Raw genomic sequence first — 57671 nt, 5'->3', positions numbered from 1 at the left:
CGCTCCCTTCTGTTACACGGAGGCGTACGTCGCTTCCGTTGATCTGACCGGGTCCGTGACGGCGCGAGCCGCCGGTCCTCGGTGGTGGCGTCCGGATCCGTCTTCTCATGGCGCAATCCGGAGGTTTCCACTGAGCGCCGGCCTCCTCGGCAAGACGGATCCGGCCGATGTAAGGAGGAGTGGTTCGAGTGGAGGACCAGACAACCGCGGCAGAGGCGGTAATCGACAACGGCGCCGCCGGCACCCGCACGGTTCGTTTCGAGACGGGTCGGTTGGCCCGCCAGGCCGCGGGTGCGGTCGTCGCCTATCTCGGTGACACGATGGTGCTGTCCGCGACGACGGTCAGCAAGCAGCCCAAGGATCAGCTCGATTTCTTCCCGTTGACCGTGGACGTGGAAGAGCGGATGTACGCGGCCGGGCGTATCCCCGGTTCGTTCTTCCGGCGGGAGGGCCGTCCGAGCGAGGACGCGATCCTCACCTGCCGGCTGATCGACCGCCCGCTGCGGCCGTCGTTCGTCAAGGGCCTACGTAACGAGATCCAGGTCGTGGCGACGGTGCTCGCCCTCGACCCCGACACGCTCTACGACGTGGTCGCGATCAACGCGGCCAGCGCGTCCACCACGCTCGCGGGCCTGCCCTTCTCGGGTCCGATCGGCGCCACCCGGGTCGGCTTCGTGGACGGGAACTGGATCGCCTTCCCCACCCATACCGAACTTGAGCGGGCGACCTTCGACATGGTCGTCGCGGGCCGGGTACTCGAGGACGGATCCGATGTCGCGATCATGATGGTGGAGGCGGAGGCGACACCGAACACGGTGCCGCTGCTCGCCGCGGGCGCGCCGGCCCCGACCGAGGATGTCGTGGCCGCGGGGCTGGAGGCGGCGAAGCCGGCCATCCGGGAGTTGTGCCGGGCCCAGCGTGAGCTGGCTGAGCGGGCGGCGAAGCCCACCCGGGAGTTCCCGCTGTTCATCGACTACCACGACGACGTGCTGGACGCGCTGTCGGTGGCGGTCGGTGACGAGCTCGCGGTGGCACTGCGCATCGCCGGCAAACAGGAGCGCGAGACCGAGCTCGACCGGGTCCGGTCGCTGGCCGCGGAGAAGGTCGCGGGCCAGTTCGAGGGGCGCGAGAAGGAGATCGGTGCGGCCTACCGGGCGTTGACGAAGAAGTTGGTCCGCCAGCGCATCGTCGCCGACGGAGTCCGCATCGACGGGCGCGGGGTCACCGAGATCCGTGAACTGTCCGCGGAGGTCGACTTCATCCCCCGGGTGCACGGGTCGGCGCTGTTCGAGCGTGGTGAGACCCAGATCCTCGGCGTGACCACCCTGGCCATGCTGCGGATGGAGCAGACGGTCGACACGCTCAACCCTGACCGAACCAAGCGTTACATGCACAACTACAACTTCCCGCCCTACTCGACCGGGGAGACCGGCCGGGTCGGCTCGCCCAAGCGGCGCGAGATCGGCCATGGTGCCCTGGCCGAACGGGCGCTGTTGCCGGTACTGCCCAGCCGGGAGGAGTTCCCGTACGCGATCCGGCAGGTCTCCGAGGCGCTCGGTTCCAACGGGTCGACGAGTATGGGCTCGGTCTGTGCAAGCACCTTGTCGTTACTGAATGCCGGTGTTCCGCTCAAGGCTCCGGTCGCAGGGATCGCGATGGGTCTGATTCGCGAAGGTGACGGCTTTGTGACTCTCACCGATATCCTCGGTGCGGAGGACGCCTACGGCGACATGGACTTCAAGGTCGCGGGAACGCGGGAGTTCGTCACCGCGCTCCAGCTCGACACCAAGCTCGACGGCATCCCCGCGTCGGTGCTCGGGGACGCGCTCGGCCAGGCCAAGGCTGCGCGGCTCGCGATCCTCGACGTCATGGCCGAGGCCATCGACGGTCCGGACGAGATGTCCACCCACGCGCCAAGGGTGATCTCCGTCAAGATTCCGGTTGACAAGATCGGCGAGGTCATTGGGCCCAAGGGCAAGATGATCAATCAGATCCAGTCGGACAGCGGGGCCGAGATAACGGTCGAGGACGACGGCACCATCTACATAGGTGCGCAGGACGGCACCTCCGCGGAGAGCGCCCGCTCGGCGATCAACGCGATCGCCAACCCGCAGATGCCGGAGATCGGTGAGCGTTACCTCGGTACGATCGTAAAGATCACGACCTTCGGCGCCTTCGTCTCCCTGACCCCCGGCAAGGACGGGCTGCTGCACGTCAGCAAGCTCAAGCAGCTTTCCGGCGGGAAGCGGGTGGAAAAGGTGGAAGAGGTGGTGCAGGTCGGCCAGAAGCTCCAGGTCGAGATCACCGACATCGACAGCCGAGGGAAGATCAGCCTGTCCCCTGTGGCCGAGGACGCCGTCGGCGTCCCGGCCGGGTCCTGACCTCCTCCGGTGACGGACACAGACGCAACCAGGGTCGGTCTGGTGCCGGACGGCACGCTCCGCGAGGAGCTGTTGTCCGGTGCCGTCCGCCGGGCCGTGCTCCCGGGTGGACTCCGCGTGCTCACCGAGAAGGTACCCGGGGTCCGTTCGGTCGCGATCGGGATCTGGGTGGGTGCGGGCTCCCGGGATGAGAGTCCACTGACGGCAGGCTGTTCGCACTACCTTGAGCACCTGCTGTTCAAGGGCACGCCGACACGGGATGCGCTTACGATCAGTTCCTCGATCGAGGCGGTCGGCGGCGAGCTGAACGCCTTCACGACCAAGGAGTACACCTGCTACTACGCGCGGGTGCTCGACGACGACTTCGCGAACGCCGTCGACGTGGTCAGCGACATGGTCTGCCATTCGTTGATCACCGCTGACGACGTGGAGGCGGAACGCGGCGTGATCCTTGAGGAGATCGCCATGCACGACGACGACCCGAGTGACGTCGTGCATGACGTGTTCTCCTCCGCCGTCCTCGGCGACACCGAGCTCGGCCGTCCGGTACTGGGGACGGTCGACTCCATCGAGGGCCTCGGCCGGGACACCATCGCCGGGTACTACCGGTCCCGGTACACCCCGTCGGAGATGGTCGTGGCGATCGCGGGCAACATCGACCACGAGCGGACCCTCAGCCTGGTCGCGAGGGCGTTCGCGGATCGCCTGGGCGGGACGGACTCCCCGGCGGCGGTACGCGGCGGCTCCTACACCTACCCTGACGGACGGGGTGTAGTGGTCAGTCGGCGTCCGACCGAACAGGCGAACGTCGTACTCGGCACGGTCGGGATGGCGCGCCGTGACGAGCGTCGGTTCGCCCTGGGAATCATGTCTTCCGCGCTCGGTGGGGGAATGAGTTCCCGGCTCTTCCAGGAGATTCGGGAGAAGCGGGGGCTCGCCTACTCGGTGTACTCGTTCGCGTCCCACTTCGCCGACGCCGGGCTGTTCGGCGTGTACGCCGGGTGCGCACCGAAGCGGGTGGACGATGTGCTGGAGATCTGCCGCGAGCAGCTTGAGCTGATCGCCGCCTCCGGTATCTCCGGCGACGAGCTTGCCCAAGCCAAGGGGCAGAGCAGAGGCTCCCTGGTCCTCGGCATGGAGGACTCCGGTTCGCGGATGAGCAGGATCGGCAAGAGCGAACTCATGCACGGCGAGCTCCTTTCCGTCGATGAGGTGCTCGCCCGGGTGGAGGCGGTCACGCTGGACGACATCCAGACGGTCGCCGCCGAGATCCTCGCCCAGCCGCTCGCGCTTGGCGTGATCGGCCCGTTCGACGATCACGACTTCGCCTCCGCGGTCGCCCGGTGACGGGCGTGGTGGGGTGACGGGCGTGCGCAGGGTCGGGGTGCTCGGCGCCCGGGGCCGGATGGGGTCGGCGGTCCAGGTTGCCGTCGACACCGCCGACGACCTTGATCTGGTCGCGGCAGTGGACGCGGGGGACGACATCTGCGCGCTGAGGGCCGCCGAGGTCGTCGTCGACTTCACCCATCCAGGGGTCGTCATGGACAACCTGAGATGGTGTGTCGACGCCGGCCTGCACGTCGTCGTGGGCACCTCCGGTTTCGACGAGGAACGTCTGGCCACGCTGCGCGGCTGGCTTGCCGACGCACCGGGAGTCGGTGTGCTGGTAGCCCCGAACTTCGGCCTCGGCGCAGTGCTGATGATGCATTTCGCGGTCCAGGCGGCCCGGTTCTTCGAGTCGGTGGAGATCATCGAGATGCACCATCCCGGTAAGGTGGACGCTCCCAGCGGAACGGCGACCCGTACCGCGGAACTGATCTCCGAAGCGCGGGTCAAAGCGGGCCGCGACCCGGCCGGACCGGACGCGACCGTCTCCGGGCTCGACGGCGCACGCGGTGCGCGGGTCAGTCAGGTCCCGGTGCACAGCGTGCGGCTGTCCGGTCTGGTCGCGCACCAGGAGGTGCTCTTCGGTGGGACCGGGGAGATTCTGACCCTGCGTCACGACTCGCTGGACCGCACGTCGTTCATGCCCGGCGTCCTGCTCGGTGTGCGTCGGACTCCGGGGCGTCCCGGCCTGACCCTGGGCCTGGAGGCCCTGCTCGAACTGTGAAGGTGCCCGAATCTGTGAAGGTGCTCGAATCCGTGAAGGCACGTCAGGTAGTCGCTGTTCTGGTCGTCGCGGCCGTGTTCTACCTCGGCCTGATCGGCTGGCGGGGCGTCCAGTTGCTGACCGAGTCCAGCTGGATCGCCCGCGGCATGGGCGTGGGTGTCCTGCTGCTGCCCGTCGTCGGGGTGATGGTGGTCGTCCGGGAGTTGCAGTTCGGGCGGGCGACCGAACGGCTGGACCGTCGGATGGGCGAGGGCCGGATCGGCGAGGACGCGGGGCCGGAGCTGCCACGCCGCCCCTCCGGACGGGTCGACCGGGCCGCGGCTGACGCCGTCTTCGACCGCCGGCGGGCCGAGGTCGAGGCGGCACCGCGGGACTGGCACGTCTGGTACCGCCTCGCAGTCGCCTACGGCGACGCTGGGGACACCCGTCGCGGGCGCAGTGCGATGCGCCATGCAATAGCCCTGGAACGCGTCGAATCTGCCGTGTGATCTCGATACGTTTCGGGGATGAGCGCGGGCGTCGTCTACGGGATTGATCTCGGAACCACCTACAGCTGCGTTGCCCGGGTGAACGAATCGGGCGAACCGGAAGTAATCCCGCTTTCCGGCGGCGAGACCACGATGCCGAGCGTCGTGCTCTTCGTCGGGCCGGACGACTACGTGACCGGCGAACCAGCTCGCCAGCTCGCCCGCGCCCGCGCGGATGACGTGTGTGCGCTGGTCAAGCGTCGGATGGGCGATGGCGACTGGCGCTTCGTGACCGCCGGCCGGGCGTGGTCGGCGCCGGCGGTGAGCAGTCTCATCCTGCGGGCGCTGGTCAGCGACGCGGCGTTCGCCGGCGGTGAGTCGGTACGCGACGTCGTGATCACGGTTCCGGCCTACTTCGGGGACGAGGAGCGTCGGGCGACGGTGCTCGCCGGCCAGTACGCGGGGCTGTCGGTCGTGGACGTCATCAACGAACCGACCGCCGCCGCCCTGTCCTACGGTTTTGCCCGTTTCGAGTCGGATGCGATCTTCGCCGGCAGGACGGCCCAGGAGGAGGTCGCCCTTGTCTACGACCTGGGCGGCGGCACCTTCGATGTGACCGTTGTCGAACTCGCCGACCGGCGGGTGTCGGTCGTCGCGGTCGACGGTGACCATCAGCTCGGCGGGGCCGACTGGGACGAGAAACTCGCCCTGTACCTGTCCCGGCAGTTCCTCGACGCCCATCCGGATGCCGAGGACCCCCTTGACGATTCCGAAGCCGCGCAGGTACTGCTGCTCGCGGCGGAACGGGCCAAGCGGGAGCTCACCGAGCGGACCGAGACGACGGTTGCCGTCGAACACGACGGACACGTCCTCAAGGCCATGCTGACCCGGGTCGACCTGGAAGGTCTGACGTCCGGTCTGCTGGAGCGGACCCTGACGCTGACCCGGTCGGTGCTGGCCGCGGCCAGCACCCGCGGTGTCACCCGGCTGGACCGGGTGCTGCTGGTCGGGGGTTCGTCCAGGATGCCGGCGGTGGCCCGCCGGCTGACCGCGGAGCTCGGCGTGCCGGTCGAGCTGCGTGACCCGGATCTCGCGGTCGCCAAGGGCGCGGCCATCTACGGGGAGAAGAAGGCGATCGAACGGCTGGTCCTCGCGGACCTGGTGTCGCGGGGTCAGCTCACCGACGGGGCGGCACCGGACGCCGCCGCGCCCGCGGACCTCGCCGCCGCCTGCCGGCGCCTCGCGGCGGCGTTCGGGCTCACCGCCGAACGGGTCCGCCGCACGGTCGAGGTCCAGGTGGTCAACGTGGTGTCCCGCGGGTTCGGAGTGCTTGCGCTCGACCGTTTCGGCGAACGGTCAGCGGTGTTCCTCGTCCACCGCAACGACCGGCTACCGGCGGTGGTCAGACGCAGTTTCGGCACCGTCCGCGACGATCAGGACATCGTCTCGCTGCAGGTGGTGGAGCAGGGTGGCGGCGTCGAGTCGACCCGGATCGAGGACATAAAGATCATCGCGCAGGCGGACATCACCGGGATCCCCCCGGGTTTCCCGTCCGGAACACCCATCGAGATCACCTTCCGGATGGGGTTCGACGGGATTCTGGAGGTGACCGCGCTGCACGAGGGCATGGCCGACCGGCCGCTGACCGTGCGGGTCGAGACCAGTGCGGCGCTCAGCCAGGCCGATGTCGCGAGGGAACGGGACGCCGTGGCCAGGCTGCGTCGCAGGGAGGGCTGAACGGTGGACGAGTTCCAGCCGAACGACTACCGAAAGAGGGTCCTCGCCGTCGTCCAGGCCCGCGGCGGTATCGGGCAGTCCGACCCGTTCGAGGTGTACGACATTCCGTTGGACGAGGTCGAAGGACTCACCGACGGTGATGTCGGCGCTCGGGTGGATCAGGTGTGGGCGTTCTGGCAGAAGTCCCGTGACCATCCCAAGTACCGCGGTCTGGTTCTCGCGCTGCTGGCCGCGCACGGCCAGGTCGGGCAGGAGCTGGTCGATGCCGAGCGTCGTGGCCGCCTGGCCGACAAGGTCCGCCGCGACCGTGAAGACCGTGACAGGCAGCGCTTCGCCGATCTTGATGCCGCCGTGGCGCGGCTCGTCCAGCGCTTCGGCGGCCTACCCGAGGACAAGCTGGCCGGCCTGCGCCGGCTCGCGGCCGAACGGGGGATCGACGCGGACGCCTTCGCCCTGCGGGTGCGGCGCCACAAGGTGCTGCCCGCCGGGTCGATGGCAGGTCGCGAGCGTCCTGCCATCGGTGTGGATGTGCTCCGCCAGGTCCGCGCCGATCTCGATGAGCTCGGCCGCCTGGTCGGGGACAGCCCGCCCACGAGCCTGTTCGCGCTGCTCGGCGTATCCCCGGACGCCACCCGGCAGGAGATCCGCGAGGTCCGGGACGTCTTCGCCGCCCGTAACCGCGAGCGCCGGCCGGATCGCCAGCGGGCACTCGTCGACGACCTGCTGGCCGCGGTGACGGCCCTGCTCGTCGACGGCGACCCGAGGTCGTACCTGGACGCACTCGTCACCGAGGTCGCCGAACGGCTGCGGCCCGCGGTGGCGGCGGCGGTGCTGGTCGAGGACAGACTGACCGAGCAGGCCTACGCTGCTCTCCTCGCCGAGGCTGAACGCCATGGGCTGGACCGGGGCCGCGCCCAGGCGGTGCTCGCCGAGCTCGCCCGTGAGCACGACGTCGCGGTCCCGGCCCAGCCCCATGCCCAGCCCCATGCCCAGGCCGGGCCGTCGCGTGCCGCGGGCTGGATGGAGCCGCTGGCCAGTGCCCGCTCAGCGTTGCGCGCCGGACGCCCGGTCGAGGCCCACGAGTGGGTCACCGAAGCCCGGGAGCGCGCGGGGGAGCCGCGGGCGGCCATCGGGGCGGTTGCCGACGAGGTGGAGCAGGTTATCTTTGCTGCCGGGGTTGTGTGGCAGCAGACCGCGGCGGCGCTGGCCGGTCGCCGTCTGAGGACCGCCGGTGAACTGCTGGAGGGACTTGCCCGCGACGCTGTCGACGTCCCTGGTCCGGGCGGCCGAAGCGTCACCGATGAGCTCGCGAGCGTGCGCCGGCAACTCGCAAGCGCCGACGAGGTGGTCGGAGCGGCGGACCGTGCCACCGGGGTGCAACGGGAGACGCTGCTGCTGCGGGCGCTGGAGCTCGTTGCCGACCACCAGGTGGCCCGCGACGCCCTCGCGGCTGCCGGGGTTGCTCCGCCCGTGCAGGTGCAGGCACGGCGCCATGGCCGGGCCGTGGTCGTTGCCTGGCAGCCGTCGCCGTCGGTGGGAGCGGTCGAGTACCGCGTCCTGCGGATCGGGCCGGACGGAGCGTCCCGTGCGGTTGGCGTCACCCAGGTCACAAGCATCGAGGACGGTGGCGTCGGCCCGGACACGCCGATGCCGATCTACGAGGTGATCACCAATCGTGGCGGTGTGTGGTCTCCGCCCGCCCGTTGGAGCCCGACTCCTCTCACGCCGACGCCGACGCCGACACCGACGCCGACACCGACGCCGACGCCGACTCGGACTGCCGCTGACGGACTCTCGCCAGCAACCGGCCTGTACCTGGCCGGGAACCTCCTGCGGTGGACCTGGCCGCCGGGTTGTACCGAGATGATGGTCGTCTGGCGTACCGACGCGCCGGCCCGGTCGGCGGACGACCCGGCGGCCGGCAGCCGCAAGGTCACCAACACCCGGTACGAACTCGACAGCGGCATGACCGTGCCGGACGACCGGCCGTTGCACCTCGCGGTGTTCGGCTGTGCCAGAGGGGACGGCGGCCGGCTGCTGGTGGCAAGCGCCTGCGCGCCGTCCGCGCGCCTGTGGGCGGCCGGGGGTTGACGGGGGGCGGGAGACCCCCGACCGCCAGGGACGATCGACTGGGGGATGACCGTCGTTCATGGTGTACCACGGTCCGTGGGCGTCCGGGATCGTCCCGGTGCGTTGCAGTCACCAAGAGAAAGGGTCGGCGCCGAAGGTCCCGTCTTGGGCCGGTTGGCATCGGGCTACCGTATGAGCATGCGCGTCCAGGTCATTGCTCAGACGCAGTTCACTCCGCCGGACGACATCGACTGGACGACTGATACGGACGGCGGCCAGGCGCTCGCCGAGTTCGCCGGCCGGGCCTGTTACCAGAGCTGGTCAAAGCCGAATCCGACGACCGCTACCAACGCCGGCTACCTGCGGCACATCCTCGATGTCGGGCATCTGTCCGTGCTTGAGCACGGCACGGTGACGATGTACATCACCGGGGTCTCGCGGAGCCTCACCCACGAACTCGTCCGACACCGGCACTTCTCCTACAGTCAGCTTTCACAGCGTTACGTCCCGGAGCGGGATGCCGCGGTGGTCGAGCCCGATGTCATCGCCGAGGACCCGCGGTTGCACGAGCTGTTCACCGAGGCCACCGCGGTGTCACTGGCGGCGTACGAAAAGCTGCTCGAGGGGCTGGAGAAGCATTTCGTCGACGTGGCGGCACCGACATCCAGGCGTAAGCAGGCCCGGCAGGCGGCTCGTTCGGTGCTGCCCAACGCCACCGAGACCCGGATCGTGGTGACGGGAAACTACCGGGCATGGCGGCACTTCGTCGCGATGCGGGCAAGCGAGGCGGCGGACGTGGAAATCCGCGCACTGGCTGTTGCCGCGCTACGCGAGCTCCAGAGACTCGCGCCGAACGTCTTCAGCGACTTTCAGGTGACCACCCTGGACGACGGAACCGAGATCGCGTCGAGCCCGCTCGTCGGCGAGGGGTAAGGAACCGAGGAGTGTGGTGATCGAGTCCTGAAGGCGAAGCGGTTCTCCGGCCCACTGCGGAGTGACAGCGCCGGGGTCGATGGAGGTGGTCGCTTCGCGCAGCCGGATCAGGGGTTCGGCTCCTGCGCTGATGGGGTGCTGACGGGGAATCGCGGTGCCGTCGGGTCGCCGCACGGTGATGGTGTGATCGGGGCTGACGGTGAGAGTGAGCCCCGCCTCGTAGACAGCGTGGTGATGGAACGAGCAGAGCAGAACGAGGTTGTCGAGATCTGTTCTGCCGCCGTCGGCCCAGTGGGTGGCGTGATGGGCGTGGAGCCAGCGGGTGTGGTCGCAGCCGGGGTACTGGCAGGTGCCCCGGTCACGGGCTTCCAACAGGCGACGCAGGGCCTCGGTGTCGGTATCGGCGACACGGCTGATAGCGCGGACCTTGGCATAGGACAGCCGACCGTTGGCAAAAGTGTCGCGTAATGCGGGGAGTTGTCCGAGGGCGTGTCCGACACGGAGGTGTTCGTAGCCGGTGCGCAGGCTGACCCCACACTTCCACGACAGCCAGTGCGCACAGGAGGATCCCCACCCCTGTCCAGCCCTCTCGGCGGTCGAACGCGGCCAGGGTCAGCAGCCAGGCGCACATCGCAGCCGAGATCCGCCCGGCCCAGGCGCAGATCTCTGTTTCGAGCTGGTGGAGGGGCGCGTGGCTCCGGTTGTCGCGTTCTGCCGCTGATGGACGGAGCCCGGGACCGTGCTTTTTGACCGCGCGCAGGTCGAGGCGGCACTGCCCGGCTATGTGAACGGCATGATATTCAGTCTGGATGATATCCTGCTCACTGTCGGTGACGATAGAACCGTTCGTTTCTGGGACATCGGCTCCGGAGTCTGTTCTGCCCGTCTGGTCGTCGATGAAAATGGCTGGGTCATGCTGTTGCCGGACGGCTCGTAATAAAATCGGCGGCAAAGCGGCTGGCCTGGTGCGGTGGAGTGTCAGTGGGCCCCGTTGTTTCAGCGTCGGAGAGTTGGTGTACCGACGGCCGGGTGACGGACGGGGCCGTCTCGTCCACTGTCATCCCTTTCATGGCGGTGTGATCGGTTCGGGTACTGTCGCTCACCGTGGTTACATCGCCGCTTCCCGGGCAGGGAAACGCCGGGCAGGGAAACACCGGACGTTGGCGGGGGTGGAGCCGTCGCGATGGCGCCATGACCGCGACGTACCTCGATCTGACCGATGTCGACAAGATCACCACGATGCTGCTCGCGCCACCCGCGCAGTACGAGGGTTTGCGGCGCCGGGTGGTGGATCAGTTCACCCTGGTGAGTGCGAACCGGTGCCTGCTCCAGCGGTCGGTCAACTGGGGGCCACTGGACCCGTTGCTGACCGCTGTCGCCCGTCCATTGCACCTGCTGGTCAACACCGGTGGCCGGTTACCCGACGAGGTCTCGGTGCTGTTGCCGGTCTCGACGATGCCGAAACGGGCTCTGGTCGCGTTCAACCTGCTCGGGCCGGGTGGGTCCGATGCCCACCTGATGCCCTATCCCGCCAGCGTTGTCACGCAGGGAAACCTCGTTGCCCGGCTGGCTGCGGGGATCGGCCATCCGCCGTCGGAGGCGTCCCGGTTCGTCATCGATGCGATCTCCCGCTTCCGGCCCGGTCGGCTCAGCGGTAACCATCCGGCTCTTGTCCCGCAGGGCACTGATTCCCTCGACGTCCGGGCATTGCGCGAGTATCTCAACAAGGAGGCGGACCTGGCGCTGTCGGAGGCGACGGTGCGGTCGTGGACCGGCATCGTTGCCGAAGCCCAGGTCATTCTGGGACGGGCACTGGCCGAGCCGTTCGACCCACTGAGCAGCTCCGACAATCTCCTGCTGGCGGTCGGCGAGCTGCGCCGAGATCCGCGGGTACCCGATGACCTCGACGAGGCGGGTATCGAGGCGTACCTGCGGGAGTTCGTCGCCTGGATCGACGAGCTCCGTGCTGGCGGAGACCCGGCTGTTCCCGTGCTGTCGACGGTCGCCGAGTACGGCCGGCGGTGGGAGGCGCTCGCGGCGGTGACGCTCGACCCCTATCGGCCCGCATTGATCAAAATGAGGGAGGAACGGCGGACGCTGGTGGATCGTTGGAGCCCGCTCCGTGGCGCTGACCGGTCCATGTGGAGCAGTTCGCTGTGGAGCTGGCTGGTCAACCCGGTTGCGCTGGTGGATCTCGATCCGGGTGGTCCGGGTAGTTACCACGTCAGTGTGGGGACCGACGACACGAGCATCGAGATCCGTAATCCGATCGTGATCGATCTGTTCAACCGGCCGGTCGAACGGACGTTTGTCGAGGATGTCCAGCGTAACCGCGAGGTGTACGCCTACTACACCACCGACGCACGCCGGCCGGCGCGGGCGAAACTGCTCGTGGGGCTCAGCGTGTCTCGTGATGTCTCACGGATGAACCTCGCGATCGGTGTCCTGATGGTGCTCACGGTGGGGCTGTCCGCGCTGCCCTTCCAGCTCGATACCAACGCGGTGGCGGTGGTGGCCATACCGTCCTCGTTCGCGGCCACGGTGCTGCTCACCCGGGAGCGCAGCAGCCTTGCCGCCTGGGTGCTCGGACCGTTCAAACTCGTCCTGCTTGCTCTGCTGATGGCCCTGGCGGTGACAGCCGGTATGCGGGCAGCATTTGGCTGGCACACTTCGCTGTAGCGGTCGGGCGGGTAAACTGATCGCCGGCGGGAGAACCGGACAGCGCTGGGACCGGACGGCGCCGGTTCCGGATGAGACGGGCACCGGACGACATGGGGACGGTTGGCATGCCGAAGAACTACGGGTCGGGCGTGGCTGTCGACTCCTGGCGCATGGGTGGTATGCGTGGTCTTGTCCGGCTCGGCCGGATCGAGCTCTGGACCAGGTTGGACCGGAACATGGTCCGGTCATCCGGTATACCGGGGCCGGACGAGTCGTCACGGCGCCATCGCCGGGATGCCGGCCGCGCCGGGTAGCGCCTATCGTCGAGGTTCCTGTTCGTCGTCGTCGGCATTCTCGCCGTCCCCTGTGCGTCGGAGGTGCGGTCTAGATTGACCGGTATGTCAGTATTGTCCCGAGCGCCTTTTGGTCGCATGGTTACCGCGATGGTCACCCCTTTCACTGTGGGTGGTGAACTCGATCTCGATGGTGCGGCCGTCCTGGCGGAACACCTAGTTGCCGTCGGCAATGACGGTCTGGTCGTCAACGGGACGACGGGCGAGTCGCCGACCACCTCGGACGTGGAAAAGGACGAGTTGCTGCGGACGGTGGTGGAAGCTGTCGGTGCTCGCGCAACGGTGATCGCCGGGGTGGGGACCAGTGACACCCGGCACACGGTCGAGCTGGCCACGGCGGCGGAGAAGGCCGGCGCGCATGGGCTGCTGGTGGTCAGCCCCTACTACAACAAGCCTCCCCAGGCAGGGCTTCTGGCGCACTTCCGCACGGTCGCGGACGCCACCGCGCTGCCGGTGATGATTTACGACATCCCAGGTCGTACCGGAATGCCGGTGGCAACGGATACGCTGGTACGGCTCGCCGACCATCCACGGATCGTCGCAGTCAAGGATGCCAAGGACGATCTTGGTGCGTCATCGTGGGTCCTTGCTCGCACAGGTCTTGCGTACTACTCCGGCACCGAGATGCTCAATCTCCCACTGCTGTCGGTGGGTGCCGTCGGGGTGGTCAGCGTCGTCGGGCATGTTGCCACTCCCCGGATACGATCCATGATCGACGCGTTCGACACGGGCGACGCGGTCCGGGCCCGTTCCCTCCACCTGAGTCTGCTTCCGGCGTACGAGGGCATATTCAGGAGTCAAGGTGTGATCATGACAAAGGCTGCTCTCAACATGGCCGGACTGCCTGCCGGAGGAGTCCGTCCACCACTGGTGGACGCGACCGACGACGAACGCGAGCAACTACGCGTCGATCTCGCGGCGGCCGGGGTCCGGCTGTCCGCGGAGGCGACCGCCACGGTGGGGTCCGCGTGAGCCATCCCCACCCCGGGCTGGGAACGCCACCATCGCTGCCCCCGGACGGGTTGCGCATTGTCGCGCTCGGCGGCCTCGGTGAGATCGGGCGCAACATGACCGTGTTCGAGTTCGGCGGCCGGTTGCTCATCGTTGACTGCGGGGTCCTGTTCCCCGAGACGGACCAGCCGGGTGTGGACCTCATCCTCCCGGACTTCACCGCCATCCGGGACAGGCTGGACGCCATCGACGCGGTGGTGCTGACCCACGCGCACGAGGACCACATCGGTGCTGTTCCGTACCTGCTGCGTGAACGTGCGGACATTCCGCTGGTGGGTTCCCGGCTGACTCTCGCGTTGATCGTGGCCAAGCTCGCTGAGCACCGCATCAACCCGGTCACGCTTGAGGTCCGGGAGGAGCAGACCCACAGCTTCGGCCCGTTCAACTGCGAGTTCTTCGCGGTCAACCACTCCATCCCGGACGCGCTGGCCGTCGCGATCCGCACGCCGGCCGGTCTGGTGCTGCACACCGGCGACTTCAAGATGGACCAGTTGCCCCTCGACGGCCGACTGACCGACCTCGGCGGCTTCGCCCGGCTCGGTCGCGAGGGCGTCGACCTGCTGCTGTCCGACTCCACGAACGCCGAGGTGCCTGGCTTCGTGTCGTCCGAGCGGGAGATCGCCCCAGTGCTCGACGGGGTGTTCCGGGACGCCAAGAAGCGGATCATCGTCGCCTGCTTCGCCAGTCACGTGCACCGGGTCCAGCAGGTGCTCGACGCGGCCGAGGCACACGGCCGATCGGTGTGCTTCGTGGGACGCTCGATGGTCCGCAACATGGGGGTCGCCCGCGATCTGGGGCTGCTGCGGGTGCCACCGGGCCTCGTGGTCGACCTGCGTGACGTCGGTTCGCTGCCGGACCGCAACATCTGCCTCGTCTCGACCGGTTCCCAGGGGGAGCCGCTGTCCGCGCTGTCGAGGATGGCCAACCGCGACCATGCCATCCAGATCGAGGCCGGCGACACGGTGGTACTTGCGTCCAGCCTGATCCCGGGTAACGAGAACGCCGTCTACCGGGTGATCAACGGGTTGACCCGTTGGGGCGCGAAGGTCGTCCACAAGGGCGTGGCGAAGGTGCACACCTCCGGGCACGCGCCGGCCGGTGAACTGCTTTACGTCCTCAACGCGACGCGGCCGTCCAACGTGATGCCTGTGCACGGCGAATGGCGACACCTGCGGGCACATGGTGCCCTTGCGGAGGCCACCGGCGTGCCGGCGGACAGGGTCGTGCTGGCCGACGATGGAATGGTCGTCGACCTGGTCGACGGGCAGGCGAACATCGTCGGCGTGGTGCCGTGCGGCTACGTCTACGTCGACGGACTCGCCGTCGGCGACGTCGGCGAGTCGAGCCTCAAGGACCGCCGCATCCTGGGCGAGGAGGGCATCATCACGATCATGGTTGTGGTGGATGCCGCGTCCGGGAAGGTGGTGGGCGGTCCCGAACTGTCGGCCCGCGGCTTCTCTGACGCCCGTGAAGCCTTCGAACAGGTTCGGGGGATCGTCACGGACGCGCTGGCCGAGGCGATGCGCTCGGGGATGGTGGACGTCGGCGCGCTTCAGCAGCTCGTGCGGCGCACGGTCGGACGCTGGGTCAGCGACACCTACCGACGTCGCCCAATGATCGTTCCGATTGTCGTCGAGGTCTGAGGCGTCTGTGCCGGGCCGGGCCGGGACCGGCCGGGGCGACGCGCCCGGAAGGTCGCGGTTGCCGGATGACACGGCCGCGGACCAGTACCGTCGTGGCGTGGCCACGCGGACTGGTGGCACGCCACCGCGTGCCCGGGGTGGGACGGCTTCCTCCCGTGCCGCACCGGCGCGCCGCCCGGCGGCGGGTAAGACGGGTAAGGCTGCCGGTAAGGTCTCCGGAAAACCAGAGAGATCACCGAAATCCCGGGCGAGGGCCGTTCCCGCGAGCGCGCCCACGGGTAAGCCTCGCGTCCCGTTCACCCTGCTGATCGCCCAAAGGGTGATCCGGATGATGATCCGGTTCTGGCGTGCCACGGCCAGAAGGTTGGGCGATCTGGTTCGCAGGGTCGGGCGGGGCGCCCGCGACCTGCACATCGACGAGGCCCACCGGCGTGACGGCGTGGCCCTTGCGATACTCGGCGCCACCGTTCTCACGGCCGCGGCAGTCTGGTTCCACGCGGCCGGGCCGGTGGGTCGGGTCATCTCGGCCACGTTGCACCTCATGGTCGGCGTGGGTGCGACGGCGCTGCCCCTGTTCGGCCTGAGCGCCACATGGCGACTCGTCCGGCATCCGAGTGATCCGGGCAGCCGCGGTCGCGTGGTGATCGGCTGGTCGGCCCTCGGGCTGGGCGCGCTCGGCCTGCTGCACGTCGCGCATGGGGTTCCCGACCTCGGCTCCGGAGCCGGAGCCATGCAGCACGCGGGCGGGCTCGCCGGGTTCGTCGCGAGTTCCCCGCTGTCGGGGGCCGTGACCGCCTACCTGGCGGTCCCACTGCTGGTTCTGGTGAGCGCATTCGGCATTCTTGTAATCACGAGGACCCCGATTCACGCGGTGCCGGAGCGGCTGCGGGAGTTCCGGGACAAGCTCATGGTCGTCGTCGAGTCGCCCGACGACCGGCATGACGAACCCGGTGCGGACCGGTATTACGAGCCTGCGCCCGCCCGCGCGGTGCGGCAGCAGACGTCGCGCAGCCTTGTGGACGACCTGCTCGGGATCGGACCGTCCGGAAATGACCGGGTCGGGGATGATCGGACCGGGGATGGCGAGGGCACGCCGGAGCGCCGCGCGAACCGCGGCCGCCGTGCCCGGGCCGCACCGGACCCGGATGTCTTCGACGTTGACGCGCACGTTGACGCGCACGTTGACGCGCACGCGGTCGACTCCCGTCCAGACGATGGCGGGGCAGCTCGGCGTCGAACGCCGCGCATCCGGCCACAAGGCCCTGGTCCGACCCCGTTGCCCGATCCGTCGCAGGTGGAGCATTTCGTCGCTCCGACCGCTGGTGGGCTGGTCGACAGCAACTATGTGTTGCCGTCGCCGACGTTGCTCCAGCAGGGAACACCCCCGAAGGTGCGGTCGGCAGCGACGGACACTGTGATCGCTTCGCTGACGGACGTGTTCACCCAGTTCCGGGTGGACGCCCGGGTGACGGGTTTCACTCGGGGTCCGACGGTGACCCGGTACGAGGTGGAGCTGGGTTCGGCGGTGAAGGTGGAACGGATCACCCAGCTGGCCAAGAACATCGCCTATGCGGTGAAGAGCCCGGATGTCCGGATCATCAGTCCGATTCCGGGTAAGAGCGCGGTGGGTATCGAGATCCCGAACACCGACCGGGAGCTGGTCTCGCTCGGTGACGTGCTGCGCAGTGAGGAGTCGACCGGCAACCCGCATCCGCTGCTGGTGGGGCTCGGCAAGGACATCGAGGGCGGCTATGTCGTCGCGAATCTCGCGAAGATGCCCCACATCCTCATCGCGGGTGCGACCGGTGCGGGTAAGTCGACGTGTATCAACACGCTGATCACGAGTGTGCTGGCGCGGGCCACTCCTGACCAGGTGCGGATGGTGCTGGTCGACCCGAAACGGGTCGAACTGACGAACTACCAGGGTATTCCACATCTGATCACGCCGATCATCACGAGTCCGAAGAAGGCTGCGGACGCGTTGCAGTGGGTCGTGAAGGAGATGGAGAACCGCTACGAGGATCTCGCCTCGTGCGGGGTCCGGCATGTGGACGACTTCAACCGCAAGGTCCGAGCGGGGGAGATCGTGGCACCGCCGGGGTCGGAGCGTGTGTACACGCCGTATCCGTACATCCTGGCGATAGTGGACGAGCTCGCGGATCTGATGATGGTCGCTCCCCGGGACGTGGAGGACGCGATCTGTCGGATCACGGCGATGGCGCGGGCCGTCGGCATCCATCTCGTGTTGGCGACGCAGCGGCCGTCCGTGGACGTGGTGACAGGGCTTATCAAGGCAAATGTGCCGTCGCGGTTGGCGTTCGCGACCTCGTCGTTGGCGGACAGCCGGGTCATCCTCGACCAGACCGGTGCGGAAAAGCTCGTAGGGCTTGGCGACGCGCTGTTCCTGCCGATGGGTGCCGGTAAGCCGGCACGCATCCAGGGCGCGTTTGTTTCCGAGGAGGAGATAGCGGCAATTGTCGCGCACACGAAGGAGCAGGCGGCTCCGGCCTTCCGCGAAGACGTGTTCGCCGGCGGTGGCGAGTCCAAGAAGGATGTCGACGAGGAGATCGGTGACGATCTCCAGTTGTTCCTGCAAGCCGTCGAACTGGTGGTATCCACCCAGTTCGGGTCGACGTCGATGCTTCAGCGCAAACTACGGGTGGGTTTCGCAAAGGCCGGCCGGTTGATGGACCTCATGGAAAGTCGCGGCATCGTCGGTCCCAGCGAAGGTTCGAAGGCTCGGGATGTGTTGGTCATGCCGGATGAACTAGAGGGTCTTCTGACAACCCTGCGTAATGGATAGTGACGGTGCTGGTGGCCACCGGGGTGCGCTGTCGGCAATCGGCCGGCGACCGTAGACTCGGTGGTACAGCCGATCCGACCGGTGCGGAGGTTGGCCATGCGGTCCGCTGACCCGACTGTGTCCCCCGGCGGTGTGGGTGCCGCGCTCGCCGCGGCGCGTGCCGAGCAGGGTCTGTCCGTTGCTGATGTGAGCGACCGCACCAACGTTCGCGCCACGCTCATCCGGCAGATGGAGAACGACGACTTCAGCGGTTGTGGTGGCTCCGTGTATGCGCGTGGTCATATTCGTGGCATTTCTCGGACGCTCGGGATCGACCCGGTGCCGCTGATAGCGGAGTTCGACCGGGCGCACAGCCGGATGACCCAGCCGCAGGTGTTCCCCTCGCGGGAGTTCGATCCCCTGACCGGCAGGAACGGGCGCGGGCGGGGGCGGGGATTCCCCTGGGCGCCCGCCATGGGCGTCTCGCTGGCCGCGGTCTGCGTGCTGGCGCTGCTCGCCTTCCTGCTTCCGGGGGGCTCCGGCAGCTCGGCCCGCAACCCGACCGTCGGCGCCACGGTCGTGACGCCGACCGCCTCCACCATGCCGGCCTCGCCCGCGCCCACCCGGTCCACCGTGGCCCGGCTGGACGGGGTCAACGTCCAGGTGGCTGTCAGGGACAACCCGAGCTGGCTGGAGGCACGCGACGAGACCAGACGGGTACTGCTGCAGCAGATCCTGCAGCCTGGCGACAGCCGGACGTTGACCGCGGCCCGGTCGATGGAGATCAGGATCGGTAACGCGGGAGCGGTGGACGTGTCGTGTAACGGGCGCGGCATCGGCCCCAGCGGCAGTCCGGGCCAGGTAGTTACTGTTCGTGTTGGTATCGGCGCGTCGGGGGACTGTGCTGTTGGTGACTCGGCGCCCCGGTAGCCTGACGTCGTGCCCGATCGCCCAGTTCGCCGTGTCGCACTGATCACGTTGGGGTGTTCCCGCAACGACGTGGACTCCGAGGAGCTTGCGGCGCGGCTCGGGGTCGACGGCTGGACGGTGGTGGACGACCCGGCCGGCGCCGACGCGGTGGTCGTCAACACCTGCGGCTTCGTCGAGGTCGCGAAGAAGGACTCGATCGACACGGTGCTCGCCGCGGCCGACCTGCGCGACGGTGCCGGCGGCCCGAAGGCGGTGGTCGCCGTGGGTTGCCTGGCCGAACGATACGGACGGGAACTCGCCGACAGCCTCCCGGAAGCGGACGCGGTCCTCGGTTTCGACGCCTATCCGGCTCTGGGCACGCACCTGGACGCGGTCCTGCGTGGTGAGGCGCCGAAGGCACACACCCCGCGTGACCGGCGGACACTGCTGCCGATCACCCCGGTCGACCGGCAGGCCTCGAGGGAGCGGACAGAGCCGGCGCAGGACCAGGCGCGGGTGGGGCCGGCGTCCGGCCCGCCTGTTCTGCGGCAACGGCTGGCCGGCGGTCCCGTCGCGCCCCTGAAGATCTCCAGCGGCTGCGACCGACGCTGCGCGTTCTGCGCGATCCCGACCTTTCGCGGTTCGCATGTCTCCCGCCCGCCCCACGACGTCCTCGCCGAGGCCGAGTGGCTCGCCGGTCAGGGTGTGCGGGAACTCGTCCTGGTCAGCGAGAACTCGACCTCCTACGGCAAGGACCTCGGGGACCTGCGGGCGCTGGAGAAGCTGCTTCCCCAGCTTGCCGCGATCAGCGGGGTGGTGCGGGTCCGCGCCGTGTATCTGCAGCCTGCGGAGGTACGTCCGTCCCTGCTGGAGACGTTGCTGACCACCCCCGGAGTCGCTCCCTACCTCGATCTGTCCTTCCAGCACGCGAGCCCGTCGGTGCTGCGGCGGATGCGCCGTTTCGGTGGCGCCGACGCCTTCTGCGAGCTGCTGGCCAGGGCTCGCTCGTTCGCGCCGGAGCTCGGGGCACGTTCGAACGTCATCGTCGGTTTCCCGGGGGAGACGAGGGCGGATGTCGCGATCCTCGAACGCTTCCTTGAGGACGCGGACCTCGACGCCGTCGGGGTGTTCGGTTACTCCGACGAAGACGGTACCGAGGCCGCGAATCTGCCTGACAAGGTGGCGCCGGCAACCGTGAGCCGGCGCCACCGGCGCCTGACCGATCTGGTGGAGCAACTGACCGCCGTACGTGCCGAGTCGCGGATCGGCTCAGGCGTCGAGGTGCTCGTCGAGGAGATCGCCGGTGGGTTGGCGTACGGACGCGCGGCGCACCAGCAGCCCGACGTCGACGGAGCGTGCACGGTGCGGGTACCGACCGGACCTGTCACCGACCTGCGTGTCGGGGATCTGGTGAGCGCCAAGGTGGTGGCGGCCGAGGGCGTGGACCTGGTCGCCGAGTTCGTCGACGTCGTCGATTCCGTAACGACGTGACCGCACCCGAGCCGGACGCTGTCGTCAGTCGGGTCAACCTGGCCAACGCACTCACCGTCATGCGGCTCGCGCTCGTTCCGGTGTTCGTGGTGCTCATGTTCACCGGCGGTGGCCATGCCACGGTGTGGCGGGTGGCGGCCTTCGTCGCCTATGCGGTCGCCGCGGTCACCGACCAGATCGATGGATACGTGGCCCGCAGCAGGCGTATCGTCACCGATTTCGGGATCATCCTCGATCCGATCGCGGACAAGGCTCTCACCGGCGCCGCGTTGGTGTCCCTGTCGCTGCTGGGTGATCTGCCATGGTTGGTGACGATCGTCGTCGCGGTCCGGGAGACCGGCGTCACGTTCCTGCGTCTGTGGGTGATCCGCCATGGGGTCATGGCCGCCAGCCGCGGAGGCAAGCTGAAAACCTTGTTGCTCAACTGTGCGATCGGACTTTACGTCCTTCCGTTGGAAGGGACGGCCGCCTCGGCCCGGGCGGTCATTCTCGCCGCCGGGGTGCTGGTCGCCGCCGTCACAGGTCTGGACTATGTGGGACGGGCGCTCGCGTTGCGGCGGCGGGGAACGTCGGTTACCGAAGGGTTACTGGAGGACAGTGATGCGGGCTGAACTGCTGGCGGTGGGCGACGAGCTGCTCTTCGGGGACATCGTCAACGGCAACGCCGCATGGCTCGGGCGGCAGCTTGCCGACGTGGGTGTGGTCCTGACGACGTCCACGGTGGTGGGCGATGACATCGAGATGATCGCGACCAGGGTCTCCGAGGGCCTGGGCCGAGCCGACGCCGTCATCATGACGGGCGGTCTCGGGCCGACCCAGGACGATCTGACCAGGGAGGGGATCGCCCGGGCCGCCGGGGTGGGCCTGCGTCGCGACCCCTTCCTGGAGGCGATGCTGCGTCGGCGGTTCCGTGCCCTCGGGCGGGAGGGGTCGACCGGCTCGGGCGTCAGGGCGCCGGAGATGAACTACCGGCAGGCGGACCTTCCCGAAGGCGCCGAGCCGCTGCCGAACGAGGTGGGTACCGCGCCCGGGATCCGTCTGGAGACGGCGGGTGGCGTGGTGTACGCGATGCCCGGCGTGCCCCACGAGATGTATCCCATGTTCACCGGGTCGGTCCTGCCTGACCTGCTCCGCCGGGCAGGGGAGCCGGCGGTCGTGGTGCACCGGGTGCTGCGGACCGCGGGGGTCTGGGAGTCGGTCGTGGCGGAGGCCCTCGCGGGGGAGATCGACAGGCTCGCTCCCATCGGGAACCCGACGATCGCCTTCCTGGCCAGCGGCGGTCAGACCCGGGTACGGATCAGCGCCCGTGCCGGTGACCGGGCCGCAGCTCAGAAGATTATCGAGCCGGTCGAGGAGGCGGCGCGGGTCGCGCTCGGTATCGCGCTCTACGGCGCCGACGAGGACACGCTGGAGGGAACCGTCGTGCGGCTGCTCGCGGACCGGGGCGAGACGCTTGCCGTCGCCGAGTCGTTGACGGGCGGCCTGCTGGCGGGCCGGCTCACCGACGTTCCAGGCGCGAGCGCGGTGTTGCGGGGTGCGGTGGTCGCCTACGCCACGGACGCCAAGGCATCGGTGCTCGGGGTCGACGGCGACGTGCTTGCCACCAACGGCGCGGTGTCTCCCGAAGCGGCCGCGGCGATGGCCACGGGTGTCCGGGACCTGCTGGGGGCGACCCACGGGCTGGCCGTGACCGGTGTGGCCGGTCCTGACGAGCAGGAGGGCAAACCTGTCGGGACCTTGCACATCGGCATGGTGGGACCTTTCGGGCTGCTGACCCGGTCCGTGCGGCTGCTCGGCGACCGTCCACAGAACCGGACCTACGCGGTCGTCCAGGCGTTGGACGCTCTTCGGCGTACCCTGTCGGTTCATACCCGTTGACGGGAACGAATCGCCGGACGCGGGTTGCTTACATAGTTACAGTCGCATCAACGGCCGGCCATCTCGGTGGACGGCAGGTATACGGTAGGCCCAGCCCGAGGACGAAGGAGGAGGCACGATGGTCCTGCTCCGACGCATGCTCGGCGAGGCATTGCGCCGCCGCCGTCAAGATCAACATAGGACCCTTCGTGAGGTGTCCTCCGTCGCGAGGGTCTCGCTCGGGTACCTCTCCGAGATCGAGCGAGGCCAGAAGGAGGCGAGTTCCGAGCTGCTCGCCTCGATCTGCGACGCGCTCGGCGTCCGCCTCGCCGACCTGTTGCGCGAGGTGAGCGACGATCTGGAGCTCGCCGAGTTCGCAGCCGGTGGGCCACGGGTCGGTGGTCCGGTGGGTGGCATGCCACCGATGGCCGCCATGCAGAGTCGCGGGGTTGGCACCACCACCGCAGTGGTCGACCGCGCCGCGTAGCTGGGAGTTCCTTTTCGGGGTCGGGGGCTCACCACCTCCGAGCCGACGTGCGACGATCGATACATGGCGAACGTCGTCCGCAAGTTGTACCGCTACCTTTCCGCGTCTGCGAACCGGAAGTTGGACGAGAAGGCCGACCCGCGCGTCCAGATCGACCAGGCGATCACCGAGGCGCAGCAGCAGCACAGGGCACTCGTCCAGCAGGCCGCCGCGGTCGTGGGAAATCAGCGGCAGCTGGAGATGCGGATGGCGCGCCAGATCGACGAGGTCGAGAACCTTGCCGACTCCGCGCGCCAGGCCCTTGTGCTCGCGGACGCGGCCGGCGCAAAAGGCGATACGGCAGCGGCCGAACGCTACGAGCAGACCGCGCAGGCGTTCGCCGGTCAGCTCGTGGCCGCTGAGGGTTCCCTCGAAGACCTCAAGAACCTGCACCAGCAGGCGGCTCGCTCGGCCGAGCAGGCCCGCCGTGCGGTGGAGGACAACACCGCGCGGTTGCAGGGGCAGCTTGCGGAGCGTGCCCGACTGCTGACCCAGATCGAGCACGCCGCCATGCAGGAGCAGATGAGCAAGGCACTGGACGGCATGTCCCAGCTCACTCCGCCGGGTGACACACCCACGCTCGCGCAGGTTCGGGACAAGGTCGAGCAGCGCTATGCCGTCTCCCTGGGACGCCACGAGCTCGCGTCCCAGGGCGTGGAGGCCCGGATGCTGGAGATCCGCAGGGCATCGTTGGACGCGAAGGCGTCCAACCGGCTGGCGGAGATCCGTACGGCCCTGGCAGCCGGCTCGGGATCGTCGTCGGCCGCATCGGGTTCCCTGCCGGCCGGTTCAGGCGCAGGCGACCAACTGTCCCTCGACAAGGGTTCCTCCGGCCAGCCGGAATCCTGACCGGAATCGGGATGATGGTGGTGAGCCGCATGCCGGACCGGCTCCGCGCCGATCTCGAACGCCGGAGCCTCCTGCGCGGCGAACAGCGGCTGGTACGGACCCGGTCGCGCCAGGCGCGGCGGGCTTCCCGGTCCGCGCGGATGTGGGCCGGGGTGGCCGTACTCACCCCCGGCGTGGCCGTGGTGGAGGGAACCTGGGGGTGGCTGGTCGTCGGAGCCGGCGCCCTCGCTCGTGCAGGCCTGTCCTGGCGCCAATCGCGGCTGTCGACACCGCCGCCGACGGTCCTGCCGCTCCCGACCGCGCCGCTGCCGTCCCGGTTGATGCTGCGCGGTTCGGCGGCGGCGAAACCGCTGTACCGCGGCGAGGCGGCGATGACGGCGCTCGGCACGATGCTGCGAGCGTTGCCGGCCGGACCGGCCGCGGCGACGGTCCGTGCCGCGATGGTGCCCGCCGCGGAGGTGGTGGACGGCCTCCGGTTCCAGGCCGCCCGGGTCCTGGCCTGCGAGTCGGCCGCCCGGGCGGTCGCGGACGGCGATCGCCGGGCTGAGATCACCAGGACGCTCTTGGAACTGGTCGGCTCGATGAACGCCGCGGTGGAAGGCCTCGACAGCATGCTGGCTGCCGCCAGTGACCTGCTCGCGTCGGCGTCGGCGTCGGCCCTGGCGCTGGGGCCGGTCGGCAGCCTTGAACGTCAGACCGCATCCCTGCGCGGGTTCGCTGACGGCCTGCGCGAACTCATGCGTTGAACCTCAGGCACCCGGGTTCAGGCACCCGGGTTCAGGCACCCGGGTTCAGGCACGAAGCCGCAGGCCGCGCGGAGTGGGATGGAAACCCGCGCGTTCGAGCGCATAACCGAGCTCACTGGTCAGCAGTTCACTGGTCAACACGGCCTGACCATCGGCCTTCTCGACCGACAGCGGGCCAAGCCAGCCCTCCCGTACGGCAAGGGCGAGGGCGTCCACCGCGGGTTGCACCCGGGCAGGGTCGTGCGTCCATGTCAGTAGCGTCCTGCCACCGCGCTCCACATACAGCACCAGTTCACCGTCGACAAGGACGACCAGTGCGCCGGGTCCGCGGCCCGGTTTGTGGCCGCCGTTCGTCGGTGCCGGCCACGGCAGGGCGGCACCGTAGGGGTTCGCCGGGTCGGCCGCGGCCAGCACGAGCACGGCCGGTCCGGCCCCGACCGCCCGCAACCGGTCGACCGCGCCGGGGATGGCGAACTGGGCTGCGCCGAGAGACTCCACGAAGTAGCCGCGCCGGCACCTGCCGGCATCCTCGAACGCGGACAGGATGCGGTACACGCCCGCGAAGCCGCCTGGTACCCGCTCGGCCGTGACCGCACCACGGGTGACGATCCCGTAGCGCTCGAGTAGGGCTTCGGCCTGGGCGTGGGCCCGTAGCGTCAGGTCGGGGTCCCGTTCGGGCAGCAGTGACCAACGGCCCGCGACCGTCGGCGGGCCTGCCCGTTGCGGCATCGCCGGGCGCGCTAGCCCCGGGCGCGCGTACCGCGCCGGCCGCACCCGCGAGTTTCGGCGGGTCCCCGGTCCTGCGCCGTGCCGGGTGCCCAGCGAGGCCCGCAGCGGGGCGAGGGTGTCGTTCGTGACCAGACCGGCCCACACCAGATCCCACAGGGCGGTCGTGAGAGCGGTGTCGTCGAGGCTCCCGGTCCGGTCCGACAACGCGCGGAAGAACAACGCCGTCTGTCCGTCCAGGGCCTCGAGTACGGCGGTGTGCAGGGGGGTGATCGCCGCGTCCGGTATCGCGGTCGGCAGCAGCAGGGGCGCGGTGTCCGCGAGGACGAACGTCATCCAGCCGTCGTTGCCGGGCAGCCCGCCCGCGCCCACCCACAGCACCTCTCCGGACACGCACAGTTCGTCAAGCATAGCCGGGTTGTAGTCCGGCACCCGGTTCGGCAGGACAAGCTGCTCCCAGGCGCTGGCCGGGATGAGCGCGCCCTGGAGCTGCTCGATGGTCCGTGCTACCGCGTCGACGCCGCGCGAGCCCCCGTGCGAGCCGGAGCTGCCCTGCCCGCGTGACACCGACTGCCATGCGGGCAGAAACCGGGCGAAGGTCCGGACCGGCGCAGGCTCGATCTCCCGACGCGAAGCCGCCAGGCTGCGCCGGCGCAGGACACGCAGCACACCTTCGTCACACCACTGCTCGCCGGTCCCACCCGGACGCAGTTCACCGCGGACGAGCCGGCCGGCCGCGAGCATCTGTTCTAGGCCTGCTGTAACCACGGCGACACCGAGGCCGAACCGGCGCGCGGCGGTTTCGGTGTCGAACGGTCCGTGCGTGCGGGCGTAACGCGAGAGCAGGTCACCCAGGGGATCACGGACCGGTTCGGTGAAAGTCGTGGGAACGCCGGGGGGGACCGGGATGCCGAGGGCGTCACGGAGGCGTCCGGCGTCCTCGACCGCCACCCACCGTTGCTCGCCGGCGATGCGGACCCGTAACGCGCGGTGCGTCTCGACGAGCTCGGTGAGCCGGGCCGGGGTGGCACCGCGGGCGAGCGCCTCGGGCTCGCTGAGGTCACCGACCATGCGCAGTAGATCGGCCGCCCCCTCGACATCGCGTGCGTGCCGGTCGGGCGCAAGCCGCTGCAACTCGGCCTCCACCTGAACGAGGACGGCCGTGTCGATCAGTTCCCGCAGGTCGGCCTGGCCCAGCAGCTGCGCGAGCAGGGAGCTGTCCAACGCGAGCATCTGGGCCCGGCGCTCGGCCAGGGGGGTGTCTGCGGCGTACATGAACGCGGCGACGTAACCGAACAGCATGGACCGGGCGAACGGCGACGGCGCAGCGGTCTGCACCTCCACCACCCGCAGGGTCCGCGAGGCGATGTCGCGCATGAGCCCGGTCAGGGCCGGGACGTCGAAGACGTCCTGCAGGCATTCCCGCATGGTCTCCAGCACGATCGGGAAGTTGTCGAACCGTGCTGTGACCTCCAGCAGGTGGGCGCTGCGCTGGCGCTGCTGCCACAGCGGTGTCCGCCGGCCCGGGTTGCGTCGGGGCAGCAGCAGCGACCGCCCCGCGCACTCCCGGAACCGGCTCGCGAACAGTGCGCTACCCCCCACCTCGTCGCGGACCGCCGCCTCGACGTCGTCCGGGTCGAACACGACGACGTCGGCGGTGGGGGTCACGTCGGCGTCCGGTATCCGCGCCACGACGCCGTCGTCGGAATGCATGATCTGCACCTCCACGCCGAAGCGTGCCCGCAGCCGTGCGCCGATGGCCAGCGCCCACGGCGCGTTGACCGGGGCACCGAACGGCGAGTGGACGGCCAGCCGCCAGTCGCCGAGCTCGTCGTGGAACCGTTCGACGACGATCGTCCGGTCGTCGGGAAGGTGACCGGTGGCCTCCTGTTGCTCGGCCAGGTAGGCGATCAGGTTGTCGGCGGCCCAGTCGTCGAGGCCCGCCGCCTGGATGCGTTCGCGTGCCCGCGCCGGGCCGAGACGGGCAAGCATCCGGGTGAAGGTACCGAGCGCACGACCGAGTTCGGCCGGGCGTCCGGGTGCGTCACCGTGCCAGAACGGCAGCCGGCCCGGACGCCCGGGCGCGGGGGTCACCAGCACCCGGTCGGGGGTGATCTCCTCGATGCGCCAGCTGGACGACCCGAGCAGCACGACGTCACCGACCCGGGACTCGTACACCATCTCCTCGTCCAGCTCCCCGACCCGGCTCGCCTTCTCCCCGACGAGGAAGACGCCGAACAGGCCTCGATCGGGGATCGTTCCACCGCTGGTCACCGCGAGACGACCGGCGCCGGGCCGGCCGGTGAGCATGCCCGTGCCTCGATCCCAGACGATGCGTGGACGCAGCTCGGCGAAGTCGTCGGACGGGTACCGGCCGGAGAGCATGTCCAGCACCGCGTCCAGTGCGGAGGAGGGCAGGGTCGCGAACGGTGCGGCGCGGCGGACCAACGCGGCGAGGTCGTCGACCGCCCACGACTCCATCGCGATCATCGCCACGATCTGCTGGGCGAGGACGTCCAGCGGGTTGCGCGGATATCGCAGTTCCTCGATCCCTCCGTCACGCATCCGCTCGGCGACGACCGCGCATGCCAGCAGGTCACCCCGGTGCTTGGGCAGGATCACCCCCCGGCTCGCGGCCCCGACCTGGTGCCCGGCGCGTCCCACCCGCTGCATCCCGACCGCGACGCTCGGCGGGGACTCGACCTGGACGACGAGGTCGACCGCTCCCATGTCGATGCCGAGTTCCAGGCTGGAGGTGGCCACCACCGCGGGCAGCCGCCCGGCCTTGAGGTCGTCCTCGATGAGCGCTCGCTGCTGCCGGCTGACGCTGCCGTGATGGGCTCGAGCCACCTCGACCGGGGCCGCGTCGGTCGGCCGGCCGGACCCGGCGTTGCCCATCAGCTCCGCCGGGGTGCGTTGCTCGGGAGCTCTCGGCACGGTCCGGTTCGCGGTCCCGGGCTGGTCGGCGGCAATCCGGTCGGCGGCATCCATCCGGTCGGCGTATGCCTCGTTCAGCCGGGCGCACAGCCGTTCGGCGAGCCGCCGGGAGTTGGCGAACACGATCGTCGAGCGGTGGGCGAGGACGAGGTCGAGGATCCGCTCCTCGACGGCGGGCCAGATCGACGCCTTTGGTTCCGGCCCGGCCTGGGTCCCGTCGAGGCGGGTCATGTCCGCAACGGGTACGACCACGTCGATCTGTAGCGTCTTCGTGGTCGGCGGGCGGACGATCGTGACCGGGCGGGCCCCGCCGAGGAACCGCGCGACCTCCTCGACCGGGCGCACGGTCGCTGACAGGCCCACCCGTTGGGCGGGTGTTTCCAACAGCGCGTCGAGACGTTCCAGGCTGAGGGCGAGGTGCGCGCCGCGTTTCGTACCGGCCACGGCGTGCACCTCGTCCACGATCACCGTCCGAACCCCGCGCAGCGACTCCCGAGCCCGGCTGGTCAGGATCAGGAACAGCGATTCGGGGGTGGTGATGAGCACGTCCGGTGGGATGCGGCTGAAAGCCCGCCGTTCGCCGGCCGGGGTGTCACCGGACCGGATGCCCACGGTCACGTCGGGTTCGGGTAGGCCGAGGCGTTGCGCGGCCGCCCGGATTCCCGTGAGCGGGGCCCGCAGGTTGCGTTCGACATCCACGGCCAGCGCCTTGAGCGGGCTGACGTAGAGCACGCGACACCGCCGGGCGGGCTCGGTCGGCGGGTCGGCGCGGATGAGCTGGTCCAATGACCAGAGGAAGGCTGCAAGCGTCTTGCCTGAGCCGGTCGGAGCGATGACAAGGACGTTGTCACCGCCGCTGATCGCCTGCCACGCCCCTGCCTGCGCGGGTGTCGGCGCTGCGAAGACGCTCGTGAACCAGGCCCGGGTGGGGGCCGAGAACGGCGCGAGGGAGGATCGGGCGGACATGGTCCGAGTCTGCCTCCTGGGTACGACACTCCGAGGAAACGGGAGACTGACAACCGTGCGACTGACCGAGTTCTGGGCGCGGATGAACAACCAGTTCGGCTCCGGCTACGCGGAGTCGGTTGCCCGCGACCATGTTGTCGCCGGGTTGGGCGGGGTGACGGTGCACGACGCGCTGGCGCGCGGTGATGACGCGAAGGCTGTCTGGCGGGCCGTGTGCGACGAGTTCGACCTGTCCGCCAGGGAGCGCTGAGCCCGTTTTCGGGGTGTCGGCCAGGTGGTCGAACGAATGTTCGGCTACTGTGGATGTCGAGTGTTCCGGTTCGTCGGGGCAGGCTGGTTATCCACAGACCGGACCCGGTGCTCGAAATTGTCGGACCCGCCCCCTACCGTCGCCAACGTGGCCAAGACTCGACGACCTCAGCCTGGAGTGACTCCCATGGCAGGACTCGACCGTGAGAAGGCGTTGGAGAACGCCCTCGCTCAGATCGACAAGCAGTTCGGCAAGGGCTCGGTGATGCGGCTCGGTGACGAGACCCGCCCACCGATCCAGGTCATCCCGACCGGTTCCATCGCCCTGGATGTGGCGCTCGGCATCGGTGGGCTTCCTCGCGGGCGGATCGTGGAGATCTACGGTCCGGAGTCGTCCGGGAAGACGACCGTGGCGCTACACGCCGTCGCGAACGCCCAGGCGGCCGGCGGGATCGCCGCTTTCATCGACGCCGAGCATGCGCTCGACCCCGACTACGCGGCCAAGCTCGGCGTCAACACCGACGCGCTACTGGTCTCCCAACCCGACACCGGTGAACAGGCGCTGGAGATCGCCGACATGCTCATCCGGTCCGGCGCGATCGACATCATCGTCATCGACTCGGTGGCGGCTCTGGTGCCCAGGGCCGAGATCGAAGGTGAAATGGGCGACAGTCATGTCGGCCTCCAGGCCAGGCTGATGTCCCAGGCCCTGCGCAAGATCACCGGCGCGCTCTCGAATTCGGGCACGACCGCCGTCTTCATCAACCAGCTCCGGGAAAAGGTCGGGGTCATGTTCGGTTCGCCTGAGACGACCACGGGTGGTAAGGCGCTGAAGTTCTATGCCTCCGTGCGCCTGGACGTTCGCCGTATCGAGACCTTGAAGGACGGATCGGAGGCCGTGGGTAACCGTACCCGCGTGAAGGTCGCGAAGAACAAGATGGCACCTCCGTTCCGCACGGCGGAGTTCGACATCGTCTATGGCGGGGGTATCAGCCGAGAGGGTTCTCTGATCGACATGGGTGTCGAACACGGCATCATCCGTAAGTCCGGAGCCTGGTACACCTACGATGGTGATCAGCTGGGTCAGGGCAAGGAGAACGCGCGCTCCTTCATGCGGGAAAACCCGGATCTGGCAAACGAGATCGAGAAGCGGATCAAGGAAACGCTCGGTCTGGTGCCGAGGGTTGACGCTGACCCGGCTTCCCCGCCACCGATAGATCTCTGACCGGTACCGAGGCACTGATCGATGGTGATGATGTCACCGGGTGACGGCAATGCCCGCTCCGCGATGGATCGTGGTCGAGGAGCGGGCACGGACCCAGATGTCAGCCCTACCGCCAGAGCCAGGGAGATCTGTCTGCACCAGCTTGAAGCCCGGCCGCGAAGCCGTGCGGAACTGGCAGCCGTCCTGGGTCGCCGCGGCATTGATCCGGAAACGGCGGATGCGGTGCTCGACCGTCTCGTCGAGGTGGGTCTCGTCGACGATGCTGCGTTCGCCCGGGCACTGGTATCGTCCGCCCGGGTGAACCGGGGTCTCGGCCGACGGGGGCTTGCCCAGGAGCTGCGTCGACGTGGGGTGGACCCGGAGATCTCGTTCGTGGCGCTGGCCGAAGTGGACGCCGACGACGAGGAGGTCACCGCACGGGAGCTGGTGCGGCGGCGACTGCCGGCCATGGACGACCTGGCGGTGCATGTCCGTGTCCGACGCCTGACCGCGTTACTCGGCCGACGTGGCTACCCTTTCGATCTTGCGGTACGGGTGGTCACGGAGGAGCTCGGGGGCGCTTCCGACGGCTAGAGACGCTCAGGGCCGCCAACGGCTTTTCTTGACCGTGCACGAGTCGCAGACCTACTCTCACCAAAGGTGAGAGGACTCCCGCGCTGACGCGGTTCCGATAGCGTGAAACAACTTCACACGAGGGTGGCTGGCCCGGATTGCGGCGTCCGCGGACGCCGTTCTGCTTGCCTGGGCTCAATCATTTCTCGGTAGCGACTCGGGCTGAAGTTCCGCAGAGGGTCCGTTTCGTGGGTCCCTTACCGCTCCGGCCCGCTCATCGCGGGCTATGTCGGTAGCGGGAGGAGGACCGATGGGTGTTCTCCTCGCTGTGCTTGGGGCCTGTGTACTCATGGGCCTGACGGTCATAGCTGTGCTTCTGGTTCGGGTGTTGAGCTCGGGAGCTCTGGCAGGGCCTCGTTCCCGCACGGGCGACGGGCAGCTGACCGAACCTGCCGACGGCCAGGGGATCGCACCTCCCGAAGCTGATCTCGAAACGGTACGGCCCGAGGCCGCCGAGATCTTCAGGCAGGCAGCCGAGCTTCGCGAACAGGCGGAGCGGGATGCCGCGGAACTTCTACGCCGGGCGGAAGGGACCGCGCAGGCGCTTCGGGAACGGGTGGAGGCCGAATCCGCGCTGCGTGGCTCCCTTGCCGAGGCGGAAGCACGCGAAGCGGGCCGGAAGGCGGCGGAGACCTTTCGGACACAGGCCGAGGCGGAGGTGCGGGCGCTACGCGCGGAGCTGCATGCGCAGGACACCCGACTCGTCCAGCGAGAACAGCGCCTGGAGACCCGGGCCACGGCGCTCGAGGAGCAGGCCCGCCAGATCGAGGTCCGCGACCATGGCCTCACCGTCCAGGACGCTGAGCTTGGTCGGCGTCGGGCGGAACTGGTGGATCTGGAGGACGAACGTCGCCGGACCCTCGAACACGCGGCCCGGCTCACCGCTGTCCAGGCGCGGGCCGAACTCGTCAAGATTGTCGAGGCTGACGCCCGCCGGGACGCGGCCGTGCTGGTCCGCGACATTGAGGCGCAAGCCCGTGAGCAGGGCGAGGAGCGGGCACGAAAGATCGTGACACTCGCGATCCAGCGGGTCGCCTCGGAGGCGACCACGGAGTCGGTCGTGTCCGTACTGCACCTGCCCAGCGACGAGATGAAGGGCCGCATCATCGGCCGCGAGGGACGAAACATCCGGTCGTTCGAGTCGGTCACCGGGGTGAACGTCATCATTGACGACACCCCCGAGGCGGTCCTGCTCAGTTGCTTTGACCCGGTACGACGCGAGATCGGCAAGATTGCGCTGGAGGCTCTTGTCACGGACGGGCGGATCCACCCGCACCGAATCGAGGAGGAGTACGAGCGGGCGAAGCGTGAGGTCGAGGCGAGATGCGTGCGCGCCGGCGAGGACGCGCTTGTGCAGACCGGGATCGCGGAGATGCATCCTGAGCTGATCGCGCTCCTCGGCCGGCTGCGATACCGGACCAGCTACGGCCAGAACGTCCTCGCGCATCTTGTCGAGTCGGCTCACCTGGCCGGCATCATGGCCGCTGAACTGCGCCTGCCCCCGACGCTGGCCAAGCGGGGGACGTTGCTGCACGATCTCGGTAAGGCGCTGACCCACGAGGTGGAGGGCAGTCATGCCCTCATCGGATCGGAGATTGCGCGGCGTTACGGCGAGGATGAGGAGGTCGTCCACGCCATCGAGGCGCACCACAACGAGGTTGAGCCGCGTTCGATCGGGGCGGTACTCACCCAGGCCGCCGATCAGATCTCCGGTGGGCGGCCGGGCGCTCGCCGGGAAAGCCTCGAGTCCTATGTCAAGCGTCTCGAGCGCATCGAGCAGATCGCCGCCGAGCATCCCGGTGTCGAGAAGGTTTTCGCCATGCAGGCCGGCCGTGAGGTCCGGGTGATGGTGGTGCCGGACCAGGTCGACGACATTGCCGCCCACATGCTGGCCCGCGATGTGGCCAAGCAGATCGAGGACGAGCTGACCTACCCTGGTCAGATCCGAGTCACGGTGGTCCGGGAGACCCGCGCCGTCGAGACCGCCCGTTAGGGTGTATACCCCGTAGGCTGGCCGGGTGAGTCCCCGCAGCTACCAGGTCCGTACGTTCGGGTGTCAGATGAACGTTCACGACTCCGAGCGGATCGCCGGCATGCTGGAGGCCGCCGGCTACGTTCCGGCCGATACCGATGACACTGCCGACCTGGTGGTGTTCAACACCTGCGCGGTGCGGGAGAATGCGGACAACAGGCTCTACGGCAACCTGGGCCAGATGTATCCGGTCAAGAAGGACAACCCGGGTATGCAGATAGCTGTCGGCGGTTGCCTCGCGCAGAAGGACCGCGGGCTGATCACCGAACGTGCTCCCTGGGTGGACGTCGTGTTCGGTACCCACAACCTGCACCGGCTACCCGTCCTGCTGGAGCGCGCGCGGCACAACGCGAGCGCCGAGGTCGAGATCGCCGAGGCGTTGGAGGTCTTCCCCAGCGCACTTCCGTCACGTCGAGCGACGCATCATTCGGCATGGGTGAGTATCAGCGTCGGTTGCGACAACACCTGCACCTTCTGTATTGTGCCGAGCCTGCGGGGCAAGGAGACCGACCGCCGTCCCGGGGACGTACTCGCAGAGATCGAGGCACTGGTCGCCGACGGCGTCCTCGAGATCACTCTGCTCGGCCAGAACGTGAACTCCTATGGCAGGTCGCTGGGCGACCCCGGAGCGTTCGCGAAGCTGCTACGCGCCTGCGGGACGGTGGACGGCCTTGAGCGGGTACGGTTCACCTCCCCGCATCCACGGGACTTCACCGACGACGTCATCGAGGCCATGGCGGTGACGCCGAACGTCTGTCCACAGCTACACATGCCGCTGCAGTCGGGGTCGGATGCCGTGCTGCGGAGGATGCGCCGTTCCTACCGTCAGGATCGTTTCCTCGGGATCGTCGAACGGGTACGGGCCGCGATGCCGCAGGCGGCGATCACAACCGACATCATCGTGGGCTTCCCCGGCGAGACCGAGGCGGATTTCACCGAAACCCTGCACGTCGTGCGGGAAGCGCGGTTCGCCGGCGCCTTCACGTTCCAGTACTCGCCGCGGCTCGGTACTCCGGCGGCGACCATGGACGGTCAGATCGACCCGGCGGTTGTGCGGGACCGATACGACCGGTTGGTGGCCGTCCAGGAGGAGATCTCCTGGGAGGGGAACCGTGCGCTTGTCGGTCAGCGGGTGGAGGTCCTCGTCGTCGAGGGCGAGGGACGCAAGGACGCAGCCACCGGGCGACGAACCGGTCGGGCTCGGGACGGCCGGCTCGTCCATCTGCGTCCGACGTCGGCCGAGGGCATGACGTCGGCCGAGGGCATGACGTCGGCCGAGGAGATACGGGCCGGTGACGTGGTCGAGACTGTGATCACCAGGGGTGCGCCGCACCACCTGGTCGCGGACGGGCTGTTGCTGGCCCACCGGCGGACCCGAGCCGGCGACGTCTGGGATGCCGCACGCCTCGATGCGGGCGGTGAGCGGTCCACGGACCTCGGCATGCCCACCCTCCTGCGGTGACGCTGGTAGCGGCGGCGGTCTGCCCGCATCCTCCGTTGCTCGTGCCCGAGGTCGCGCGGGGGGAGCCGGTGGCGGTGCGGGAGCCTGCGGCCGAGGTCACCCGCCGGCTGGTGGCGTACGACCCGGACCTCGTCGTCGTCGTCGGCGACGCGCCGCGGACCGGGGCATTCGCTGCCGGTGAGTCCGGGACGCTGGCAGGTTTCGGCGTGCCGCTGTCGGTCACGCTGGGACGTGCCACCGACCCGTCCGTGCATGCGCCGACCCCGCGCCGGCCGACCCTGCCGCTGTCGCTCACGGTCGGGGCGTGGCTGCTCGAACAGACTTCCTGGGCGGGAAAGGTCACCGGCTTCGGGGTGAGCGCGACGACCGCTGCGCTGGCGGCATCCGAGATCGGCGCCGAGCTTGCCCGCTGTGCCGACAGGGTCGGGCTGCTGGTGATGGGGGATGGCAGCGCAAGGCGGACGGTCGGCGCGCCCGGGGGATTCGACGCACGGGCGCAGGCCCACGACGACACGGTCGTGGCAGCCCTGTCGGGCGGCGACGTGGCCGCGCTCGGGCAGCTGGACCCCGGTCACTCACGGGAGCTGATGGCGGCGGGCCGCGCGTCCTGGCAGGTGCTCGCCGGCGCGAGTCGGCCGTCGTCGACGCAGGACGACCTGCACATACGGTCCGACACGCACATGCAGTCGTTAAGATCTCACGTCGAGTACGTCGATGCCCCTTACGGTGTCGGATACGTGGTCGCTTTCTGGGAGTGGGGGAGTCCTTAACCATGGTCTCGACGCCGACAGAACTGCCGCCGGGCGTGCAGCGCTCGAAGTGTGCGGGTCACGCGGCACTGCGAGCCGGTTCGCCCGGTGACCCGCCGGTCCTCCTGCTGCCTGGTTACACCGACAGCAAGGAGGACTTCCTGCCGATCATGTCCGGGTTGGCGTGGGCCGGGTTCGAGGTTGTCTCAGTGGACCAGCGTGGCCAGTACGAGTCATCCGCCGTCGACCCGGAACGGGAGTGCACCGTCGACGCTCTCGCCGCGGACGTCGGTCGGCTGGTTGACGAGATCGGCCAGCCGGTGCACCTGCTCGGTCATTCCTTCGGCGGTCTGGTCGCCCGGGCTGCAGTCATCGCACGTCCGTCGTGCGTGGCAAGCCTGGCGTTGCTCAGCTCGGGTCCCGCCGGGATCGTCGGAGCCCGCCGGATCGCGCTGCGGGCGATGCGGGTCGTCTACGAGCGTGGCGGCCGGGACGCGGTGTGGGCGGCCATGCGTGCGGCGGACACCACGGTGTATCCGCCCGGAGGCCTCGAGTTCCTCGAACACCGGTTCTTCGCCAGCAGCGATGTCGGTCTGCGGGTCATGGGGGAGCAGCTCCTCGACGAACCCGACCGGGTCGCGGAGCTTGCCGCGGCGACCCGCGAGGCCGGTGTGCCCGTCCTGGTCGCACACGGGATCGCCGACGACGCCTGGGCGCCCCACCTGCAGGCGGAGATGGCAGCACGTCTTGGCGCCCGCTACGAGGTGATCGCGGACGCCGTGCACTCGCCTGCGGCCGAGAACCCGGCGGTCACCGAGGCACTGCTGGTCGACTTCTGGCGGGCGGTCGCGGACCAACGCGCCGCGTAGGCAGTCCGAGGGTCCGAGTGCCCGAGGTATCGGCGGTTCGCCGAACAGACGACTCAGACTGGTTCGAGGTGGAAGGCGGCCAGCTCCGCGGCGAGGCCGACAGGGACGCGTGCCCGCAGCACGGTGCCGTCCGCGGTGTGGGTGACATCGCCGATCTCGCCCGTGGCGTGTACCCGTGAGACCAGATCCCCACGGGTGAACGGCACCAGAACGCACACCTCGACCTCGGGGTGGGGAACACGTTCGGCCAGCGCGTCCACCAGGCTGGAAAGGCCGTCTCCGGTGCGGGCCGAGACAAAGACGGCGTCCGGGACCAGCCTGCGCAGGCGGGCAAGAGCCTCCGGGTCGGCGGCGTCGGTCTTGTTCACGACGACCAGCTCAGGGATATCACCGGCGTCAAGGTCGTTCACGACCGTCCGGACCGCGGAGATCTGGGACGCCGGATCGGGATGCGAACCGTCGACCACGTGTAGAAGCAGGTCGGCGTCCGCGACCTCCTCCAGCGTCGAGCGGAATGCCTCGACGATCTGGTGCGGCAGGTGGCGTACGAAACCTACGGTGTCGGCGAGGGTGAACGTCCGGCCGTCCGGGAGCGTGGCCCGTCGTACCGTCGGGTCCAGTGTTGCGAACAATGCGTCCTCAACGAGCACGCCGGCGCCGGTGAGCCGGTTGAGCAGTGAGGACTTGCCGGCGTTGGTGTAGCCGGCGATCGCGACGGCAGGGACTCCGCTGCGCTGCCGCGACGATCGTTTCGTCGCCCGGACGGTCTTCATCTCCGCGAGTTCCCGGCGAAGCTTCGCCATCCGCGCGCGGAGTCGCCGACGGTCAGTTTCGATCTTCGTCTCGCCGGGCCCTCGGGTGCCGATGCCACCGCCGGACCGCGACATCGACTCACCCCAGCCGCGCAGGCGCGGCAGCATGTACTGCAACTGGGCGAGCTCCACCTGCGCCTTGCCCTCCCGGGACGTGGCGTGCTGGGCGAAGATATCGAGGATCAGCGCGGTCCGGTCGATGACCTTGACCTTGACGACATCCTCCAACTGCCGCAGCTGGCCCGGGGTCAGCTCGCCGTCGCAGATGACGGTGTCGGCACCGGTGGCGGCAACCACCTCACACAGCTCGCGCGCCTTCCCGGAGCCGACATACGTCGCAGCGTCAGGTGTGGCCCGACGTTGCACGAGCGCGTCCAGGACCACCGAACCGGCGGTGGTTGCCAGCGCCGCGAGTTCGGCCATGGAGGTTTCCGCCTCCACTACCGTCCCGGCGGTCCACACCCCGATGAGGACAACCCGTTCCAGACGAAGCTGGCGGTACTCGACCTCGGTGACGTCGTCGAGTTCGGTCGCAAGACCTGGCACCCGGCGAAGGGCGGAGCGGTCTGCGAGGTCGAGCCCTTCGCCGGAGGCATCGAAGAAACGGCCGTGGTCCGGGTCGTGGATGGCGGATAGCGTCATATTGCCCTTCTTCTGCGCGGCCGGGAGCTGGCCTCATCGGAGGGAAGCCGTCCTCGGTCGACACGTCCTGTATCGCAGAGTCCCACGTGGAGCCACAGGTCGCGACCGCTTTTCGCCCGTTGGGTCCTCGCCCGTCGCGGCATCGTGCGATGGGAAGAAGGGCGGAGCCGGTCAGCCGGCCGTGGCGGCGGTCCGCATCGGAACGGTGGCGGTGGCACCGGCCGGTGCTGACCGGGACCGCTGGCGGGAACGTTGCGGCCGCCCCCGACCAAGGGCGATCATACGGGCATCGTCGGTGGGGACCGGTGGGCAGAACAGCCGGCCGGCCCCGCGGTCACAGTTCATCGCGGCCAACCGGGAGGCGGTGACCGTGCTGTCGACGCCCTCGGCGGTCACGATCATCCGGCGCCGGTGGGCCAGCGCGATGATGGATGCCAGCACCGCCTCGCCTTCAAGATCCCGTTGCATCGCACGCAGGAACCTACCGTCGATCTTCACCATGTCCAGCGGCAGGACGTCGAGTGTGGACAGTGATGCATACCAGGTACCGAAGCCGTCGACGCCGACGGCCGGTCCGAGTGAGCGCAGCCGGGCCAGCAGCTGTGGGATACCGATATGCGCGAGGCCCAGGGTCTGTTCGGTGAACTCCAGCCCGAGTGCTCCGGGTGGTAGCGCCCGATCATGCGCGAGCCGTTCCACCTCGACCGGGAAGTCCGGCCGGGTGAGTTGGTCGGCGGAAATGTTCACCCATAGCCGGGGCGGGCGGATCATGGTTCCGGAAGCCATCTCGTGCCATGTCCGGGCTTCCGCCACGGCGGTCCGTAGAACCCAGTTGCCGACCTGCTCGGCGAGGCCGGCGGCTGCGGCGACCGGCATGAACTGCGACGGGCACAGCAGTCCCCGCTCGGGATGCTGCCACCGCAGGAACGCCTCCATCCCCGGAACCGATCCGTTGCGCAGATCGACCTCGGGTTGGTAGTGCAGCTGTAACGACCCGTCGTCGAACGCGGCGCACAGGGCCGGGACGAGGTTCAGCTCGAGCGCGGTCACAGGTGTCTCCAGACGCCGGGATGAACGGGCCGCACCTGGCCCATCGCACGTCAGGGCGAGCTGACCATGCCCGCCACCTGTTCGACGTCGGGACGGTCCAGCCAGATTATGCGGGGATCACGGCGAAACCACGACCTTTGTCTACGAGCGAATCGGCGCGTCGCGGCAATCGTGGCAAGTCGGGCGGACTCGGCCGACTCCAGTTCACCGTCCAGCCAGGCGAGGACCTGAGCGTAGCCCAGTGCGCGCGATGCGGTACGACCCTCCCGCAGGCCGATACCGGCGAGTGTGCGGACCTCCTCGACCATGCCCACGGCCCACATCACCGCCACGCGGTCGGAGATCCGGGAGTCGAGGTGCGGATGGTCGATGCCGATCTGGATCACGTCATATACCGCGCGATGGTCGGGAAGGGATGCGTTGAAACCGCCCGTGAGCTCCACCACCTCCAACGCGCGCACAATCCGACGGCCGTTGCTGGGCAGGATGGCGGCAGCCGCCTGGGGCGCCCGGCCGGCGAGATCGGCATGCAACGCCGCGGAGCCCCGCTCGGCCAGTTCCTGTTCCAGCCGGGCCCGCACCGCCGGGTCGGTGCCGGGGAAGTGGAGATCGTCGAGGACCGCCCGGACGTAGAGCCCGGAGCCACCCACGAGAACCGGGGTACGGCCGGCGGCGAGGAGCCCGTCGACCACCGTTCGTGCATGCGCCTGGTAGGACGCCACGTCGGCGGTACGGGTGACGTCCCAGACGTCGAGCAGGTGGTGCGGGATGCCGCTGCGCTCTCCTGGCGGCACCTTGGCCGTACCGATGTCCATTCCGCGGTAGAGCTGCATGGAATCGGCATTCACGACCTCGCCGCCCAGCGCGGCTGCCAGGCCGATCGCGAGGTCGCTCTTGCCGGCCGCGGTCGGCCCGACAACGGCCACGACCCGACCGGCATTCCGCCGGTTGGTAACGACATCCACTTGTGCAGCTCCCCGCGGGCCGTCAGACCCGGCGCAGGACCGCGACGATCCGGCCGAGGATCGACGCCTCGTCACCCGGAATTTCAGCATAGGCCGGGTTCTGCGGCTGGAGCCAGATGTGGCCGTCGCGGCGGCGTAGCGTCTTGACCGTCGCCTCGCCATCGATCATCGCGGCGACGATCTCGCCGTTGTCCGCGACCGGCTGCTGGCGGACAACCACCCAGTCCCCGTCACAGATCGCAGCATTGATCATAGAGTCGCCGGCAACCCGCAGCAGGAACAGGGTGCCCTCGCCGACGATCTCACGGGGAAGCGGGAAGACGTCCTCGACGGCCTGCTCGGCGAGGATCGGGCCGCCCGCGGCGATGCGGCCGAGCAGGGGTATGTATGCCGTCTGGGCATGGTTGCCCGCCGGTGTCGGGGACTCGCTGGCGCCCGCTGACGGCGCGGGAGACGGACCGGCGGGCAGAACCTCGCGTGCCGCAGGCCGTACCGGCGCATCCGCGGACAGCACCTCCATGGCTCGTGGGCGGTTCGGGTCCCGACGCAGGAAGCCCTTCTCCTCCAGAGTCTTGAGCTGGTGCGCCACGCTGCTGGTGCTGGTCAGCCCGACGGCCTCGCCGATCTCGCGCACGCTCGGCGGGTAACCACGGCGTTCGACGGAATTGCGGATCACTTCCAGCACCTTGCGCTGCCGAGGGGTCAGGCCCGAGGCGTCCGCCGGCCCGTCCGGCAGGTCGCGCACTGAGCCGCGGGGGGGCCTGCCGCGTCGGGCGCGGTTCTGGTCGGTGGTCATGCCTGCCGCTCTCCTTCGTTTTCGGTCGTGGGAGACTCCGCTCCCGGCATACCTGATGGTTTCACCATGAACCAGAGCTGGTGGCCACGACCTGCATCTGATCGGTACGACCGTAACCGCCGCGGCCGAATATCTCAAACGTCTGTTCGAGCGTGTTACGACGATTCCGTCGGATTCGGAAGTGCATACTCGACCAGACGTTCGATCGAACTTATGTTCATTATAGGTGCTGTTCGCGGTAGTGGAAGTAGAGGAGGTGGGTGTGGTGGAGAGATCGGCCGCACCTCCGCTGAGGCTGACCAGGCGGGGTCGAATCGTCCTGGTTGTTCTGGTTATGGTGGTTTTCAGCCTGGTCCTGTCTCTTGCGCGGGTGAGGTCGTCGGCCACGTCGCGGGTGGGTGACGGCTCTACTCGAGTGCACGTGGTGCGCCCCGGGGAGACCTTGTGGGGGATCGCCCGTGCGGTGGCTCCGGACAACGACACGCGGGTGGTTGTCGCCCGCCTGGCCGGTATGAACCAGCTCGACTCGACCGATCTTGTGCCCGGTCAGGCGCTGCGCCTGCCGTGACGGCGCGACACGCCGTTGGTTTGCCTGTTTGCTGTGTCTCGCCCTAGGCTCGACCACAACATCTTGTAGTTACGGGAATGTAAGTCATCAATACCTAGTGGCCAACGGGTGCGCGATCATGTTTTTTCGCGCGGCCGGAGGCTCCGGGACCTTGGGGGGATCGTCGGTGCGGTGTCCGTTCTGCCGACACCCTGACAGCAGGGTCGTGGACAGTCGCGAAGCCGAGGAAGGCGCCGCGATCCGTCGCCGTCGGTCATGCCCGTCCTGTAACCGTCGCTTTACGACGATCGAAGAGGCATCGCTGCGGGTGATCAAACGTAGCGGTGTGACCGAACCGTTCAGTCGTTCGAAGGTGGTCGCGGGGGTTCGGCGGGCGTGCCAGGGCCGTCCCGTCGAGGCGGATGCACTGGCCGTGCTCGCCCAGCTGGTCGAGGACACGCTGCGCGCGTCGGGGACCGCGGAGGTTCCCTCCGACGAGATCGGCCGGGCCATTCTCGGGCCGCTGCGGGAGCTCGACGAGGTCGCCTACCTGAGGTTCGCCTCGGTGTATCTGGCCTTTGATTCCCTGGACGACTTCGAGACCGCGATAGTCGATCTCCGGGCACAGACCAGGTCGTTGTAGTAGCTGCACACCGCAGACGCCGAACGCCGGCCGGCCGAAGGTGACGCGATCATGATTTTTCGCGTCGGCGGAGGTCCGAGGGCACCAGACGAGGAGCGCCATGACCGAGACCCGCGGGACGAAGTCGAGCAAGTCCGCAGGCAAGGCCACCGGCCTGAAGGTGAGACGGGTCAACACCTCGCCCGGCGTGCATCCCTACGACGAGGTCACCTGGGAAGCACGCGATGTCGTCATGACCAACTGGCGGGACGGCTCGGTCAACTTCGAGCAGCGTGGTGTGGAGTTCCCCGACTTCTGGTCGGCGAACGCCACGAACATCGTCACGAGCAAGTACTTCCGCGGCGCGCTGGGCAGCACGGCCCGCGAGTGGTCCCTGCGCCAGCTCATCGACCGGGTGGTGCGCGCCTATGCGGCAGCCGGGCGCGAGAACGGGTACTTCGCGTCGGAGACGGACTCCGAGATCTTCGAGCATGAGTTGACCTGGATGCTGCTGCACCAGGTGTTCAGCTTCAACAGCCCGGTGTGGTTCAACGTCGGCACCTCCGCCCCGCAACAGGTCTCGGCCTGTTTCATCCTTGCCGTCGACGACACGATGGAGTCGATCCTCAACTGGTACCGGGAGGAGGGGCTGATCTTCAAGGGCGGGTCCGGCGCGGGGCTGAACCTGTCACGCATCCGCTCGTCCAAGGAACTGCTGTCCTCGGGTGGTACCGCATCCGGCCCGGTGAGCTTCATGCGCGGTGCCGACGCATCGGCCGGCACGATCAAGTCGGGTGGCGCTACCCGACGAGCCGCGAAGATGGTCGTGCTTGATGTCGACCACCCCGACATCGTCGACTTCGTCGAGACCAAGGCCCGCGAGGAGAGCAAGATCCGTGCACTGCGGGATGCCGGTTTCGACATGGACCTCGGCGGCCGGGACATCGTCTCGGTGCAATACCAGAACGCCAACAACTCCGTCCGGGTGACCGACGAGTTCATGCGGGCGGTCGTCGACGGCATCGACTTCGATCTGCGGGCCAGGCTTGACGGGCGGACGGTCGAGACGATCCAGGCCCGGTCCCTGTTCCGCACGATCGCACAGGCGGCGTGGGACTGCGCGGACCCCGGGATCCAGTACGACGACACGATCAACGACTGGCACACCTGCCCGGAGTCCGGTCGGATCAGTGCCAGCAATCCGTGCAGCGAATATGTGCACCTGGACAACTCCAGCTGCAACCTTGCCTCGCTCAACCTGATGCGGTTCCTGCGTGAGGATCTGAGCTTCGATGCCGATGCGTTCGTGGCGGCCGTCGAACTGATCATTACCGCGATGGACATCTCGATCTGTTTCGCGGACTTCCCGACCCCGGAGATCACCCGGGTAACCCGGATGTACCGCCAGCTCGGCATCGGCTACGCGAACCTCGGCGCGCTGCTGATGGCCACCGGTCGCGCATACGACTCCGAGGGCGGACGGGCAATGGGCGCGGCCATCACCTCGCTGATGACCGGTACGGCCTACCGGCGCTCGGCGGAGCTTGCCGCGACCGTCGGGGCCTATGACGGCTTCGCGCGTAACGCCGATGCCCATCGCAGGGTGATCCGCAAACATTCCGCGGCGACGGACACGGTCCGCACGGTCGGGACCGACGACGCCCGGGTGCTTGCCGTCGCCGCCCGTGAGTGGGAGCGTGCGCAGGCCGTCGGGGACAAGCACGGGTGGCGCAACGCGCAGGTCAGTCTGCTTGCCCCGACAGGCACGATCGGCCTGGCGATGGACTGCGACACCACCGGCATCGAACCCGATCTTGCATTGGTGAAGATGAAGAAGATGGTCGGCGGCTCCAGCATGCGGATCGTCAACCAGACGGTTCCTGGCGCGCTGCGTGCGCTCGGCTACGCCGAGGAGACCATCGAGGCGATCGTCGAGTACATCGGGGAGCATGGTCACGTCATCGACGCGCCGGGCCTGCGCCGTGAGCACTACGAGGTCTTCGACTGCGCGATCGGCGAACGTGCGATCAGCCCGATGGGCCATATCCGGATGATGGCGGCGGTCCAGCCGTTCCTGTCCGGGGCCATTTCGAAGACCGTCAACATGCCGGCCTCGGCAACCGTCGAGGATGTCGAACAGATCTACCTGGAAGGCTGGCGCCTCGGCATCAAGGCCCTGGCGATCTACCGGGACAACTGCAAGGTCGGTCAGCCGCTGTCGGACCTACGAGGCGCGAAGAGGTCCGCGAAAGCCGCCGCGGACCTTGACACGGCCCTGTCCGCGGCGGCCACGGCGCAGCCGGAGGAATACCGACCGGTCCGTCGCCGCCTACCGAAGATCCGGCCGTCGCAGACGGTGTCGTTCTCCGTCGGCGGGGCCGAGGGGTACATGACCGCGGGGTCCTACCCCGATGACGGTCTTGGCGAGGTCTTCGTCAAGATGTCCAAGCAGGGTTCGACCCTGTCCGGTGTCATGGACGCGTTCTCCATCGCGATATCGATCGCGCTCCAGTACGGTGTCCCCCTCGAGACCTACGTCCGCAAGTTCATCAACATGCGTTTCGAACCGGCCGGCATGACCGACGACCCAGACGTACGGATAGCTCAGTCGGTGATGGACTACCTTTTCCGCCGCCTGGCCCTGGACTACCTGCCCGAGGAGACCCGGGCGGAGCTCGGCGTGCTCAGCGCGCGGGAACGGGCGCGCCAGGTGACCGGCCAGTACGGCGGGTCCGGCTCGGCGGACGTGATCGGTGCGCCTGACGCGGCCGAGGCGGCGGTTGCGTCGGCGGCGGCCGGGTTCCCCGTGGAGCTGCTGGCGGCGCAGAACGTGGTGGACGCGCCCCTGTGCTTCACCTGCGGGGTCACCATGCGCCCGGCCGGCAGCTGCTACGTGTGCGAGCAGTGCGGTTCCACCAGCGGTTGTTCCTAGCGCTGTCGGGGTCCAGGTTGGCGCCGGGCCACGGAGAAGTTCAGGCGTCGCGCTGCTCGAGAAGGTCGATGAGCAGCGCGGCCGTCCAGGAGAAGTGGTTGCTGCCGACCCCTGCGCCGTCGAGTGGCGAGTAGTACTCGTACAGCCCGCCGGCGCCGGCGATCATGTTCACCGTGTCGGCGCGGAGCCGTTCGGCGAGCTCGGCCGCACCGGCACGGTCGAGACCGTCGGCGATCAGCCAGTTCATGTTCACCCACACCGGCCCCTGCCAGTAGCAGCGTGGTTGAAAGCTCGGGTCGTCGGTCGGGACACTCGCGATGCCGTGGGCCGGCCAGAACCGCGGCGCGGTCATCCGGGCGACGAGGTCGGTGACACCGGCCGCGGGTACGACACCTGCGTACAGGGCGAGGAACCCGGCGATCGTCGGCCTGCGGATCAGCTGGCCGGAACGTGCGTCACGACTCCAGTACATACCGTCGTCGAACAGGGTGGCGAACGCGGCGGCGGTCCGGCGTGCCGCACGATCAAGGTGGGCTGGAAGATCCTGGCCGATTCCGCCGGCGATGTCACGCAGGTGGTGGTTGGCGCGGATGAGAATCGCGTTGAAGGCGACGTCCTGGACGAGCGGGATGCGGGTCGTCCGAATCCGCCCGAAGTCATACCGGGCGTCGCGCAGTTCCCCGACCAGGTGGTAAAGGGTGAACAGATCGGTCGCGGACAGTCGTTGTCCGGCCGGGACCTCCTTGGTGTCCCGGCGCAGCACGTCGAGCGCGCCGTCCCCGTTGAACCAGCGGACGAGTCTCAGCGGGATGGGTGCCCCGCGGCGCGTCAGCTCCATCCAGGTCGGGGTGTTGTCCATGCCCGACTCCCAGGAGTGAACGAGCGATATCAGACCGGTGTCGTCCGGGTCGCGTTCGGAGTACAGCCACGAGTGGTACCGGACAAGGCCCGGGTAGACGGCACGGTAGAACTCGCGGCGGCGCGCCGGGGCAAGCATCTCACCGACGCGGACCACAGCCTCGGCGATCATCGGTGGCTGGGTGACGCCGGTCGTCTGTACCCGACCCGGGGTGGTGGTCACGAGGTCGCAGCGCCATCTGTCCGGCCCGGCGTGATATTCCCCGGAGCCGGAGAAGATGACGTGGGGGATCATGCCGTTCGGCCACTGGCCCCGAAACAACGACAGGATCTCCCTGCAGGCCCGTTCGGGGTCGACATGACGCAGTCCCACGGCGATGAAACAGCTGTCCCACAACCACTGGTGGGGATACAGCGTCGACGATGGTTTCGTCGCGTCACCCAGATCGTTGTCCGCAAGTACCCGTAGGGCGGATATCCGGAGCTGGGCGAGCACATCGGAGGACGGGGCCGGCACGGACATCGTGCGAGGGTAACCGCGACCGGACCCCGCGCGTCACTCCTCGGACCGCCCTGGGGATACCTATAGTAATGACATGGTCACGCAGCGGCTGTCTAAGTGGCACTGCGTGACGACCATTACGTTATGCTGCCACCGTTGTGGTCATGTTGATGGTCTGTCGGGACTAGGCTTGGAGTCGACCCGCGGATGTGGACCGCCGAAGAGATTGTTAGTTATTCGTGCCACACCGACCGATCTGCGGGGTAGTCTTCGCGACAGCGGGTGCGGCGTCCCGAGGGCGAGGGTCTACACTGCTTCGTAGACCCGGCGATCGCTTACGTCCGGTTGTGTCTGAACACGGAATGGGAGAGACGTCCCCAGACGTTGCCCATACGTGCCAGCAACAAGACCCGCCACCCGCACCGACCTTCGGATCTGCTACTGATGACGCTGCCTGCCCTGGAACTTCACGAGCGCGCCGACGAGCCGCGTACGCGTGCCACGAGCACACGACGCACCCGCCGGTCATCCACTCCTGCACGCACTGCGCCCAGCCGCGGTCTGGCCGCCGTGCCCGATGATACCGACGAACTCGACGTTACTCAGGTCGCCGAGCTAGTCGCGCGTGGACGAGAGTCCGGCGAACTCAGCCGGACCGAGCTCCGCGAAGCGCTGGAGACCGCTGACCTCGGTCTTGAACTACTTCCCGTCCTGATTGCCCGGTTGACCACTCTCGGCGTCGAGGTTCTCGACGACGAGGAGGAGCAGCCTGGTGGAGCGCCTGCCGCCCGCGTGTCCTCCGAGCATGCCGGCACCGCCGACCTCGTGCGAATGTACCTGCGCGAGATCGGTAAGGTTCCGCTGCTCAACGCCGCGCAGGAGGTTGAGCTGTCCAAGCGGGTCGAGGCCGGCCTGTTCGCCGAGTACAAGCTGGACACCGATACCGACCTGGCTGGGGACCTGCGGCAGGATTTGCAGGCTCTGGTCCGGGACGGGCACGCTGCCAAACAGCAGCTGGTCTCGGCGAACCTGCGCCTGGTCGTCTCGGTCGCCAAGAAGTACAGCGGCCGCGGTATGACCCTGCTCGACCTGGTACAGGAGGGCAATCTCGGCCTGATCCGCGCGGTCGAGAAGTTCGACTATGCCAAGGGTTACAAGTTCTCGACCTATGCCACCTGGTGGATCAGGCAGGCTATCGGTCGGGCACTTGCCGACCAGGCAAGGACCATCCGGATCCCCGTCCATGTCGTCGAGCAGATCAACAAGATCACTCGATTGCAGCGCCAGCTCGTCTCCACGCTCGGTCGCGAGCCGACCGACGAGGAACTGGCGCTGGAACTTGACATGCCGATCGAGCAGGTTGTCGAACTGCGCCGGTACGCCCAGGACACGGTCAGCCTGGAGACCACGGTCGGTGATGACGGTGACTCCGTTCTCGGGGACTTCATCGAGGACGCGGATGCGACCTCTCCTGCGGACGCGGCCTCGTACGGCGCCATGCAGGACGAGATCGAGGGCGTGCTGAGTGGGCTTACGCCGCGTGAGCGTGAGGTTATGCGGCTGCGGTTCGGTCTTGCCGACGGTAAGCAGCACACGCTCGCCGAGGTGGGTAACCGCCTCGGGCTGACTCGTGAGCGGATCCGCCAGATCGAGCGCGACACCCTGCGTGAGCTGCGCAAGCCGGCGGTCGCGAGCAGGCTGCGCGAGTTCCTCGACTAGGAGCACGTCGTGGTGGTGAGATCCCCTGTCCGGCCACCGGGCAGGGGATCTCGCGTATCCGGGCCGGGGCCGTCGGTTGACGGCCTGTACTCAGCGTGTCCCGGACTGGATGAACGGCAGCAGCGCCTCGGGATTGGCGACCGCGCCCAAGCTGACCGCCTGCTCCAGCGGCTCGCCCATGAGCAGGCGCTTGACCGGCACTTCCAGTTTTTTGCCGTTGTGGGTGTGGGGAACCTCGGCGATCTGTTCGATCCGATCCGGCACGTGACGTGGGCTCAGCTCGTTACGGATCGTGGTCCGCAGAGTCTGGATGACGGAGTCGTCGAGCACCTCCCCGTCCACCAGAGTGACGTACAGCACAAGTTCGCCGGGCAGGTCGGCGGTCGACGTGTCGATGATCAGGCTGTCCGTCACGTCGGTGGACCTCTCGAGCACCTGGTACACCTCGGCGGTACCGATCCGGACGCCGCCGCGGTTCAGGGTCGCGTCGGAGCGGCCATATATGAGCATGGATCCGCGGGGTGTGAGGCGGGCCCAGTCGCCGTGCCGCCACACGCCCTCGTAGGTGGAGAAGTAGGACGCATGCATGAGGGAGCCGTCCTCGTCGCCCCATAGGAAGACCGGCATGGAGGGCATGGGCGAGGTGACCACGAGCTCACCGACCTCATCGATGATCTCCTTGCCGTCGTCGTCGAAAGTGGCTACCGCGCAGCCGAGCCCGCGCATCCCCATCTCACCGGCGTACACGGGCAGGGTGGGCATGCCCAGCGTGAGTGCTGTGCATATCTCCGTCCCACCGCTGATCGACGAGAGCATCAGGTCGGAGCCGACAGCCTCATACACCCACGCTGAGCAGTCCGGGCTCAGTGGTGAACCGGTGGAACCGACGGTGCGTATCGCCGACAGGTCCGCTTCCGCGCGGGGGATGCGGCCCGCCTGCGCGCACTCGCTGAAGAACCCGGGGCTTGCCCCGAAGCAGGTGACCCGGGCTGCCTCGGCCAGCCGCCACAGGGCACCCGGATCCGGAGACTTCGGGCTCCCGTCGTAGAGCACCACGGTCGTGCCGGCAAGCAGGCCGGAAACCAGCAGGTTCCACATCATCCAGCCGGTGTTCGTCACCCACAGGAAGCGGTCGTCGGGGCCGAGGTCGAGATGGAGCACCAGTGACTTGAGGTGCTCCAGCAGGATGCCGCCGTGCCCCTGCACGATCGGCCTGGGCGGCCCGGTCGAACCCGAGGAGTACAGGATCCACAGCGGTGCGTCGAACGGGACCCGGTGGAAGGCCGGGACGGGGTCGTCGCAGCCGGCGAGCAGGTCCTCCCAGGACAGGACTGCCGGCAGGTGGGCGGCATGGGCACGTTCGAGCGCGTCGGTGGCCAGATACGGGACCACGACAGTCGCGCGGAGCCCAGGTATCCGCTCGGCCACCCTGGCGAGCGCACCGAGCGTGTCGAACGACTTCCCGCCGAAGGTGTATCCATCGACACCGATGAGCACGGTCGGGGAGATCTGGGCGAACCGGTCGGCAAGACCGGTGGGCCCGAAATCCGGAGAGCAGGACGACCAGACAGCCCCGATCGCCGTCGCCGCGAGCATCGCCACAACAGCGTGGACACAGTTCGGCAGTACCGCACAGACTCGGTCGCCGGGGTTCACCCCCAGACGCCGCAGGCCCGCCGCTGCCGCAGCCACGTCACGGCGCAACTCGTCCCAGGACACCACTGCGGTGGTGGCGTCCTCGCGAACCGCGATCACCGCGGGGGCCGGGCCATGCCGGGTGAGGGCGTTTTCGGCGTAGTTCACGCGGGCGGTTGGAAACCACCGGGCGCCCGGCATTCGGGCGTCCGCGAGCGCGGGTCCGTCCCCACGCTCACCTTCGATCGCGCAGAAGTCCCAGATCGAGTTCCAGAACCCCTCCAGGTCCTCCACCGACCAGCGCCACAGTGCTTCGGCGTCGGCCAGGTGCCGGCCGTGCTCAGCCGCCAGCCAGGAGAGGTAGGCGGTGACCCCAGCGTTGCGGACCCGTTCTGGCGATGGCGCCCACAACGGGTGCCCCCTGGTGTCCGCCTTCGGCCCGGCATCCGGCGCAACCCCGTGTTCGTTACCGTGTCCAACAGCCACGGACTCAGACCCTAACGAATCCCGGACTCCGCGATGCCCGCCCGAACGCCAGGACGGCACTGAAAACATCACCACGTGCGACTGTTGTCATGGGTTGTGCCGACCTGACCGATTCGGCCTTGCCGTCTGTCGAGTTTTGAATGGGTGTGGGACCCTCGCCCGGCTAGTGTCAGCCCATGGGCGGTTCCACGCGGCCGGACGCTTCGGCCGACAAGGACCGGTCCGGGCCGCCCACCCTTGTCGTGTGGGATGCCGAGCTGGTCCACTACGATTTCGGGCGGACTCACCCCCTGCACCCGGTCCGCCTTGAGCTGACCATGGACCTGGCCATGCGCGCCGGCGTGCTGAACGGGCCAGACGTGATCGTCCGCCCGGCAGGCCTTGCCTCCGACGAGTTGATCGAGCTCGTGCACGACCCTGCCTACGTGCAGGCGGTGCGACACCTGCCGGAGTCGGCCACCCGCCGGCTGGCTGTCGCGTTCGGCCTCGGGACGCCGGACAATCCGGTCTTCGCGTCCATGCATGAGGCGGCCGCCCGCGTGACCGGAGCAACGTTGGCGGCGACGCAGGCCGTGTGGACGCGACAGTACGGCCATGGCGTGAGCCTGGCCGGCGGACTGCACCATGCCATGCGTCGCGCGGCCAGCGGGTTCTGCATCTACAACGACCCCGCGGTGGCGATCGCCTGGTTGCTGGGCAACGGTGCGTCCCGGGTGGCCTATGTCGACGTGGATGTCCATCACGGCGACGGGGTCCAGGCAGCCTTCTACGACGACCCGCGGGTGCTGACGATCTCGTTGCACCAGTCCGGCCGGACCCTGTTTCCCGGCACCGGTTTCCCGGAGGAGTCGGGCGTGGGGGAGGCGACCGGGACGTCGGTCAACGTGGCGCTGCCGCCGTCCACAGGCGATGAAGGCTGGCTGCGGGCGTTCAGTGGTGTGGTCCCGGTGCTGCTGCGTGAGTTCCGGCCTGAGATTCTGATCACCCAGAACGGGTGTGATACCCACTACCTTGACCCCCTTGCGGACCTGACACTGTCGGTCGAGGGACAGCGCGCGTCCTACCAAGCCCTGCACGATCTGGCACATGAGGTGTGCGCCGGACGATGGGTCGCCTGCGGAGGCGGCGGGTACGCGCTCGCGTCGGTGGTGCCACGTGCCTGGACGCATCTGCTGGCAGTCGCCTGCCATATGCCGTTGGACTGTTCACGGCCGGTGCCGGACGACTGGCGCCGTGCCGCCGCCGAGCGGGTTCGGGACGCCACCGGGTCAACAGCTGGCGACGATCTCCCGCCGGGCCGTTTCGGTGACGGCGCCGACATCGGTTTCCATACCTGGGACGCCGGGGAGGGCGATCCGGACGACCCGCTGGACCGGGCCGTCGCGGCCACCCGGCGGGAGATCCTGCCGCTGCACGGTCTCGACCCCCTTGGCGACCGATGAGTGACCCGGCCTGCCCGGGACGGATCATGCAGGTGGAGGGCGACGCCGCGATGGTGTACCCGGCACGCTGGGAGGCCGATGTCGTCCTCGCGGACGGGGGCACCTCCCACCTGCGGCCCGTCCTACCCGCGGATGGAGACAGGCTGCGGGCGTTCTGGGGGCGCCTGTCGACGCGCAGCATTTACTTCCGCTTCTTCAGCGCGCGCGGGCCCCTGACCGACGCCGACGTCAACCGGATGACCGTCGTTGACCAGTGGGTCCGTGGCGCGTTGGTCGCCCTGATCGGAGACGAGATCGTGGCCTTCGCCCACTGGGAGGGCGTCCCCGGGCAACAGCCGGCGGGGGAGCCGGGGCAGGCCGGTCCGGACAGCCCACCGCCCGGGGCGCGGTTCCCCGCGCCGGCGGCCGAGGTCGCCTTCCTCGTGGAGGACGCGCACCAGGGTCGTGGACTCGGTTCGGTGCTGCTGGAACATCTCGCCGCCGCGGCGGCGGAACGCGGCATCCGTCGTTTCGATGCCGACGTGCTCGGCGAGAACCGGCAGATGATCGGGGTCTTCCTGGACGCCGGCTACACCGTGTCACGAGCGTGGGACAGCGGGGCGGTCCGGTTGTCGTTCGAGATCGCTCCGACGAAGACCTCGGTGGACGTCATGCGCGCTCGTGAGCACCACGCGGAGGCAGCATCGATCGTCCGGCTGCTGCATCCGCGGTCCATCGCCGTGATCGGGGCGTCCCGGGACCGGGACGCGGTCGGTCACACGGTTCTGCGTCACCTGCTGGCAGGCGGGTTCGCCGGACCGGTGTATCCGGTCAATCCCGCCGCGGCCGAGTTTCCCGGAGCGGTGGCGTCCGTGCGGGCGGTCGCCTCGGTCACCGACATCGAGGGCCCGGTCGACCTTGCCGTGGTGTGTGTTCCGCCACCGAACGTGTCCGAGGTCATCGAGCAGTGCGGGCGCAAGGGCGTGCGCGGTCTGGTGGTCCTCACGGACCTGGGCGACTACCAGATGGAAATCGAGGTGACGGCCGCGGCTCGGGCGTCCGGGATGCGTGTGGTGGGTCCGGCGAGTCTGGGCATCCAGAACCTCGCCACCGGGCTGAACGCGTCGTTGGCTCCCCGGATGCCCGCACCGGGGCGGGTCGGTTGTTATTCCCAGTCCGGTCCGCTCGGCGCGGCGCTGCTGGACGCGGCGGCCGGGCGAGGGGTGGGCCTGTCCGGTTTCGTCTCGGCCGGTGACCGGGTCGACGTGAGCGGCAACGACCTTCTGCAGTACTGGGAGGAGGACCCGGCCACCGACGTGGTCTTCATGCACGTGGAGACGTTCGGTAACCCTCGGAAGTTCGCTCGGCTCGCGCGGCGGGTCGGGCGGCGCACACCGGTGGTGGTCGTCACCAGCGGCCGCTCCACGCTGGACGACGCGTTGCTGCGACAGACCGGGGTCATCCGGGTCGATCGGATCTCCCAGGGCTTCGACGTGGCGCTGCTGCTCACCTCACAGCCGCTGCCGGCCGGCCGGCGGGTCGCGGTCGTCGGCGATTCCCGGGCGCTGGTCTGGCTGACCTGCCAGGCGGCGGAGGCGTCCGGTCTGGAGGTGGAACGGATCCTGCTGCCCGGCGGCACCGCGCCGGAGGTGTTCACGGAGGCGCTGGTCGACGCTGCCGGCCGTGCTGACGCTCTGATCGCGACGGTGGTGCGACTCTCGCCGTCCGAACCCGGTCCGGTGGCGGTGGCGGTGGCGGCGGCGGCCCAGGTGGTCGACGTGCCCGTCCTCGCAACGGTGCTGGGTATCGAGGTACCGCCGGAACTGGCGCCAGTACCGGGCTACCCCTCGCCGGAAGGCGCTGTGGCGGCACTCGTGCGGGCGGTGTCCTACGCCCGGTGGCGGGCGGAACCGACCGGTTCGGTGCCGGACCTGGCCCGGCGGGTCGAGGAGGCCCGGACGTTGTTAGCCGGATGTGGCGGCCCACTCGACGACGCCCGAACGGCCGAGCTGCTCGACTGCTACGGCATCGACGTGCAGCCCTTCATCACGGTCGGCTCCGCCGACGAGGCGGTTCTCGCCGCGGAACGGCTCGGGTGGCCGGTGGCGCTCAAGGCGCGCATCCGCCCGTACCGGCACCGGCCGGAGCTCGGCGGGCAGCGGCTTGACCTGGCCGGTCCGATGGCGCTGCGGGCGGCCTGGTCGTCGATGACCACCCAGCTCGGTGTCGGGCGGGGTGATCTCGGGCAGGACGGTGCCGACGGATCGTTCGTCGTGCAGCGGATGGCCCCGGCCGGCATCGCGGTGGTGGTCGGTTCCCTCGAGCATCCGCGATACGGGCCGCTGGTGTCGTTCGGCCTGGCCGGACCCGCCACGGACCTGCTGGGCGACCGCGCGCATCACATCCTGCCGCTCACCGACGTCGACGCGGCCAAACTGGTGCGGTCGGTGCGGGCGGCTCCGCTCCTGTTCGGCTATCGGGGCGCGGAGAAGGTCGATGTGGCTGCCCTCGAGCTCCTTCTCATGCGCGTGGCCCGACTCGCCGACGATCTGCCCGACGTTGCCTCTCTCACGCTGCATCCGGTCATCGTGTCGAGGTCGTCGGTGACGGTGCTGTCCGCGGAGGTGGCGGTGGGTCGCGGCTTTCCACGGGCGGATGCCGGGCCGCGAAAGTTGTGGGCGCCTGCCCCGAAGTACGCGGCCGAGCCGACCCGACCGTCCCTCGGCGTCGAGGATGTCACGAGCGTGGGGACGGCCGGGGGTGGGGCATGAGGTCGAGTCGGTGTCCGGAAATGTCAGGGGTAGGGCGATGAGCACAACGTTGCCCCACCGGTCACAATCTTTTCCCATGACAACGCCGTTCCTCGAGGAGCCGTCCGGACAACCGCCGCCGGCGTCGGCGCGTGGCCGGAGCGACGAGGGTGGGGCCCGCGAGGCGGATGACTGTGACGGAAATTTCACGGAAGGTACAGAAGGGCGCGGAGTTGATCCGGCCGGCATCGCCATGAGTGCTGCGACCGGTTCGCTGGGGTCAACCATCGGTCTGCTCGAGGCCATGTTCACCCAGGCGCCGGTCGGATTTGCCTTCTACGACATCCAGGGGCGCTACCTGCGGGTCAATGAGGTCCTGGCTCGGCTGAACGGGCGATCGGCGGATGATCACATCGGTCGCACCATGCCGGAGCTACTGGGTGACATCGGCCACGAGATGGACCGATTGCTGCACCGGGTGCTGGCGACCGGAGATCCCGTGGTCAATCTTGAGGTGAGTGTCGCGACCGGTGGCCCGCACCCGCCGCAGACCTGGACGGTGAGCTGGTATCCGGCGACGGACGCCCGTGGCTCGCTGCTGGGCGCGGCCCTTGTGGCCACGGATGTGACCGGGCTTGGCGACGCCCGCCTGGAACTGGCCCGCAGCGAGGCCAGGTACCGCGCGCTCGCCGAGGCCGAGGCCGCGGACGCGGACGTGTTTCACGTAGGCGAGCGGGGCGCCCTTGAGGTCGACATGCCGCGGTGGCGCGCGATCACGGGTCAGCGGCGTTCGGAGATCGCTGGCGTCGGTTGGCTCGACGCGGTCCACGCCGAGGACCGGGACCGGGTCGCGCAGGCCTGGTGGCGGGCGGTCGAGCAGCGAACCGCCTTCGAAGCAGAGTTCCGTATCGCAGGCATGGACGGCACGCAGCGGGTACTCGCCATCCGGGCACTACCCGTCGCGGATGGTGACCAGCTGGTCGAGTGGATCGGTACCTGCCGGGACGTCACCGAGGTACGCGCTGCTGAGACGGTCCGTAGTGCGTTGGCGGCTCGCGCGCAGAACGCGGCCGAGCGCACCGAGCGCCTGCACCTGGTTACCGCGGCACTGTCGCGTGCGGTGACGGTCGATGAGGTCACCGCGGTGGTGCTGGACGCCGGGAAGCAGGCGTTGGGTGTTGCCGGGCGGGGCGTGGCCCTGGTCGACGAGGGCCACGACCGCCTGCGATTCCGGTCGCTGCTCGGCTACCCGCCGCTGTTCGTCCGTAGCTGGTCCGACATCAGCCTCGGGGCGGTCCACCCGGCGGCGGAAACGGTTCGAGGCGGTCGGCCGTTGTTCCTTTCCGGCAGGGAGGAACTGGCTGAGCGGTGGCCGATACCGGATCTGACCGCGAGCCTGGCCGAGACCGATGAGCATGCCTGGGCGGTTCTGCCACTGGCGACCACCGATGCTCCCTTCGGCGTGCTGGCCTTCGGTTTCCCGGCTCCCCGCGAGTTCTCCGCGGCGGACCGCGCCTACCTCACCGCGCTCGCGGATCAGTGCGCCCAGGCATTGGAACGCGCAACCCTGTTCGAGCGGGTTCTCGCCGAGGCCCAGTCGAGCCGCCGGGCGGAGGAGATGGCCCGGACGGCTGAGGCCGCCGCCCGGGAGGCCGGCCGGCGGCTCGAACTGCTCGCACGGGCGACCGGGGCGGTCGGGAGTGCGCTCGAGCCGGAACGTGCGCTACGCGCGCTCACCGACGTCGTCGTGGGCGAGCTCGCCGACTCATGCGCGGTCTACCTGGTCGAGTCCGGTTCGGACGGTCAGGCCGACGACCATGGATCTGTCACGGCGATCAGCGGGCCGGTTCTGCGTCGTGCCGTCGCCTCCGTCCGCGCCGGCCTCACCCAGCTGCCGATGCCCCGGGCCCGGACCGGCCAGTGGCCGCAGGACAGCCCGGTCAACCTCGCCGCGCTCACCGGCCGCGGCCATATCGCCCCGCTGGGCGGCGCGTCCTGGTTGTCGTCCACGGACATGGCACGGTGGATGCGGCACGTGGGCGCGCACACCCTCGCCGCGGTCCCGTTGATCCTGCGTGGGCAGGTCGCCGGAGTGGTGACCCTGATGGCGGCCGGGGACCGCCCGCCGTTCACCGAGGCCGATGTCGCGTTCCTTGAGGAACTTGCCGGGCGCGCGGCGGTGGCGGTGGAACATGGCGAGCTCTACCGCCGGAGCCGGGACACCGCGCTGACCCTGCAGCGCAGCCTCCTGCCGCCGACGGTGGTCGAGCCGGAAGGCCTTGAGGTCGCCGCCCGTTATGTACCCGGCGTCGCGGACACCGAGGTCGGTGGTGACTGGTTCGACGTCATCGACCTCGGAGCGGGTCGGGTCGGTCTGGTCATCGGTGACGTCATGGGCAGGGGAGTCCGGGCCGCGGCGGTGATGGGCCAGCTGCGGACCGCCGTACGGACGTGCGCACGGCTCGACCTGTCGCCCTACGAGGTGCTGACGCTGCTGGACAGCGTTGTCTGCGAGATCGACGAAGGCCAGATCGCGACCTGCATCTACGGCGTCGTCGAGCCGCACACGGGCCTGCTGACGCTTGCGAACGCGGGTCATCCGCCGCCGCTGGTGGTGGCGGCCGACGGCCTGGTGTCCCGGCTCTACATGGAGGTCGGGACCCCGCTCGGTCTCGGCCGCGGCGACGTCAAGGAGTACACGGTCCGTCTGCACCGGGGTGCTCTGCTCGTGCTGTTCACCGACGGGCTGGTGGAAAGCCGGGACCGCGACATCGACGCGGGTGTCTCGGATCTCGCCGCGGTGCTTTCGCGTCAGGACGGTTCGCTGGGGAAACGGGCGGACCAGGCGCTCGCGGCTCTCGGGCGGGACGAGGGCCACGAGGACGATGTCGCGCTGCTGCTGGTCGGCCTGCCTGACACCGACTCCGGCGGGGCGACCCGCTTTGCCGACATCGGGGTTCCCGAGGGGTCCGCGGGCCTCGGCGAGGCCCGCGGACGCGCTCATGATCTGCTGACGCTGTGGTCGGTGGATCCCGACACGGTCGACTCCGTGGTCCTTCTGATGTCGGAGCTCGTCACGAATGCGTTGGTGCACGGCCGCTCCCCGCTGTCCGTCCGGCTGCGTCGGACCGGATCGCGAGTGATCGTGGAAGTTGCCGACTGTGACCCGCGGGTGCCGCGACGTCGCCACGCGGCCTTCGACGACGAGGGCGGTCGTGGCCTTGAACTGGTCTCCCTGATCGCGTCCCGGTGGGGGACACGTTCTGCCGGCGACGGCAAGGTCGTGTGGGCGGAGATCGCCGCACCGCTTTCCCGGTAGAGCCCCTTCGGGCTCCGGACACGGGCGAAGAACCATGATCGCTCGCTCTTCGGCCGACTAGAAGAGACAGCTCTCATTAGCTATTTAATAATATTATTATTTAATAAATTTAAAAAATAAAATAGAGAATTTAATATAAAATTTGTCCAAAAAATTATTAATTAAAGTGTCATGTTATCTAAAATTAAGTTAAATTTATAAAAAAAACTAATGTAAATACTCTTATTACTATTTTAATTTGGGTTAAGTTATTATTCTAGTC

42 protein-coding genes are annotated in these 57671 nt (G+C 68.8%); 34 read left to right on the top strand and 8 right to left on the bottom strand.

Annotation, left to right across the window (positions count from 1 at the left end; genetic code table 11):
* Positions 1-188 precede the first annotated feature (188 nt).
* From NBW77_RS08570 to thyX, 7 genes are all read left to right on the top strand, one after another.
* A complete protein-coding gene (locus NBW77_RS08570) occupies positions 189-2381 on the top strand; it encodes a polyribonucleotide nucleotidyltransferase (protein WP_131747909.1) in 2193 nt (730 codons plus the stop codon).
* Positions 2382-2390: 9 nt separating this feature from the next.
* Positions 2391-3728, top strand: a complete 1338-nt coding sequence (locus NBW77_RS08565; protein WP_131747907.1) for a M16 family metallopeptidase — start codon at positions 2391-2393, stop codon at positions 3726-3728.
* A 22-nt stretch (positions 3729-3750) separates the two neighbouring features.
* Entirely contained in the window at positions 3751-4491 is a 741-nt protein-coding gene (dapB, locus tag NBW77_RS08560) for a 4-hydroxy-tetrahydrodipicolinate reductase (RefSeq protein ID WP_131747905.1), read from the top strand.
* A gap of 14 nt (positions 4492-4505) precedes the next feature.
* Positions 4506-4979 (top strand): hypothetical protein, encoded by a 474-nt coding sequence (locus NBW77_RS08555; protein ID WP_242606022.1) that lies wholly within the window; start codon positions 4506-4508, stop codon positions 4977-4979.
* An 18-nt stretch (positions 4980-4997) separates the two neighbouring features.
* Complete coding sequence (locus NBW77_RS08550; protein ID WP_250279528.1) at positions 4998-6695, top strand: Hsp70 family protein; 1698 nt, start codon at positions 4998-5000, stop codon at positions 6693-6695.
* A 3-nt stretch (positions 6696-6698) separates the two neighbouring features.
* Positions 6699-8786 carry a hypothetical protein gene (locus NBW77_RS08545; RefSeq protein ID WP_131747903.1) on the top strand — a complete coding sequence of 696 codons (2088 nt, stop codon included), beginning with the start codon at positions 6699-6701 and terminating at the stop codon, positions 8784-8786.
* 177 nt (positions 8787-8963) lie between these two features.
* Positions 8964-9698, top strand: coding sequence for an FAD-dependent thymidylate synthase (thyX, locus tag NBW77_RS08540; protein ID WP_131748096.1), 735 nt, complete (start codon positions 8964-8966; stop codon positions 9696-9698).
* Here thyX and NBW77_RS08535 read toward each other — a convergent pair.
* Positions 9591-10070, bottom strand: coding sequence for an HNH endonuclease (locus NBW77_RS08535; RefSeq protein ID WP_242606021.1), 480 nt, complete (start codon positions 10068-10070; stop codon positions 9591-9593). The two genes, thyX and NBW77_RS08535, sit on opposite strands and share 108 nt — an antisense overlap.
* A 367-nt stretch (positions 10071-10437) precedes the next feature.
* Between NBW77_RS08535 and NBW77_RS08530 the strand changes: the two genes are divergently transcribed.
* The 13 genes from NBW77_RS08530 to pspM all read left to right on the top strand — a co-directional run bounded on the left by NBW77_RS08530 (position 10438) and on the right by pspM (position 24526).
* Entirely contained in the window at positions 10438-10635 is a 198-nt protein-coding gene (locus tag NBW77_RS08530) for a hypothetical protein (RefSeq protein ID WP_131747901.1), read from the top strand.
* A 254-nt stretch (positions 10636-10889) separates the two neighbouring features.
* On the top strand, positions 10890-12377 hold the full coding sequence (locus tag NBW77_RS08525) for a hypothetical protein (RefSeq protein ID WP_131747899.1): 1488 nt from the start codon (positions 10890-10892) through the stop codon (positions 12375-12377).
* Between the two features lie 71 nt (positions 12378-12448).
* On the top strand, positions 12449-12673 hold the full coding sequence (locus NBW77_RS08520) for a hypothetical protein (RefSeq protein ID WP_131747897.1): 225 nt from the start codon (positions 12449-12451) through the stop codon (positions 12671-12673).
* Between the two features lie 84 nt (positions 12674-12757).
* A complete protein-coding gene (dapA, locus tag NBW77_RS08515; RefSeq protein WP_131747896.1) occupies positions 12758-13684 on the top strand; it encodes a 4-hydroxy-tetrahydrodipicolinate synthase in 927 nt (308 codons plus the stop codon).
* A complete protein-coding gene (locus NBW77_RS08510) occupies positions 13681-15366 on the top strand; it encodes a ribonuclease J (RefSeq protein WP_131747894.1) in 1686 nt (561 codons plus the stop codon). The genes dapA and NBW77_RS08510 overlap by 4 nt, the downstream gene beginning before the upstream one ends.
* 328 nt (positions 15367-15694) lie before the next feature.
* Complete coding sequence (locus NBW77_RS08505) at positions 15695-18169, top strand: DNA translocase FtsK (protein WP_250279527.1); 2475 nt, start codon at positions 15695-15697, stop codon at positions 18167-18169.
* Between the two features lie 96 nt (positions 18170-18265).
* Positions 18266-19078, top strand: coding sequence for a helix-turn-helix domain-containing protein (locus NBW77_RS08500; RefSeq protein WP_131747892.1), 813 nt, complete (start codon positions 18266-18268; stop codon positions 19076-19078).
* A gap of 9 nt (positions 19079-19087) precedes the next feature.
* Positions 19088-20548 (top strand): MiaB/RimO family radical SAM methylthiotransferase, encoded by a 1461-nt coding sequence (locus NBW77_RS08495; RefSeq protein ID WP_250279526.1) that lies wholly within the window; start codon positions 19088-19090, stop codon positions 20546-20548.
* The gene (locus NBW77_RS08490) at positions 20545-21159 is read left to right on the top strand and encodes a CDP-alcohol phosphatidyltransferase family protein (RefSeq protein WP_242606039.1); all 615 of its coding nucleotides are present in this window, start codon (positions 20545-20547) and stop codon (positions 21157-21159) included. The genes NBW77_RS08495 and NBW77_RS08490 overlap by 4 nt, the downstream gene beginning before the upstream one ends.
* Positions 21149-22426, top strand: a complete 1278-nt coding sequence (locus tag NBW77_RS08485) for a competence/damage-inducible protein A (protein WP_131747890.1) — start codon at positions 21149-21151, stop codon at positions 22424-22426. Before NBW77_RS08490 ends, NBW77_RS08485 begins: the two co-directional genes overlap by 11 nt.
* A gap of 118 nt (positions 22427-22544) precedes the next feature.
* Positions 22545-22892, top strand: coding sequence for a helix-turn-helix domain-containing protein (locus NBW77_RS22060; protein ID WP_131747889.1), 348 nt, complete (start codon positions 22545-22547; stop codon positions 22890-22892).
* Between the two features lie 63 nt (positions 22893-22955).
* Positions 22956-23780, top strand: a complete 825-nt coding sequence (locus NBW77_RS08475) for a PspA/IM30 family protein (protein WP_131747887.1) — start codon at positions 22956-22958, stop codon at positions 23778-23780.
* A 29-nt stretch (positions 23781-23809) separates the two neighbouring features.
* Positions 23810-24526: a phage shock envelope stress response protein PspM gene (pspM, locus tag NBW77_RS08470; RefSeq protein ID WP_242606038.1), complete on the top strand. Its 717-nt coding sequence runs from the start codon at positions 23810-23812 to the stop codon at positions 24524-24526.
* Positions 24527-24571: 45 nt separating this feature from the next.
* On the opposite strand, the gene NBW77_RS08465 is transcribed toward pspM, so the two are convergent.
* Entirely contained in the window at positions 24572-29155 is a 4584-nt protein-coding gene (locus tag NBW77_RS08465) for an ATP-dependent helicase (RefSeq protein ID WP_250279525.1), read from the bottom strand.
* 55 nt (positions 29156-29210) lie between these two features.
* Here NBW77_RS08465 and NBW77_RS08460 point away from each other — a divergent pair, with 55 nt between their 5' ends.
* The 7 genes from NBW77_RS08460 (at position 29211) to NBW77_RS08430 (ending at position 36353) form a co-directional block, all read left to right on the top strand.
* Entirely contained in the window at positions 29211-29405 is a 195-nt protein-coding gene (locus NBW77_RS08460; RefSeq protein WP_131747883.1) for a DUF3046 domain-containing protein, read from the top strand.
* A 186-nt stretch (positions 29406-29591) separates the two neighbouring features.
* Positions 29592-30629: a recombinase RecA gene (gene recA / locus NBW77_RS08455; RefSeq protein ID WP_131747881.1), complete on the top strand. Its 1038-nt coding sequence runs from the start codon at positions 29592-29594 to the stop codon at positions 30627-30629.
* 30 nt (positions 30630-30659) lie between these two features.
* Complete coding sequence (locus NBW77_RS08450) at positions 30660-31202, top strand: regulatory protein RecX (protein ID WP_502799457.1); 543 nt, start codon at positions 30660-30662, stop codon at positions 31200-31202.
* A gap of 289 nt (positions 31203-31491) precedes the next feature.
* On the top strand, positions 31492-33234 hold the full coding sequence (rny, locus tag NBW77_RS08445) for a ribonuclease Y (RefSeq protein WP_242606019.1): 1743 nt from the start codon (positions 31492-31494) through the stop codon (positions 33232-33234).
* A 67-nt stretch (positions 33235-33301) separates the two neighbouring features.
* Positions 33302-34735 carry a tRNA (N6-isopentenyl adenosine(37)-C2)-methylthiotransferase MiaB gene (gene miaB / locus NBW77_RS08440; protein ID WP_349816980.1) on the top strand — a complete coding sequence of 478 codons (1434 nt, stop codon included), beginning with the start codon at positions 33302-33304 and terminating at the stop codon, positions 34733-34735.
* Entirely contained in the window at positions 34732-35505 is a 774-nt protein-coding gene (locus NBW77_RS08435) for a class III extradiol dioxygenase subunit B-like domain-containing protein (RefSeq protein WP_131747877.1), read from the top strand. Before miaB ends, NBW77_RS08435 begins: the two co-directional genes overlap by 4 nt.
* Positions 35506-35507: 2 nt before the next feature.
* Positions 35508-36353, top strand: coding sequence for an alpha/beta fold hydrolase (locus tag NBW77_RS08430; RefSeq protein ID WP_131747875.1), 846 nt, complete (start codon positions 35508-35510; stop codon positions 36351-36353).
* Positions 36354-36406: 53 nt separating this feature from the next.
* Here NBW77_RS08430 and hflX read toward each other — a convergent pair whose 3' ends face one another.
* The 4 genes from hflX to lexA all read right to left on the bottom strand — a co-directional run bounded on the left by hflX (position 36407) and on the right by lexA (position 40618).
* Positions 36407-37807, bottom strand: a complete 1401-nt coding sequence (gene hflX, locus NBW77_RS08425; protein ID WP_131747873.1) for a GTPase HflX — start codon at positions 37805-37807, stop codon at positions 36407-36409.
* Positions 37808-37978: 171 nt separating this feature from the next.
* Entirely contained in the window at positions 37979-38857 is an 879-nt protein-coding gene (locus NBW77_RS08420) for an EAL domain-containing protein (protein WP_131747871.1), read from the bottom strand.
* Positions 38858-38907: 50 nt separating this feature from the next.
* On the bottom strand, positions 38908-39822 hold the full coding sequence (miaA, locus tag NBW77_RS08415) for a tRNA (adenosine(37)-N6)-dimethylallyltransferase MiaA (protein ID WP_242606018.1): 915 nt from the start codon (positions 39820-39822) through the stop codon (positions 38908-38910).
* A gap of 22 nt (positions 39823-39844) precedes the next feature.
* Complete coding sequence (gene lexA / locus NBW77_RS08410; RefSeq protein WP_250279524.1) at positions 39845-40618, bottom strand: transcriptional repressor LexA; 774 nt, start codon at positions 40616-40618, stop codon at positions 39845-39847.
* Positions 40619-40880: 262 nt separating this feature from the next.
* Here lexA and NBW77_RS08405 point away from each other — a divergent pair, with 262 nt between their 5' ends.
* The 3 genes from NBW77_RS08405 to NBW77_RS08395 all read left to right on the top strand — a co-directional run bounded on the left by NBW77_RS08405 (position 40881) and on the right by NBW77_RS08395 (position 44719).
* Entirely contained in the window at positions 40881-41186 is a 306-nt protein-coding gene (locus tag NBW77_RS08405) for a LysM peptidoglycan-binding domain-containing protein (protein WP_242606017.1), read from the top strand.
* 118 nt (positions 41187-41304) lie between these two features.
* Positions 41305-41808, top strand: coding sequence for a transcriptional regulator NrdR (gene nrdR, locus NBW77_RS08400; RefSeq protein WP_242606016.1), 504 nt, complete (start codon positions 41305-41307; stop codon positions 41806-41808).
* Between the two features lie 100 nt (positions 41809-41908).
* Positions 41909-44719 (top strand): vitamin B12-dependent ribonucleotide reductase, encoded by a 2811-nt coding sequence (locus tag NBW77_RS08395; protein ID WP_250279522.1) that lies wholly within the window; start codon positions 41909-41911, stop codon positions 44717-44719.
* 40 nt (positions 44720-44759) lie between these two features.
* Here the strand turns inward: NBW77_RS08395 and NBW77_RS08390 are convergent, their stop codons facing one another.
* Entirely contained in the window at positions 44760-46100 is a 1341-nt protein-coding gene (locus NBW77_RS08390) for an amylo-alpha-1,6-glucosidase (RefSeq protein ID WP_131747865.1), read from the bottom strand.
* 423 nt (positions 46101-46523) lie between these two features.
* Between NBW77_RS08390 and NBW77_RS08385 the strand changes: the two genes are divergently transcribed.
* The gene (locus NBW77_RS08385) at positions 46524-47798 is read left to right on the top strand and encodes an RNA polymerase sigma factor (protein ID WP_131747863.1); all 1275 of its coding nucleotides are present in this window, start codon (positions 46524-46526) and stop codon (positions 47796-47798) included.
* A gap of 90 nt (positions 47799-47888) precedes the next feature.
* On the opposite strand, the gene NBW77_RS08380 is transcribed toward NBW77_RS08385, so the two are convergent.
* Positions 47889-49919, bottom strand: a complete 2031-nt coding sequence (locus tag NBW77_RS08380) for an acetoacetate--CoA ligase (protein ID WP_242606014.1) — start codon at positions 49917-49919, stop codon at positions 47889-47891.
* Between the two features lie 176 nt (positions 49920-50095).
* Here NBW77_RS08380 and NBW77_RS08375 point away from each other — a divergent pair, with 176 nt between their 5' ends.
* The 3 genes from NBW77_RS08375 to NBW77_RS08365 all read left to right on the top strand — a co-directional run bounded on the left by NBW77_RS08375 (position 50096) and on the right by NBW77_RS08365 (position 57409).
* Positions 50096-51361, top strand: coding sequence for an acetoin utilization protein AcuC (locus tag NBW77_RS08375; RefSeq protein ID WP_131747859.1), 1266 nt, complete (start codon positions 50096-50098; stop codon positions 51359-51361).
* Positions 51362-51387: 26 nt separating this feature from the next.
* Positions 51388-54111: a bifunctional acetate--CoA ligase family protein/GNAT family N-acetyltransferase gene (locus NBW77_RS08370; protein WP_250279521.1), complete on the top strand. Its 2724-nt coding sequence runs from the start codon at positions 51388-51390 to the stop codon at positions 54109-54111.
* Between the two features lie 76 nt (positions 54112-54187).
* Positions 54188-57409 carry a SpoIIE family protein phosphatase gene (locus tag NBW77_RS08365; protein WP_250279520.1) on the top strand — a complete coding sequence of 1074 codons (3222 nt, stop codon included), beginning with the start codon at positions 54188-54190 and terminating at the stop codon, positions 57407-57409.
* Positions 57410-57671 lie beyond the last annotated feature (262 nt).

The sequence above is a fragment of the Frankia sp. Cppng1_Ct_nod genome, from assembly GCF_920656135.1.
In the GTDB taxonomy this organism is placed as follows: Bacteria; Actinomycetota; Actinomycetes; order Frankiales; family Frankiaceae; genus Protofrankia; species Protofrankia meridionalis.
The sequence above is the reverse complement of the archived record's forward strand: the minus strand, read 5'-3'. Positions and strand labels throughout refer to the sequence as shown.

Bases quoted from the DNA above. Each gene is read 5' to 3' on its own strand.
- recA (WP_131747881.1), top strand. From the start codon at position 29,592: ATGGCAGGACTCGACCGTGAGAAGGCGTTGGAGAACGCCCTCGCTCAG.
- NBW77_RS08520 (WP_131747897.1), top strand. From the start codon at position 12,449: ATGAGACGGGCACCGGACGACATGGGGACGGTTGGCATGCCGAAGAAC.
- pspM (WP_242606038.1), top strand. From the start codon at position 23,810: ATGCCGGACCGGCTCCGCGCCGATCTCGAACGCCGGAGCCTCCTGCGC.
- dapA (WP_131747896.1), top strand. From the start codon at position 12,758: ATGTCAGTATTGTCCCGAGCGCCTTTTGGTCGCATGGTTACCGCGATG.
- NBW77_RS08475 (WP_131747887.1), top strand. From the start codon at position 22,956: ATGGCGAACGTCGTCCGCAAGTTGTACCGCTACCTTTCCGCGTCTGCG.
- NBW77_RS08525 (WP_131747899.1), top strand. From the start codon at position 10,890: ATGACCGCGACGTACCTCGATCTGACCGATGTCGACAAGATCACCACG.
- lexA (WP_250279524.1), bottom strand. From the start codon at position 40,618: ATGACCACCGACCAGAACCGCGCCCGACGCGGCAGGCCCCCCCGCGGC.
- NBW77_RS08550 (WP_250279528.1), top strand. From the start codon at position 4,998: ATGAGCGCGGGCGTCGTCTACGGGATTGATCTCGGAACCACCTACAGC.
- NBW77_RS08370 (WP_250279521.1), top strand. From the start codon at position 51,388: ATGCAGGTGGAGGGCGACGCCGCGATGGTGTACCCGGCACGCTGGGAG.
- rny (WP_242606019.1), top strand. From the start codon at position 31,492: ATGGGTGTTCTCCTCGCTGTGCTTGGGGCCTGTGTACTCATGGGCCTG.
- NBW77_RS08430 (WP_131747875.1), top strand. From the start codon at position 35,508: ATGGTCTCGACGCCGACAGAACTGCCGCCGGGCGTGCAGCGCTCGAAG.
- hflX (WP_131747873.1), bottom strand. From the start codon at position 37,807: ATGACGCTATCCGCCATCCACGACCCGGACCACGGCCGTTTCTTCGAT.
- NBW77_RS08375 (WP_131747859.1), top strand. From the start codon at position 50,096: ATGGGCGGTTCCACGCGGCCGGACGCTTCGGCCGACAAGGACCGGTCC.
- miaB (WP_349816980.1), top strand. From the start codon at position 33,302: ATGAACGTTCACGACTCCGAGCGGATCGCCGGCATGCTGGAGGCCGCC.
- NBW77_RS08390 (WP_131747865.1), bottom strand. From the start codon at position 46,100: ATGTCCGTGCCGGCCCCGTCCTCCGATGTGCTCGCCCAGCTCCGGATA.
- thyX (WP_131748096.1), top strand. From the start codon at position 8,964: ATGCGCGTCCAGGTCATTGCTCAGACGCAGTTCACTCCGCCGGACGAC.
- NBW77_RS08395 (WP_250279522.1), top strand. From the start codon at position 41,909: ATGACCGAGACCCGCGGGACGAAGTCGAGCAAGTCCGCAGGCAAGGCC.
- NBW77_RS08385 (WP_131747863.1), top strand. From the start codon at position 46,524: ATGACGCTGCCTGCCCTGGAACTTCACGAGCGCGCCGACGAGCCGCGT.
- NBW77_RS08450 (WP_502799457.1), top strand. From the start codon at position 30,660: ATGTCACCGGGTGACGGCAATGCCCGCTCCGCGATGGATCGTGGTCGA.
- NBW77_RS08465 (WP_250279525.1), bottom strand. From the start codon at position 29,155: ATGTCCGCCCGATCCTCCCTCGCGCCGTTCTCGGCCCCCACCCGGGCC.
- NBW77_RS08365 (WP_250279520.1), top strand. From the start codon at position 54,188: ATGACAACGCCGTTCCTCGAGGAGCCGTCCGGACAACCGCCGCCGGCG.
- nrdR (WP_242606016.1), top strand. From the start codon at position 41,305: ATGTTTTTTCGCGCGGCCGGAGGCTCCGGGACCTTGGGGGGATCGTCG.
- NBW77_RS08485 (WP_131747890.1), top strand. From the start codon at position 21,149: ATGCGGGCTGAACTGCTGGCGGTGGGCGACGAGCTGCTCTTCGGGGAC.
- NBW77_RS22060 (WP_131747889.1), top strand. From the start codon at position 22,545: ATGGTCCTGCTCCGACGCATGCTCGGCGAGGCATTGCGCCGCCGCCGT.
- NBW77_RS08500 (WP_131747892.1), top strand. From the start codon at position 18,266: ATGCGGTCCGCTGACCCGACTGTGTCCCCCGGCGGTGTGGGTGCCGCG.
- NBW77_RS08505 (WP_250279527.1), top strand. From the start codon at position 15,695: ATGATGATCCGGTTCTGGCGTGCCACGGCCAGAAGGTTGGGCGATCTG.